This window comes from Micromonospora sp. WMMD736 (genome assembly GCF_049179015.1).
GTDB lineage: Bacteria > Actinomycetota > Actinomycetes > Mycobacteriales > Micromonosporaceae > Micromonospora.
This window is the reverse complement of the sequence record NZ_JBMHMI010000001.1, coordinates 915531-971587: the sequence shown is the minus strand read 5'-3', so window position 1 is coordinate 971587 and position 56057 is coordinate 915531. Positions and strand designations below refer to the sequence as shown.

General features: G+C 72.4%; 56 protein-coding genes (2 of these 56 cut by a window edge). 37 read left to right on the top strand and 19 right to left on the bottom strand.

Annotated features, from left to right (window positions below; translation table 11 throughout):
• The 3 genes in view from ACN269_RS04300 to ACN269_RS04290 are tightly spaced (at most 52 nt apart) and all read left to right on the top strand, a layout consistent with a single transcriptional unit that may run on beyond the window.
• Positions 1–155: the final stretch of a polysaccharide deacetylase family protein gene (locus ACN269_RS04300; protein ID WP_421471122.1), read on the top strand. Its footprint begins 526 nt before the window's first position; 155 of the gene's 681 nt are visible here — the last part of the coding sequence; its start codon lies off the left edge, out of view; it ends in the stop codon at positions 153–155.
• A 52-nt stretch (positions 156–207) separates the two neighbouring features.
• Positions 208–771, top strand: coding sequence for an RNA polymerase sigma factor (locus ACN269_RS04295; protein WP_421471121.1), 564 nt, complete (start codon positions 208–210; stop codon positions 769–771).
• A complete protein-coding gene (locus tag ACN269_RS04290; protein WP_421471120.1) occupies positions 771–1823 on the top strand; it encodes a hypothetical protein in 1053 nt (350 codons plus the stop codon). Before ACN269_RS04295 ends, ACN269_RS04290 begins: the two co-directional genes overlap by 1 nt.
• Positions 1824–1870: 47 nt before the next feature.
• Here the strand turns inward: ACN269_RS04290 and ACN269_RS04285 are convergent, their stop codons facing one another.
• A complete protein-coding gene (locus ACN269_RS04285; protein ID WP_421471119.1) occupies positions 1871–3262 on the bottom strand; it encodes a KamA family radical SAM protein in 1392 nt (463 codons plus the stop codon).
• Between the two features lie 153 nt (positions 3263–3415).
• Between ACN269_RS04285 and ACN269_RS04280 the strand changes: the two genes are divergently transcribed.
• The 9 genes from ACN269_RS04280 (at position 3416) to ACN269_RS04240 (ending at position 13647) form a co-directional block, all read left to right on the top strand.
• Positions 3416–4465 (top strand): zinc-binding alcohol dehydrogenase, encoded by a 1050-nt coding sequence (locus tag ACN269_RS04280; RefSeq protein WP_421476195.1) that lies wholly within the window; start codon positions 3416–3418, stop codon positions 4463–4465.
• Positions 4466–4469: 4 nt separating this feature from the next.
• Positions 4470–6035: an amidohydrolase gene (locus ACN269_RS04275; RefSeq protein WP_421471118.1), complete on the top strand. Its 1566-nt coding sequence runs from the start codon at positions 4470–4472 to the stop codon at positions 6033–6035.
• Positions 6032–7594, top strand: coding sequence for a lysine 5,6-aminomutase subunit alpha (locus ACN269_RS04270; protein ID WP_421471117.1), 1563 nt, complete (start codon positions 6032–6034; stop codon positions 7592–7594). The genes ACN269_RS04275 and ACN269_RS04270 overlap by 4 nt, the downstream gene beginning before the upstream one ends.
• On the top strand, positions 7587–8336 hold the full coding sequence (locus ACN269_RS04265) for an OAM dimerization domain-containing protein (RefSeq protein WP_421471116.1): 750 nt from the start codon (positions 7587–7589) through the stop codon (positions 8334–8336). Before ACN269_RS04270 ends, ACN269_RS04265 begins: the two co-directional genes overlap by 8 nt.
• Positions 8333–8722, top strand: a complete 390-nt coding sequence (locus tag ACN269_RS04260) for a hotdog domain-containing protein (protein ID WP_421471115.1) — start codon at positions 8333–8335, stop codon at positions 8720–8722. The genes ACN269_RS04265 and ACN269_RS04260 overlap by 4 nt, the downstream gene beginning before the upstream one ends.
• Positions 8719–10050, top strand: a complete 1332-nt coding sequence (locus tag ACN269_RS04255) for a glutamate mutase L (protein WP_421471114.1) — start codon at positions 8719–8721, stop codon at positions 10048–10050. The genes ACN269_RS04260 and ACN269_RS04255 overlap by 4 nt, the downstream gene beginning before the upstream one ends.
• A gap of 561 nt (positions 10051–10611) precedes the next feature.
• Positions 10612–12222 (top strand): apolipoprotein N-acyltransferase, encoded by a 1611-nt coding sequence (lnt, locus tag ACN269_RS04250; protein ID WP_421476193.1) that lies wholly within the window; start codon positions 10612–10614, stop codon positions 12220–12222.
• A 34-nt stretch (positions 12223–12256) separates the two neighbouring features.
• Positions 12257–13066: a polyprenol monophosphomannose synthase gene (locus ACN269_RS04245; RefSeq protein WP_421471113.1), complete on the top strand. Its 810-nt coding sequence runs from the start codon at positions 12257–12259 to the stop codon at positions 13064–13066.
• A 62-nt stretch (positions 13067–13128) separates the two neighbouring features.
• Complete coding sequence (locus ACN269_RS04240; RefSeq protein WP_421471112.1) at positions 13129–13647, top strand: FxsA family protein; 519 nt, start codon at positions 13129–13131, stop codon at positions 13645–13647.
• 61 nt (positions 13648–13708) lie between these two features.
• On the opposite strand, the gene ACN269_RS04235 is transcribed toward ACN269_RS04240, so the two are convergent.
• From ACN269_RS04235 to ACN269_RS04225, 3 genes are all read right to left on the bottom strand, one after another.
• Positions 13709–14050, bottom strand: a complete 342-nt coding sequence (locus ACN269_RS04235) for an RNA polymerase-binding protein RbpA (RefSeq protein WP_046564157.1) — start codon at positions 14048–14050, stop codon at positions 13709–13711.
• A gap of 219 nt (positions 14051–14269) precedes the next feature.
• Positions 14270–15454, bottom strand: a complete 1185-nt coding sequence (locus ACN269_RS04230; RefSeq protein WP_421471111.1) for a hypothetical protein — start codon at positions 15452–15454, stop codon at positions 14270–14272.
• 26 nt (positions 15455–15480) lie between these two features.
• The gene (locus tag ACN269_RS04225; protein WP_421471110.1) at positions 15481–16830 is read right to left on the bottom strand and encodes an MFS transporter; all 1350 of its coding nucleotides are present in this window, start codon (positions 16828–16830) and stop codon (positions 15481–15483) included.
• 57 nt (positions 16831–16887) lie between these two features.
• Here ACN269_RS04225 and ACN269_RS04220 point away from each other — a divergent pair, with 57 nt between their 5' ends.
• Genes ACN269_RS04220 through ACN269_RS04210 form a run of 3 tightly spaced genes read left to right on the top strand, consistent with a single transcriptional unit; the run spans position 16888 to position 19708 of the window.
• On the top strand, positions 16888–17532 hold the full coding sequence (locus ACN269_RS04220; RefSeq protein ID WP_421471109.1) for a TetR/AcrR family transcriptional regulator: 645 nt from the start codon (positions 16888–16890) through the stop codon (positions 17530–17532).
• A gap of 59 nt (positions 17533–17591) precedes the next feature.
• A complete protein-coding gene (locus tag ACN269_RS04215) occupies positions 17592–18893 on the top strand; it encodes a flavin-containing monooxygenase (protein ID WP_421471108.1) in 1302 nt (433 codons plus the stop codon).
• Positions 18890–19708 carry an SDR family NAD(P)-dependent oxidoreductase gene (locus ACN269_RS04210; RefSeq protein WP_421471107.1) on the top strand — a complete coding sequence of 273 codons (819 nt, stop codon included), beginning with the start codon at positions 18890–18892 and terminating at the stop codon, positions 19706–19708. Before ACN269_RS04215 ends, ACN269_RS04210 begins: the two co-directional genes overlap by 4 nt.
• Positions 19709–19720: 12 nt before the next feature.
• Here the strand turns inward: ACN269_RS04210 and ACN269_RS04205 are convergent, their stop codons facing one another.
• Complete coding sequence (locus tag ACN269_RS04205; protein WP_421471106.1) at positions 19721–20371, bottom strand: LysE family translocator; 651 nt, start codon at positions 20369–20371, stop codon at positions 19721–19723.
• Positions 20372–20565: 194 nt separating this feature from the next.
• Here ACN269_RS04205 and ACN269_RS04200 point away from each other — a divergent pair, with 194 nt between their 5' ends.
• The gene (locus tag ACN269_RS04200; RefSeq protein WP_421471105.1) at positions 20566–21051 is read left to right on the top strand and encodes a DUF1992 domain-containing protein; all 486 of its coding nucleotides are present in this window, start codon (positions 20566–20568) and stop codon (positions 21049–21051) included.
• 121 nt (positions 21052–21172) lie between these two features.
• Positions 21173–22456 (top strand): MFS transporter, encoded by a 1284-nt coding sequence (locus ACN269_RS04195; RefSeq protein ID WP_421471104.1) that lies wholly within the window; start codon positions 21173–21175, stop codon positions 22454–22456.
• Positions 22457–22665: 209 nt separating this feature from the next.
• Here ACN269_RS04195 and ACN269_RS04190 read toward each other — a convergent pair whose 3' ends face one another.
• On the bottom strand, positions 22666–23241 hold the full coding sequence (locus tag ACN269_RS04190; RefSeq protein WP_421471103.1) for a maleylpyruvate isomerase N-terminal domain-containing protein: 576 nt from the start codon (positions 23239–23241) through the stop codon (positions 22666–22668).
• A 54-nt stretch (positions 23242–23295) separates the two neighbouring features.
• Between ACN269_RS04190 and ACN269_RS04185 the strand changes: the two genes are divergently transcribed.
• Positions 23296–24282 (top strand): helix-turn-helix domain-containing protein, encoded by a 987-nt coding sequence (locus tag ACN269_RS04185; RefSeq protein WP_421471102.1) that lies wholly within the window; start codon positions 23296–23298, stop codon positions 24280–24282.
• Positions 24283–24293: 11 nt separating this feature from the next.
• On the opposite strand, the gene ACN269_RS04180 is transcribed toward ACN269_RS04185, so the two are convergent.
• Positions 24294–24773 carry a hypothetical protein gene (locus ACN269_RS04180; protein WP_421471101.1) on the bottom strand — a complete coding sequence of 160 codons (480 nt, stop codon included), beginning with the start codon at positions 24771–24773 and terminating at the stop codon, positions 24294–24296.
• Between the two features lie 128 nt (positions 24774–24901).
• Between ACN269_RS04180 and ACN269_RS04175 the strand changes: the two genes are divergently transcribed.
• The 4 genes from ACN269_RS04175 (at position 24902) to ACN269_RS04160 (ending at position 29101) form a co-directional block, all read left to right on the top strand.
• Positions 24902–25861 (top strand): ABC transporter ATP-binding protein, encoded by a 960-nt coding sequence (locus ACN269_RS04175; protein WP_421476191.1) that lies wholly within the window; start codon positions 24902–24904, stop codon positions 25859–25861.
• A 14-nt stretch (positions 25862–25875) separates the two neighbouring features.
• On the top strand, positions 25876–26634 hold the full coding sequence (locus ACN269_RS04170; protein WP_421471100.1) for an ABC transporter permease: 759 nt from the start codon (positions 25876–25878) through the stop codon (positions 26632–26634).
• Between the two features lie 25 nt (positions 26635–26659).
• A complete protein-coding gene (locus tag ACN269_RS04165; RefSeq protein WP_421471099.1) occupies positions 26660–27442 on the top strand; it encodes an ABC transporter permease in 783 nt (260 codons plus the stop codon).
• A gap of 189 nt (positions 27443–27631) precedes the next feature.
• The gene (locus ACN269_RS04160; RefSeq protein WP_421471098.1) at positions 27632–29101 is read left to right on the top strand and encodes an FAD-dependent monooxygenase; all 1470 of its coding nucleotides are present in this window, start codon (positions 27632–27634) and stop codon (positions 29099–29101) included.
• 11 nt (positions 29102–29112) lie between these two features.
• Here ACN269_RS04160 and ACN269_RS04155 read toward each other — a convergent pair whose 3' ends face one another.
• Both ACN269_RS04155 and ACN269_RS04150 read right to left on the bottom strand, forming a co-directional pair.
• A complete protein-coding gene (locus ACN269_RS04155) occupies positions 29113–29772 on the bottom strand; it encodes a dihydrofolate reductase family protein (protein ID WP_421471097.1) in 660 nt (219 codons plus the stop codon).
• Positions 29773–29829: 57 nt separating this feature from the next.
• Positions 29830–30543, bottom strand: coding sequence for an AraC family transcriptional regulator (locus ACN269_RS04150; protein WP_421471096.1), 714 nt, complete (start codon positions 30541–30543; stop codon positions 29830–29832).
• Positions 30544–30888: 345 nt separating this feature from the next.
• On the opposite strand from ACN269_RS04150, the gene ACN269_RS04145 reads away from it, so the two are divergent.
• The 3 genes from ACN269_RS04145 to ACN269_RS04135 all read left to right on the top strand — a co-directional run bounded on the left by ACN269_RS04145 (position 30889) and on the right by ACN269_RS04135 (position 36661).
• Positions 30889–33915, top strand: a complete 3027-nt coding sequence (locus tag ACN269_RS04145) for a Tn3 family transposase (RefSeq protein ID WP_421471095.1) — start codon at positions 30889–30891, stop codon at positions 33913–33915.
• 341 nt (positions 33916–34256) lie between these two features.
• Positions 34257–34844, top strand: a complete 588-nt coding sequence (locus tag ACN269_RS04140; protein WP_421471094.1) for a hypothetical protein — start codon at positions 34257–34259, stop codon at positions 34842–34844.
• 1289 nt (positions 34845–36133) lie between these two features.
• Complete coding sequence (locus tag ACN269_RS04135; RefSeq protein WP_421471093.1) at positions 36134–36661, top strand: site-specific integrase; 528 nt, start codon at positions 36134–36136, stop codon at positions 36659–36661.
• Between the two features lie 574 nt (positions 36662–37235).
• Here the strand turns inward: ACN269_RS04135 and ACN269_RS04130 are convergent.
• The 5 genes from ACN269_RS04130 to ACN269_RS04110 all read right to left on the bottom strand — a co-directional run bounded on the left by ACN269_RS04130 (position 37236) and on the right by ACN269_RS04110 (position 42876).
• The gene (locus ACN269_RS04130; protein WP_421471092.1) at positions 37236–37916 is read right to left on the bottom strand and encodes a CHAP domain-containing protein; all 681 of its coding nucleotides are present in this window, start codon (positions 37914–37916) and stop codon (positions 37236–37238) included.
• Between the two features lie 115 nt (positions 37917–38031).
• The gene (locus ACN269_RS04125; RefSeq protein WP_421471091.1) at positions 38032–40809 is read right to left on the bottom strand and encodes a BTAD domain-containing putative transcriptional regulator; all 2778 of its coding nucleotides are present in this window, start codon (positions 40807–40809) and stop codon (positions 38032–38034) included.
• Positions 40810–41031: 222 nt separating this feature from the next.
• Positions 41032–41493, bottom strand: a complete 462-nt coding sequence (locus tag ACN269_RS04120; RefSeq protein WP_421471090.1) for an HNH endonuclease — start codon at positions 41491–41493, stop codon at positions 41032–41034.
• Between the two features lie 9 nt (positions 41494–41502).
• Positions 41503–42078, bottom strand: a complete 576-nt coding sequence (locus tag ACN269_RS04115) for a nucleotidyltransferase family protein (protein WP_421471089.1) — start codon at positions 42076–42078, stop codon at positions 41503–41505.
• Between the two features lie 63 nt (positions 42079–42141).
• Positions 42142–42876 (bottom strand): SDR family oxidoreductase, encoded by a 735-nt coding sequence (locus ACN269_RS04110; RefSeq protein WP_421471088.1) that lies wholly within the window; start codon positions 42874–42876, stop codon positions 42142–42144.
• Positions 42877–43004: 128 nt separating this feature from the next.
• Between ACN269_RS04110 and ACN269_RS04105 the strand changes: the two genes are divergently transcribed.
• Positions 43005–43490 carry an RrF2 family transcriptional regulator gene (locus ACN269_RS04105; protein ID WP_421471087.1) on the top strand — a complete coding sequence of 162 codons (486 nt, stop codon included), beginning with the start codon at positions 43005–43007 and terminating at the stop codon, positions 43488–43490.
• Between the two features lie 6 nt (positions 43491–43496).
• On the opposite strand, the gene ACN269_RS04100 is transcribed toward ACN269_RS04105, so the two are convergent.
• Positions 43497–45050: an ArnT family glycosyltransferase gene (locus ACN269_RS04100; protein WP_421471086.1), complete on the bottom strand. Its 1554-nt coding sequence runs from the start codon at positions 45048–45050 to the stop codon at positions 43497–43499.
• Positions 45051–45161: 111 nt separating this feature from the next.
• Between ACN269_RS04100 and ACN269_RS04095 the strand changes: the two genes are divergently transcribed.
• Genes ACN269_RS04095 through ACN269_RS04085 form a run of 3 tightly spaced genes read left to right on the top strand, consistent with a single transcriptional unit; the run spans position 45162 to position 47347 of the window.
• Complete coding sequence (locus tag ACN269_RS04095) at positions 45162–46184, top strand: aldo/keto reductase (RefSeq protein WP_421471085.1); 1023 nt, start codon at positions 45162–45164, stop codon at positions 46182–46184.
• On the top strand, positions 46181–46687 hold the full coding sequence (locus ACN269_RS04090; protein WP_421471084.1) for a DUF664 domain-containing protein: 507 nt from the start codon (positions 46181–46183) through the stop codon (positions 46685–46687). Before ACN269_RS04095 ends, ACN269_RS04090 begins: the two co-directional genes overlap by 4 nt.
• Before the next feature lie 24 nt (positions 46688–46711).
• Positions 46712–47347, top strand: a complete 636-nt coding sequence (locus ACN269_RS04085) for a GNAT family N-acetyltransferase (protein ID WP_421471083.1) — start codon at positions 46712–46714, stop codon at positions 47345–47347.
• Here ACN269_RS04085 and ACN269_RS04080 read toward each other — a convergent pair.
• Complete coding sequence (locus ACN269_RS04080; RefSeq protein ID WP_421471082.1) at positions 47300–47563, bottom strand: flavin reductase; 264 nt, start codon at positions 47561–47563, stop codon at positions 47300–47302. The two genes, ACN269_RS04085 and ACN269_RS04080, sit on opposite strands and share 48 nt — an antisense overlap.
• A gap of 198 nt (positions 47564–47761) precedes the next feature.
• Here ACN269_RS04080 and ACN269_RS04075 point away from each other — a divergent pair, with 198 nt between their 5' ends.
• Together ACN269_RS04075 and ACN269_RS04070 are read left to right on the top strand one after the other, a co-directional pair.
• Complete coding sequence (locus tag ACN269_RS04075; protein ID WP_421471081.1) at positions 47762–48532, top strand: Scr1 family TA system antitoxin-like transcriptional regulator; 771 nt, start codon at positions 47762–47764, stop codon at positions 48530–48532.
• A complete protein-coding gene (locus ACN269_RS04070; protein WP_421471080.1) occupies positions 48523–48714 on the top strand; it encodes a DUF397 domain-containing protein in 192 nt (63 codons plus the stop codon). The genes ACN269_RS04075 and ACN269_RS04070 overlap by 10 nt, the downstream gene beginning before the upstream one ends.
• A 230-nt stretch (positions 48715–48944) precedes the next feature.
• Here ACN269_RS04070 and ACN269_RS04065 read toward each other — a convergent pair whose 3' ends face one another.
• Positions 48945–50465, bottom strand: coding sequence for a helix-turn-helix domain-containing protein (locus ACN269_RS04065; protein WP_421471079.1), 1521 nt, complete (start codon positions 50463–50465; stop codon positions 48945–48947).
• Between the two features lie 198 nt (positions 50466–50663).
• Between ACN269_RS04065 and ACN269_RS04060 the strand changes: the two genes are divergently transcribed.
• From ACN269_RS04060 to ACN269_RS04035, 6 genes are all read left to right on the top strand, one after another.
• Entirely contained in the window at positions 50664–50870 is a 207-nt protein-coding gene (locus ACN269_RS04060; RefSeq protein ID WP_421471078.1) for a hypothetical protein, read from the top strand.
• Between the two features lie 148 nt (positions 50871–51018).
• Positions 51019–51555, top strand: a complete 537-nt coding sequence (locus tag ACN269_RS04055) for a DUF2087 domain-containing protein (RefSeq protein ID WP_421471077.1) — start codon at positions 51019–51021, stop codon at positions 51553–51555.
• Entirely contained in the window at positions 51552–52067 is a 516-nt protein-coding gene (locus ACN269_RS04050; protein WP_421471076.1) for a GNAT family N-acetyltransferase, read from the top strand. Before ACN269_RS04055 ends, ACN269_RS04050 begins: the two co-directional genes overlap by 4 nt.
• 68 nt (positions 52068–52135) lie before the next feature.
• Positions 52136–52561, top strand: coding sequence for an Hsp20/alpha crystallin family protein (locus tag ACN269_RS04045; protein ID WP_421471075.1), 426 nt, complete (start codon positions 52136–52138; stop codon positions 52559–52561).
• Between the two features lie 325 nt (positions 52562–52886).
• Positions 52887–53885, top strand: coding sequence for a tyrosine-type recombinase/integrase (locus ACN269_RS04040; protein WP_421471074.1), 999 nt, complete (start codon positions 52887–52889; stop codon positions 53883–53885).
• A 29-nt stretch (positions 53886–53914) separates the two neighbouring features.
• Complete coding sequence (locus ACN269_RS04035) at positions 53915–54760, top strand: LLM class flavin-dependent oxidoreductase (protein ID WP_421471073.1); 846 nt, start codon at positions 53915–53917, stop codon at positions 54758–54760.
• Positions 54761–54864: 104 nt separating this feature from the next.
• Here ACN269_RS04035 and ACN269_RS04030 read toward each other — a convergent pair whose 3' ends face one another.
• Positions 54865–55233, bottom strand: coding sequence for a VOC family protein (locus ACN269_RS04030; protein WP_421471072.1), 369 nt, complete (start codon positions 55231–55233; stop codon positions 54865–54867).
• Positions 55234–55277: 44 nt separating this feature from the next.
• On the bottom strand, positions 55278–56057 hold the 3' end of the coding sequence (locus ACN269_RS04025) for an acyl-CoA dehydrogenase family protein (protein WP_421471071.1). The gene runs 924 nt beyond the window's last position; only the last 780 of its 1704 coding nucleotides appear in the window; the start codon falls outside the window, past its right edge; its stop codon occupies positions 55278–55280.

Genomic DNA, 56057 nt, shown 5'->3' with positions numbered 1-56057 from the left:
TGCTGGACCACGTCCGCCCCGGCTCGGTGGTCATCATGCATGTGACCGAGGCGAACGCGGCGATGACCGACGAGGCGTTGCCGCACATCCTGGCCGGGTTGCGGACGCGCGGGTTGACGCCGGCGCCGTTGTCGGAGGTGTTGGCCGGCGGCTGAGCCGGGGCGGTGTGCCTGTCACGGTGGCGGTCGTGCCGGACATGGAGTGGGTGTGAGCTCCGGGGCAGAGTATGACGAGGACCGTTTCCGGCGGGCCTACACCGAGGACTTCGAGGCGTTGCTGGCGTACGCGTTGCGGCGGGTCGCGCAGCCGGAGGACGCGGCGGATGTCGTCGCGGAGACCTTCCTGGTGGCGTGGCGTCGGCGGCGGGACATGCCGGTGGTCGGTGAGGCTCGACTGTGGCTGTACGGGGTGGCCCGGCGGGTGTTGGCGAACCATCACCGTGGCGGTGTTCGTCGGCAGCGGCTCGGTGAGCGGTTACGTCAGCAGATCGCGGTGTCGGTGGTCGATCCGGGCAGTGAGGTGCCGGAGCGGTTGGCTGTTCGGGCGGCGTTGGCGTCGCTCGGGGAGTTGGACCGGGAGGTGTTGATGCTGACCGTGTGGGAGGGGTTGCGGCCGCATGAGGTGGCCGCGGTGCTGGGGGTGCGTCCGGCGGCGGTGCGGACGCGGTTGTCGCGGGCGCGGGCGGCGGTGCGGCGGTTGGTCGGTGACGGGCCGGGGGCTGATGGACATGTGCTTGATGTGCTGACCGCGTCTGCCCGCGAGGAGGACTGATGACCGCAGTGGAGCGTGTGGACGAGCTGGTTCGGGATGCCGATCCGGGTCGGGTGCTGGGGGATGTCGGTGAGGTGAAGCGGGCCCTGCTGGTGGAGATCATGGCCGAGTCGTCGTTCGGTCGGCGGGCGGGGGTGTCTCGGCGGTGGTCGGGGGTGCGTGGTGTGGCGGGGGTGGTGACGGCGGCTGCCGTGCTGGTGAGCGTGTTGTCGGTGTCGATGGTGGTGCGGGGGCGGTCCGAGGGGGGCGGGGTGTCGCCGATCGTGACGGCGGACGCGGGGGTGGTGTATTCGCCGGCGGTGGTGGCGGGTGCGGAGCGCAATCCGCGGTTGTTGATCGACCGGGCGGGGTGGCGGGTGACCAACCTGTCCGGGTTTGCCGAGGAGCAGGGCGGTGTGACGTTCCGCAGGGGTGGGCAGGAGGTGGAGATGACCTGGTATCCGGCCGACGCGTACGCGCTGCGGTATCCGGATCGGCGCGGGGAGGGGCCGGCGCGGTCGGTGCGGGTCGATGGCGGGCCGGCTGAGTTGTTCCAGGGTCTCAACGGGGATTTCACGGTGATGGTGCGTCCGCGCGACGGGGTGTACGTGGAGATGCGGACGTCCGGCGTGTGGTCGCGCAAGGAGGTGGACCGGGTGCTCGCCGCGGTGGTCCGGGTTGATGTGCGGACGTGGTTGGCGATGCTTCCGGCGGAGATGGTGCGGCCGGCGCGGGAGCGGGCGGCGGAGGTGCTGGTCGGTGTTCCGCTGCCGCCGGGGTTCGACGTCGCCGTGTTCGACACTGTCGGGGTGAGCGATTCGTACCAGTTCGGGGTGGCGGTGACGTCCCGGGTGGGTTGCGGGTGGATCGAGCAGTGGCGGCGGGCGCGGGCGGGTGGGGACCAGGACGCGGTGCGGCGGGCCGTCGAGGCGTTGGCGGGCAGTCACGGGTGGCGGGTGCTGCGGGACATGGACGGGGCCGGTGACTGGCCGGAGGTGTTCTGGGGGGTCGCCGACGCGGTGGTGTCCGGGACGTTGCCGGCGGGGTACGTGGCGGCCCTGGGCTGCCGGTGACGGCGACGGCGACACCCCCCCGGCGGGGGGTGTCGCCGTCGGGGGGGTCAGTCGTCGCGGTGGTCGGTCCACCACTGCTGGCCGTCGGCGGGCAGGGTGTCGATGGGGTCGTAGTAGGCGTAGCGCTTGTTGAGCGCTTCGAGGTCGGCGGACTCGATGGAGGTGCGGTAGTTCTTGGTCCAGTAGGAGATGCCGCGTTCGCGGTCGTAGTCGGTGAGCATGTGGACCCAGCGCTTGCCGACGAAGGGGACGTCGCAGACGATCCGGGGGGTGGCGTAGCCGGGTAGGTAGCCCATGATGTCGTGCTGGAGTTGTTGGGCGTGCCAGACCGGGACCCGCCAGTGTTCGGCGTTGGGGATCATGTCGCACATGTAGAAGTAGTACGGCAGGATGCCGGCTTCGCCTTGCAGGGCGAAGCAGAGGTCGAGCAGGTCGGCGTTCGTGGCGTTGACGCCACGCATGAGGACGCCCTGGTTGCGGACGTCGCGTACGCCGACGTCGAGGGCGGTCTGGGCGGCTTTGGCGACCAGTGGGGTCAGCGACTGGGCGTGGTTGACGTGGGTGTGGATGGCGAGGTTGACGCCGCGTCGGGCGGCGGTGCGGGCGACCCGCTCGAGGCCTTCGACGACGTCGGGCTGGAGCCAGTGTTGGGGGAGGCCCATGAGGGCCTTGGTGGCGAGCCGGATGTCGCGGACGGTTTCGATGTCGAGGAGCCGCATGAGGTACGACTCGAGGTTGCGCCAGGGGACGTTGGCGACGTCGCCGCCGGAGACGACGACGTCGCGGACGCCGGGGTGGGCCTTGAGGTAGGCGATGTGGGCGTCGTAGCGGTCGACGGGCTTGAGGGTGAGTTTGAGTTTGTCGACGGCGGGGGTGGAGTTGCCGACGAGGTCCATGCGGGTGCAGTGTCCGCAGTACTGCGGGCAGGTGGAGAGCAGTTCGGCGAGGACCTTGGTGGGGTAGCGGTGGGTGAGGCCTTCGGCGACCCACATGTCGTGCTCGTGGAGGCTGTCGCGGCTGGCGTAGGGGTGTGAGGGCCAGTCGGTGCGCCGGTCGGAGGCGACGGGGATCATGTAGCGGCGGATGGGGTCGGCGAGCAGCGCTTCGGTGGTCATCGCCTCGAACGGCACCATCGTGTTGATCATTTGTGGCGGCACCAGCATGGACATGGTGGCCAGTGCCTGCTGGTCGGCTTCGAGGTCGGCGTAGAAGGTGTCGTCGATGGTGTCGCCGAGGACGGCGCGGAGCTGCTTGATGTTCTTGACGCAGTTGACCCGTTGCCATTGGGCGCTTTCCCACTGGTCGCGGGTGACGTGTCGCCAGCCGGGGAAGCGGGTCCAGTCGGGTTCGACCAGGGGGCGGCGGTGGTATTCGTACGGCTGCCCGGCGGTCGGGGTGGCGACCGGGGCGTGACGGGGTTGGGGGATGGTCTGGGTCACGGCCCCTCCTCGGTGCGGCGGTGGATCTTCGAAGCTCGAAGGCTACTGGAAAATATTCGGCAAAGAAATTAGTCTGCCGTAAGTTTTCCCGTTACGCGAGCCCTGGCCGGGGCTTCGGGCGGCTGCGCAGGGGAGGTTGGCGTGACGTCACCGGTGGGACTGCACCGCGTCGTGCAACCGGCGGGGGTGCTGCCGCAGGCGGCGTGGCGCCTGGACGCGTCGGCGGCGATCGCGCCCAACGAGGTGCGGATCCGGGTGCAGCGGTTGAACCTGGACGCGGCGAGCTTCCGGCAGTTGTCGGAGAAGCACGGCGGGAACGGTGACGCGGTGCGCGCCGAGGTGCTGGAGATCATCTCCACCCGGGGCAAGATGCAGAACCCGGTGACCGGTTCGGGTGGGATGCTGATCGGCACGGTCGAGGAGGCCGGTCGGCGTTCCCCGTTGGGGCTCAAGGCCGGTGAGCGGGTCGCCACGCTGGTGTCGTTGACGCTCACGCCGCTGGTCGTCACCGACGGGTTGGCCCGCTGGGACGGGCGCAGCGAGCAGGTGCCGTGTGACGGGTGGGCGATCCTGTTCGCCCGGTCGATCGCGGCGGTGCTGCCCGAGGACGAGGATCCGCAGCTGTCCCTCGCGGTGCTGGACGTGTGCGGGGCGCCGGCGTTGACGGCGCGGGTGGTGTCGCGGTACGTCGAGGACCGGCGGCGTGCCGGCGATCCGACGCCGGTGCGCGTGGCGGTGATCGGTGGTGCGGGCAAGAGCGGGTCGTTGTCCCTCGCGGCGGCGCGCCGCTCGGGCGCGGCCCGTACCGTCGGTGTGGTTCCGGTGGCGGCCGAGCGGGACGCGCTGACGGCGGCCGGGCTGGCGTCGGTGGTGGCGGTGGCGGACGCGCGGGATCCGGTGGGCCTGTCCACGGCGGTGACCACGGCGTTGGGTGCGCCGGCGGACGTGACGGTGGTCTGCGTGGACGTGCCGGGGTGTGAGCACGGGGCGATCCTGTCGACCGCGGACGGCGGCACGGTGATCTTCTTCTCGATGGCGACGAGCTTCTCGGCGGCGGCGTTGGGCGCGGAGGGGCTGGCGGCGGACGTGACGATGCTGGTGGGCAACGGGTACGTGCCGGGGCACGCGGAGTTGGCGTTGGGGTTGCTGCGCGCCGAGCCGGGGGTGCGCCGGCTTTTCGCGGCGCGGATCGCGGCAGACTGAGGTCATGACGAACCCCTCGACGTTGTACCGCGGCGGCGTGTTGCACTGTCCGGCGGATCCGAGCGCGACCGCGCTGTTGGTGTCCGGTGGGCGGATCACCTGGTTGGGCACGGACGGTGACGCGCCGCCGGCGGACCGGGTGGTGGACCTGGGCGGGGCGCTGGTGACGCCGGCGTTCGTGGACGCGCACGTGCACGCCACGGACACCGGGTTGGCGCTGTCCGGGCTGGAATTGTCCGGGGCGCGTTCGGCGGCGCAGGTGCTGGACGCGGTGGCCGCGTTCGCGGCGGGTCTGCCGGCGGACGCGGTGGTGCTGGGGCACGGCTGGGACGAGTCGGGTTGGTCGGACGTGACGCTGCCGGACGCGGCGGCGTTGGACCGGGCGGCCGGTGGTCGGCGGGTGTATCTGTCGCAGGCGTCGATCCATTCGGCGTTGGTGTCGTCGGCGTTGCTGGCGGCGTGTCCGCAGGTGGTGGACGCGGCCGGTTACGACCCGTCGGGTTGGCTGCGGCGCGATGCGCACCATGTGGTGCGGGCGGCGGCGCAGGGGTCGGTGACGCGGGCGCAGCGGGTGGCGGCGCAGCGGGTGGCGCTCGGGCACGCGGCGTCGCTGGGTATCGCCGCGGTGCACGAGTGCGGCGGTCCGGAGATCTCCGACGAGGAGGATTTCACCGGCCTGCTGGGCATCTCGGGCGCGGGGGTGCCGGAGGTGTACGGGTACTGGGGTGAGTTGGGTGGCGCGGCGCGGGCCCGGGAGTTGGGTGCGGTGGGCGCCGGCGGGGACCTGTTCGCCGACGGGGCGTTGGGGTCGCGCACCGCGCACGTGTCGCAGCCGTACGGCGACGGTGACGGCTGCGGGCACGGGTACCTGACGGTCGAGCAGGTGCGTGATCATCTGGTGGACTGCGCGGCGCACGGCCTGCAGGGCGGGTTCCACGCGATCGGTGACGCGGCGATCGGCACGGTCCTGGACGGGTTCGGGGCGGCGGCGGCGACGCTGGGCGTGGAGCGGCTGCGGGCGGCCCGGCACCGCGTCGAGCACGCCGAGGTCATGAGCCGGCGGATGATCGCGCGGTTCGTGGAGTACGGGATCGTGGCGAGCATGCAGCCGGCGTTCGACCGGTTGTGGGGCGGTGCGGGTCGGATGTACGAGGCACGGTTGGGTCTCGAGCGGTCGTTGGAGTCGAACCCGATGGGCGCGATGCACTCGGTGGGTGTGGCGTTGGCGTTCGGCTCGGACTCGCCGGTGACGCCGTTGGACCCGTGGGGGTCGGTGCGGGCGGCGGCGGCGCATCACAACCCGGCGCAGCGGATGAGTGTGCGGGCGGCGTTCGCCGCGCACACCCGCGGCGGGTGGCGGGCGGTGCACCTGGACGTCGAGGGTGTGCTGGCGCTGGGCGCGCCGGCGACGTTCGCGGTGTGGTCGACGCCGGCCGGTGTCGATCGGGGCCTGCCGGTGCTGCTGGCCGAGGATCCGGATCTGCGGGGCCCGGACGATCCGACGCCGCTGCCGGTGTGTCGGCGGCTGGTGCTGCGCGGTGAGGTCATCTACGAGGAAGGGTCGTCGTGACCGGGAAGCTTGATCTTGATCCGGTGTTGGTGGCGCGGGCGCGGGAGTTGGCGCGTCGGGCCGGGCAGCCGGTGGTCGACCTGGCGCGCAGTCACACGACGGTGTCGGTGGAGCGGGCGGTGCTGCGCCTGGCCGGGGTGACGGGCGCCGATCCGGACGGCATTCCGTGGGTGAACCGGCTCGTCGACGCGGTCGTCGCGGACGTCGGTCTGGGGCACGGGGTGGCGGCGCCGGTGTTCGACGCGCTGGTGCGCGAGGGCAGCACCGACGTGACGTTGCTGGCGCAGAAGGCCGCCGCGGGGTCGGTGCGGTTCGGTGTGCCGTCGGGGCGGGCGGCGACGGCGGCCCGGAGTGCGGCGCGCAAGGCCGTGGGCGCGGGGATCCGGCGGATCGACCGGCGGCGTGCCGAGCGGGACCGGCTCGTGAAGCGGCACGGTGACCCGGCGCAGCGGCCCTGGATCTACCTGATCGTGGCGACCGGGGACATCTACGAGGACATTCCGCAGGCGCAGGCGGCGGCGCGGGCCGGGGCGGACGTGATCGCGGTGATCCGGTCGACGGGCCAGTCGTTGCTGGACTACGTGCCCGAGGGCGCCACCCGGGAGGGTTTCGCCGGGACGTACGCCACGCAGGAGAACTTCCGGCTGATGCGGGCGGCGTTGGACGCGTCGTCGAAGGAGTTGGGCCGCTACGTGCGGTTGACGAACTACGCGTCGGGGTTGTGCATGCCGGAGATGGCGACCCTGGCCGGCCTGGAACGCCTCGACATGATGCTCAACGACTCGATGTACGGGATCCTGTTCCGCGACATCAACCCGGTGCGCACGTTCGTCGACCAGCGGTTCTCCCGGCAGGTGCACGCGCGGGCGGGGATCATCATCAACACCGGTGAGGACAACTACCTGACCACCGCCGACGCCGTCGACGAGGCGCACACGGTGACGGTGTCGCAGCTGCTCAACGAGTTCTTCGCCCACGAGGCGGGCCTGGCGGACTGGCAGTTGGGGCTGGGGCACGCGTTCGAGATCAACCCGGAGGTGCCGGAGTCGTTCCGGCTGGAGTTGGCGCACGCCCTGCTGGCGCGGGAGTTGTTCCCGGACGCGCCGCTGAAGTGGATGCCGCCCACCAAGCACATGACCGGTGACGTGTTCCGGGGCAACCTGCTCGACGGGTTCTTCAACCTGGCGGGGACGCTGACCGGTCAGGGCATCCTGCTGGTGGGGATGATGACCGAGGCGGTGGTGACGCCGTGGCTGTCCGACCGGGACATCGCCCTGCAGAACGTGCGGTACGTCCTCGGCGCGGCCGGTGGGTTGCACGAGGACTTCGTTCCGGCGGCGGGCGGGTTCATCCGTCGCCGCGCCAACCAGGTGCTCGGTGAGGCCCTGGACCTGCTGGAGCGCATCGGGGAGCAGACGCTGCTCACCGCGATCGCCGAGGGCACCTTCGGGATCATGAAGCGGCCCGCGGACCGGGGCAAGGGCCTCGACGGTGTCGCCGCGCACGAGGGCGACTACTACAACCCGGCCACCGAGATCCTGGAGGCGGGTCGTGAGTAAGGCGATCGTTCGGCCGTACGGGGACACCACCGGCGACGGCATGGTGCAGGTGTCGTTCACCCTGCCGGTGCCGCACGACAAGCGGGCCGAGGGCGCGGCGGTGCAGTTGGCCAACAAGATGGGCATCGACCCGGCGATGCTGGTGCACGCCAAACCGATGGGCGACGGGTTCACGTTCTTCGTCGTGTACGGGCGGGTCAACCACCTCGTCGACCTGAACGCGGTGCAGGTGGTGGAGCGGGACTTCCCGCTGCTGTCGGCCAAGGACGTCAACACGGTGGTCAAGCAGCGGCTGCGGCGCAAGCTGTCCGTGGTGGGGGCGTGCATCGGCACCGACGCGCACACCGTGGGCATCGACGCGATCCTCAACGTCAAGGGCATCGCGGGGGAGAAGGGCCTGGAGTACTACCGGGAGCTGAAGGTCACCAACCTGGGTGCGCAGGTCAGCGTCCCGGAGCTGGTCGAGGCGGCCCGGCGCGAGCGGGCCGACGCGGTGCTCGTGTCGCAGGTCGTCACCCAACGCGACGCGCACCTGCACAACACGCGGGAGATGTCAGCGGCGTTCCGGGAGGCCATGCCGGCGGGCAGGCGGCCGCTGCTGATCGTCGGCGGTCCCCGCTTCGACGAGACGATGACCGACGAGTTGGGCGTCGACCGGATCTTCGGTCGGGGCACCACTCCGGGCGAGGTGGCCAGCTACCTGGTGCACGCCCTGATCACGCAACGGAAGGCGAACGCATGAGCGACGACCCGCGGCTGGGGCTGACGGTGACGCACCGGCGGTACGTGCCGTACGCGCACGCGCACTACGCCGGCAACCTCGTCGACGGGGCGTACGCCCTGGGACTGTTCGGTGACGTCGCCACCGAGGTGTGCATCCGTACGGACGGCGACGAGGGCCTGTTCGCCGGGTACTCCGACGTGCGGTTCACCGCGCCGATCCACGCCGGTGACGTGGTGGAGGTGACCGCCCAGGTGTCCCGCGTGGGCAGTCGCAGCCGCACCCTGGAGTTGAGCTGCGCGGTGGTCTGTCGGGGCCGCCCGGACCGTTCCGCGTCCGCCGCCGAGGTCCTCGACCCGCCGATCGTCGCGGTCACGGCGACCGGCACCGTGGTCGTACCCGCGTGACCTTCGCGGTCTGCGCGGACGTCGGCTCCACGTACACCAAGGCGGCCGTGGTGGACCTGGCCGCCGGTGTCCTGGTCGGCGCGGCGGCCGCGCCCACCACGGTGGGCAGCGACGTGCTGCGCGGCCTGGACGCCGCGGTCACGGCGGCCACCGCCGGGCTCGGGCTGCGCGACGTGCCGTGGTACGTCTGCTCGTCCGCCGGTGGTGGGCTGCGACTCGCCGTGATCGGCTACGAGGCCCTCGTCACCGCGCAGGCGGGCCGGCGGGTCGGGTTGTCCGCCGGGGCGCACGTGGTGCACACCGCCGCCGGGCGGCTCGACGCGGCGGCCCTGACCGCGCTGCGGGCGGCCCGCCCGGACGTGGTGCTGCTGGTGGGTGGCACCGACGGCGGCGACGCCGACACGATCCGGCACAACGCGACCCGGCTGGCCCGCGCCCGCTGGCGCACGCCCGTGGTGCTGGCGGGCAACGCCGACGTCCGCGCCGAGCTGACCGCGCTGTTGGCGGACGCCGGGGTGCCGGTGAGCGGCGCGGACAATGTGCTGCCGCGCATCGGGGTCCTCGCGCCGGCGTCGGCGCGGGCGGCGATCCGGGCGGTGTTCCTGCGACACGTCATCGGTGGTAAACGACTGTCCCGGGGCACCCGTTTCGCGCGGCTGGTCCGCGCGGCCACGCCCGACGCGGTCCTGACCGGGGTGGAGGTGCTGGCCGACACCGTCGGCGGTGACCTGGCCGTCGTCGACGTGGGTGGGGCCACCACGGACGTGTACTCGGTGCTCACGCCCGACGAGCGGGCCACCGGGCCGGGCCGGGAGGTCGCCGGCAGCCTGTGGCGTGCCCGCACCGTCGAGGGTGATCTCGGCATGCGGTGGAGCGCCCCGGGCGTGGTGCGCGCCGCCGTCGAGGAGCGGCTGCTCACCGACGCCGGCGACCTCACCGCCGCCGCCGACCGGCGGGCGGCCGACCCGGCGTTCCTGGCCGGCGACGATGCCGAGCGGGCCGTGGACGCGCGGATCGCCACCCTGGCGGCGACGGTGGCGCTGCGCCGGCACGCCCGTGGTGTCGCCACCGGCGAGCGGGCCGGGCGGGACCTGCGGGACGTACGGCTGTTGGTGGGCTCCGGTGGGGCGCTGCGGCACGCGCCGGCCGACGCGTCGGGGCGGGTGCTGGCGGCGGTCCTGGCCGACCACGCGGGCGGGTGGGCGGTGCCGCGCGCCGCCCGCGCCGTCGTGGACGTCGACTACGTGTTGGCCGCCGGTGGGCTGCTCGCCGAGGAGCACCGGGCGGCGGCGCAGGCGCTGCTGCGCCACCATCTGTGCCCGCAGTGAGACACACCGATCCGACACGCCGTGGCGCAACACACGACAGGCCGGGGTGGGTTGACAGGAGGCGGGGTGCAGCACGTACCGTCTTTGAGTCCTACCACGGGAAGCGGCTGTTGTTCGCTTCGTCCCTTCGTCCGCTGGCCGAGCGACATGTTTTCAGCGTCATCGTCGCGGCGGCCAGGTCCAGCGGGCGGGGGTCGGCGGGGCGGCGCGAACCGGCCGCGATTACCGGTGTACGGGCAGGGTGAGGTGCACGGCCAGTAGACAACGGCCCGGCGGGGGCAGCCAGTCAACCGCCTGGTCGGTCCGAAGGTCGGCGTGCCCCATCCTCGCCCCACCGGCCGGGAAGGGCCTGGGAGCATCGGGGCGCGGCGCAAGCCGCGCCCCGATTTCGTGTGTCGCCACCCCCATCAACTCGCCGATCTTGCGGTTCCTGTCGTCGGTTGGGTGGGAGATGTCCCATTCGTCTGCGCAGCAAGTGCAAGATCGCGGAGCAGGGGCGGGGCGAGGGTGGCGGCCGGGTAGCCTTCGGCGGGTGATCGAGGTGAAGCTGCGGTGACGACCCTGGACCGGGACGAGAGTCACGTCCCCACGGTGACCAGTGTGCCGGTCGCCGCCGGTCGGCCGCTGCCGCTGCGCGTGGCCGCGCCGATGGCCGTGGCCGCCGGGTTGGCCCTGCTGCTGGCGTTCCCGCCGTACGGGGTGTGGCCGCTCGCGCCCGTCGGGGTGGCCCTGCTGGCCGCCGCCGCCCACCGGCGACGGTTGCGCGCCGGCGCCGGCCTGGGTTTCCTCACCGGAGTGGCGCTGTTCGCGCCCATGCTGGCCTGGACGAACCTGCACACCGGTTACCTGCCGTGGGTGCTGCTGTCGCTGCTGCAGGCTGGCTACCTGGCGCTGCTCGGCGCCGCCACCGCCTGGGTGTCACCGCTGGCCGACCGGGGGCCCTGGCAGTGGCCGGCGCTGACCGGGCTGCTGTGGGTGGGGCAGGAGGCGCTGCGCGACCGCACCCCGTTCGGCGGTTTCCCGTGGGGTCGTCTCGCGTTCAGCCAGGACGACTCGCCGCTGCTGCGTCTGGCCGCCCTCGGTGGCGCGCCGCTGGTCACCTTCGCCGTGGCCCTCACCGGTGGTCTGCTCGCCGCCGCCGGGTGGCGAGGCTGGGCGGCGCGCCGCGACGCCCGGCACGAGTGGTGGCGGGCGGCGGGCGTGCCGGCCGGCGTCGTCGTGGCGGTGGGCGTGGTGAGCCTGCTGGTGCCCGTCGCCGCTGCGGGCGACGGCAAGAGCGTGACCGTCGCCATCGTGCAGGGCAACGTGCCGCGCCTCGGCCTGGACTTCAACGCCCAGCGCCAAGCCGTGCTCAACAACCACGTCGACGCCACCATCGAGCTGGCCGCCCGGGTCGTCGCCGGCTTCGAGCGGCGACCCGACCTGGTGATCTGGCCGGAGAACTCCAGCGACATCGACCCGCTGCGCAACCCGGCCGCCGGGGCCCGCATCGCCCAGGCCGCCGACGCGATCCGCGCGCCGATCCTGGTCGGCGCGGTGCTGCTCGGCCCCGGCCCCGGGCAGGTCCGCAACGCGGGCATCCTGTGGCGACCCGGCACCGGGGCGGACCTGACGCAGCTCTACACCAAACGGCATCCCGTGCCGTTCGCCGAGTACGTGCCGTTGCGGGACATCGCGCGCCAGGTCAGCGACAAGGTCGACCTGATCCGCAGCGACTTCGTGCCGGGCAGCACCCCGGGCGTGGTACGCGCCGGCCCGGTGACGCTCGGCGACGTGATCTGCTTCGAGGTCGCGTACGACGAGGTGGTCCGTGACACCGTCACCGGCGGCGCGCAGCTGCTGGTGGTGCAGACCAACAACGCCACCTTCAACGAGGCCGAGGCCCGCCAGCAGTTGGCCATGGTGCGGCTGCGGGCCGTCGAACACGGCCGCCCGGCGTTGATGGCCTCCACGGTCGGCGTGTCCGGGTTCGTCGCCCCCGACGGGCGGGTAAGCGATGCCACCGGGTTCAACACCCGGGAGGTCGTGGTGCGGCAGCTACGGCTCGACGACGGGCGTACCCTCGCCACCCGCCTCGGCTGGTGGCCGGAGCTGGCCCTGGCCGGGCTGGCGGTGGCCGCCCTGGTCGGCGCGGGTGTGCTGCGCCGCCGCCAGCGGGTCGTGCCCGGATAGCAGCAGCCGGTACGCCGGCGGGAGCGGAGGAACCGTGATCCAGGCGACCGATACGATCCGGCGTCCCGACGAGGTGCCCGGCGTGGGTCGGGTCCTCGTGGTGATCCCCACCTACAACGAGGCCGACAACGTGGCGGCGATCGTGGGGCGGGTCCGCCGGGCCGCCCCCACCGTGGGCATCCTCATCGCCGACGACAACAGCCCCGACGGCACCGGCGCGATCGCCGACGCCCTCGCCGACGGCGACCCGCACGTGCAGGTGCTGCACCGCAGGGGCAAGGAAGGGCTCGGCGCCGCGTACCTGGCCGGGTTCGGGTGGGCGCGCGAGCGCGGCTACCACGCGGTGGTGGAGATGGACGCCGACGGCTCGCACGCCCCGGAGGACCTGCCGGCGCTGCTGGAGGCCGCCCGGGACGCCGACGTGGTGATCGGGTCGCGGTGGACCAGCGGGGCGCGGGTGGTGAACTGGCCGCTGCGGCGGCTGCTGCTGTCGCGCGGCGGCAACCTGTACGCGCGTCTCGCGCTGGGCATGCCCGTCTCGGACGCCACCGGCGGCTACCGGGTGTACCGGACGAGCGCCCTGGACGCCATCGACCTGGAGTCGGTGACCTCGCAGGGCTACTCGTTCCAGGTGGAGCTGTCGCGGCTGGCGCACCGCGCCGGGGTGCGGATCGTGGAGGTGCCGATCACGTTCGCCGAGCGGGAGCGCGGCGACAGCAAGATGAGTCCGCGCATCGTCGCCGAGGCGTTGTGGCGGATCACCGCGTGGGGTGTGCAGGACCGGCGGCAGGCGGTACGCCGCAGTCTGCACGGCACCCCCACCGGTCAGGTGCGGTGGCCGTGAGCGCGGCCGTGTCATGCTGGATGGGCGGTTCGTGTCGGGCCGCGGGATGGCGATGAGGTGAGATGCGCCGAGGACTGAGGTTCATACCGCTGGCCCTGCTGGTGGCGGTGGTGCTGGAGCTTGCGGTGTTCGTCGTCGTGGGCCGGGCGGTGGGGTTCGGCGCGGCGGTGTTGCTGGTGTTCGCCGCGTCCCTGCTGGGGCTCGTGCTGTTGCGCCGCGAGGGGATGCGCGCCTGGCGGGGGTTCCGCACCGCCGCGCGGGCCGGGCAGCCGCCGGGACGGCAGGTGACCGACGGCCTTGTCGGGTTGGCCGGCGCGCTGCTGCTGGCGATACCCGGCCTGGTCAGCGGCCTGATCGGGTTGTTGCTGATGGTGCCGCCGGTGCGCCGGTTGGCCCGCGCCGGGGTGCAACGCGCCGCCGAGCGGCGGGTGTCGTCGATGGTCGCCGGTGACCTGTTCGGGCCGCGTACGGTCAGGGTGCGTCAGGGTGCGCCGCAGCCGCCGCCCCAGCCGGAGCAGCCGGTGGTCGTCGACGGTGGCCGGGCCATCGAGGGTGAGATCGTCGAGCCGCGTCACCACTGAGCCCACGCACACGACGGCGCCCCCGGGAAACCCCGGGGGCGCCGTGTCGTGCGGGTGCGGCTCAGGCGCGGCCGCGGCGGGTACGAACCTCCTGGAGCCGCTCGGCGAGGATGTCCTCGAGCTCGGCGATCGAACGCCGCTCCAGCAGCATGTCCCAGTGGGTACGCGGCGGCTTGGCCTTCTTCTGCTCCGGCTCGCTGCCGTCGACGAGTCGGGCGACGCTGCCGTCGAACTTGCATTCCCAGGTCGTCGGGACCTCGGCGTCGACGGCGAACGGCACCTCGAACTGGTGGCCCTTGGCGCAGAGGTACTCGCGGGTCTGACGCGGCGCGAGCTCCGTGTTGCGGTCGGATTCGTAGCTGACCGCGCCCAGCCGGCTTCCGCGCAGCATACGCTCGCCCATGATCGACTTCCCCTCGTTCGTGGTGCTGGTCTTCTGGGTGTAACGGCGCGTTCCCGTCGCCCCATTCCCGCCCGAGGGCGTGAGGCGTCCACGGGTGGGCCGGGACCAAGGGTAGCCGGCCACGACCGGGACGCCACGGCGGTGGCGTGTCGTGACCGCCACCGGGGGATGTTAGAGCGTGCGAGGACTATGACACACGCCCTAACCGCCCGGACGCGGTCAAGGTTGCGGCGGCGTCGCATCCGGGTGGGAAGCGCCCGCGGCGGGAGCGGCCGCACCGAGGCGGGCCAGCGCCAGCGCCAGGTCGCTGACCTGGTCACCGAGCTGCGCCACACGCCGCTGGGCCACGTCCCGGTCGGCCTCGGCGGCCTCCAGCCGTACCGTCAGGGCGGTGAGCCGGCCCTCGGCGGTGGCCGCGGCCTGCCGGGCGGCGGTCAGCTCGGCGGTGAGCGTGTCGCGCTGCCCGGTCGCGGCGGTCAACTCCGCGCGGAGCCGGGCGGCCAGCTCGGCGGCCTCCTGCCGGGCGCCGTCGGCCTCGGCGGCCATGGCCTGGGCGCGGTCACGGGCCCGTTCGGCCTGTTCCCGGGCCCGGGCGGCGTCCGCGGCCTCGGCGCGGGTCCGCGCGGCGTCGGCACGGGCCTGGTCGATCTGACGGCGTACGTCCTGCGCCTCGGCCTGCCACCGCGCGGCCCGCTCGCCCGCGTCGGCGGCGTCCCGGGTGGCCCGTTCGGCGTCGGCGCGCGCCGCGTCCCGCTCGACGGTCACGTCGATCGCGCGCTGGCGTTCGGTGTCGCGTTCGGCCCGCAGGTCCCGGACCTCGGCGCGGGCCTGGTCGCGGTCACGTTCGGCCTGCGCGCGCAGCGCCTCGGCGGCGCTGACGTCGTGGCGGGCCTGGTCCCGGGCGGCCTCGGCGCGCTGGGCGCGCTCGTCGGCCGCGTCGGCGCGGTGCCCGGCGGCCTCGGCGCGCCGTACGGCGTCGTCCGCCTCGGCGCGGGCCGTGCGGGCCTGTTCGCGGGCGCGTGCCGCGTCGGCCGAGGCGGTCTCGGCGTCGTCGCGGGCCTCGTCGCGTTCGGTCTGCGCGGCAGCGACCTCGGTGGCGGCCTCCGCGCGGGCCTGGGCGAGCTGCCGCTGCACGCCCACCGGCGACAGTTCGGCGTGCAGCGCCTCGGTCAACGTCTCGACGATCTGGTCGAGCCGGTCCACCGCCTCCCAGGTGCGGGCCACCTGCCCGGGCAGGCCGGGGGCGTTGCGGTGGCGCATCCGGCTGTTGCGCGAGGCGCGTTGGCAGGCGCCGTCGTTGTCGCGGCAGTAACGGAACGGGCGGCCCGCGCCCACACGCTGTGGAACCGGCGCTCCACAGTGGGCGCACGGGCGGGTTTCGGCGGAGGTGAGCGGGGCGTCCATCGAGGGCGAAGTCTAGTGCCGGCCGCTCAGGTCGCCGCTCGGGCCGTGGCGTCGAGGGTGTAGCGGCGTTGCAGCAGCACCGCGGCGAGCATCGCCGCCGCCGGCAGCAGCCCGAAGCCGTAGCGGACGGCCGCGAGCGCCGCGTCCGGCTGCGCCGGTGACTCACCGGCGGTCGACGCCACGAAACCGCCTGCTGCCAGGCACAGGGCGTACGCGTAGGGGCCCAGGGCCGCGCCGGTCGCCTCGGTGGCCGTCCACACCCCGGTGTAGGTGCCCGCTCCGGTGGTGCCGGCGGCGCGGATCACGTCCGGCAGCATCGAGAACGGCAGCAGTTGCATGCCGGCGAACGCCACCCCGAGCACCGCCACCGCGCCGACCAGCACCGGCAGGCCGGCCGGGCGGCCCACCGCCAGCACCAGCGACCCGGCCGCGAAGGCGCCCTGCGCGCCGAGCAGCGCCCGCTGCTTGCCGATCCGGCGGGCCAGCGCCAGCCAGGCGGGGGTGACCAGCAGCGCCGGGGCGACGAACGCGGCCACCAGCACCGTGGTCAGGGCGGGGGCGCGCAGTTCGTACTCCGCGTAGTAGGGCACCCCGGCCAGGACCAGGTGGGTGGTGGTGGACATGGCGAGGTAGGCGGCGACCAGCGGGCGGAACTGCTTGTCGCGCAGGGCGGTGCGCAGCGCCCGCCACCCGCCGTGACTCGGCGCCGTGCTGTCCGAGGCGACGCCGCGCAGCCGGGCGATGCCGGCCACGCCGACGAGCATGGCGGCCAGCATCCCGACGGCCAGGACCACGCCCATCCGCTGGTAACCGCCCCGGGTCGCGGCGTCGCCGCCGCTCAGCAGCGGGGCCAGCAGGCCGGAGGCCAGGATGCCGAGGGTCAGCACGACCATCCGGAACGCCATCAGCCGGGTGCGTTCGTCGTAGCCGATGCGTAGGTCGGCCGGGGTGGCCAGGTAGGGGACCTGGTAGGCGGCGAAGAGCAGGTTGCCGGCGACGAAGGCCACCGCCACCCAGGCGGCGGCCGGCGCGCCGGTCAGGCCGCCGGGCACCGCGAACAGCGCGGCGAACGCGACCGGCAGGGCGCAGCCGAGCAGCAGCAGCCGTCGCCGGTCACCCCGGCGGGCCTGTTCGACGTCGGCGCGGTGCCCGACCCACGGGTGCAGCAGCACGTCGGCGATCTTCGGCAGCAGCAGCGCCAGGCCGGCCAGCCACGGCCCGACGGCCAGCACGTCGGTGAGGAAGTAGAGCAGCAGCAGGCCGGGTACGGTCACCCAGATGCCCATACCGAGCGAGCCCGCGGCGAACCCGGCCAGGGGGCCGCGGGGCAGCGTCGCGTCGGTGGCGGCCGGGGGCCGCCGGTCGAGCCCGGTCATCGCCGCACCCTTCCCACAATCCAACAGTTGCTGGATTCTAGGGGCAGAATGGCGGCCATGACCATGCCCCGACGCCGTCCGGGTCGACCTCGGCGCGACGAGAGAAGACCGACCCGCGAGGTGGTGCTCACCGCCGCGACCGCGCTCTTCGCCGAGCGGGGCTTCGACGCCGTCGGGCTGCGGGAGGTCGCGGCCGCCGCCGGGGTCGACGTCGCCACGGTCGCCCACCACACGGGTACGAAGGCGGCGCTCTACGAGGCGTGTTTCGCGCGGGTGTTCGCCGTGGAGCGGCAGGTCCTCACCGAGGCCGCCGAGCGGGCCCGCACGGCCCTCGACGCGGGCCCGGACGCGGCGCGGCGGGCGTTGCACGACCTGGTCGACGTGTTCGTGGACTTCCTGCAGGACCACCCGGAGACCACCGCGCTGTGGCTGCGCCGCTGGTTGGAGCCGCAGCGGCACGCCGAGTTGGACGAGCGCTACGCCGCGCCGCTCTACCGGCTGGTGGCGGACCTGCTGACCGCCGCCGCGGCGGCCGGCGCGCTGGCCGAGCCGACCCCACACGTCACCGTACGCAGCCTGGTCTGGGCCACCCACGGACACGTCGTGGCGTTGGCCGCGGGCGTGCCGGCGGCCCGGGAACGCCGCGAGTTCCGGGCGTTCGTGCACCGCTTGCTCACCGCGCTGTACGGACCGACGGGTTGACGGGCCGCCGCCGCCCGACGATTATCCATCGGACGTTGGATTAGGGCGGGGGAGCGGCGATGCGGGCAGAACCCAGGGTTGCGGTCATCGGCGCGGGCGCGGCCGGTCTCGCCGCCGTCAAGGCGCTGCGCGACGCCGCCGTCCCCGTGGTCTGCTTCGAGGCCACCGACCAGGTCGGTGGCCTCTGGGTGTACGGGGCGCCGGACTCGCCCGCGTACCGCACGCTGCACCTGAACACCAGCCGGGGCCGTACCGAGTTCGCCGACCACCCGATGCCCGCCGACTGGCCCGACTACCCGGACCACACCCGGGTCGCCGGCTACCTGGCCGACTACGCCGACCGGTTCGGGCTGCGCGACGCCATCCGGCTGCGGCACACCGTCGAGCGGGTCACCCGTCGGGCGGACGGCACGTGGACGGTCACGGCCAGCGGGCCGGACGGGCCGGTCGAGGTCACCGTCGAGGCCGTGGTCGTCGCCAACGGCCACAACCGGGTGCCCCGCCTGCCCGACCCGCCGTACCCCGGCACCAGCACCGCCGAGCAGATCCACAGCCACGACTACCGCGGCCCCGAGCAGTTGGCCGGCCGGCGCGTCCTGGTCGTCGGTGGCGGCAACTCGGCGATGGACATCGCGGTGGACGCCTCGTACGCCGCGCAGCGGACCCTGTTGTCGTTGCGCCGGGGCGTCTGGGTGGTACCGAAGTACCTGCTGGGTCGCCCCTCGGACACCCTCAACGGGGCGCTGGCCCGCCGGCTGCCGTGGCGGCTGCGCCAGCGGATCACCCAGACCATGCTCGCCGCCGCCGTGGGCAACCCCGCCCGCTACGGGCTCCCCGCGCCGACGCACGGCTTCCTGCAGGACCATCCGACGCTCTCGGACGGCCTGCTGTCCCGGCTCACCCACGGCGACGTCGAGGCCCGCCCCGGTGTCGCCGCCCTCGACGGCGACCGGGTCGAGTTCACCGACGGCCGCGCCGACCAGGTCGACCTGATCGTGTGGTGCACCGGCTACCGGGTGGAGATCGGGTTCCTGCCGGCCGAGCTGCTGGGCGGCGGGGCCGACACCCTGGCGCTGTACCGGCACGTGTTCCACCCCGAGGCCCCCGGCCTGACGTTCGTCGGACTGATGCAGTCCACCGGCTCCGCGTTCCCGCTGGTCGAGGCGCAGGCCAAGCTGGTCGCCGCGCAGCTCGCCGGCCGGTACGCCCTGCCCGATCCGGACCGGCAGCGGGCCGCCTGCCGGGCCGAGCTGCGGGCGGCGACGGCCCGGTGGGGGCACCGTCGCCCGGCGATGCGGGTGGACTTCGACGGGTACCTGGCCGAGTTGACCCGGGAACTGAAGACCGGAGCACGCCGGTGACGGCGCTGGCCGGCCGGCGGGTTCTCCTCACCGGCGCGAGCGGCACCTTCGGCCGACACCTCGGTGCCGCGCTGACCGCCGGCGGGGCCCGGGTGGTGGGGCTCGACCTGCGCGCCCGCGAGGACGACGACGTGCCGGTGCTCGGCTGCGACCTGACCGACCCGGCCGCCGTCCCCGCTGTGGTGCGGGAGGCCGTCACCCGGCTCGGCGGGCTCGACCTGCTGATCAACAACGCCGGGGTGGGTGGTCCCGCACCGGCGGAGCTGCCACCGGACGAGGTGGTCCGCCAGCAGTTGGAGGTCAACCTGCTGGCCGCCTGGCGCACCACCGCCGCCGCGCTGCCGGCCCTGCTCGACGCGCGCGGGCGGGTGATCTTCGTGGCGAGCCGGATGGCGGTGCTGCCGCTGCCCCTGGCCGCCGCGTACGGGGTCAGTAAACGGGCCCTCGTCGCGTACGCCGACGCGCTGCGCCACGAGGTGGGCACCCACGTCGGCGTGAGCGTCGTCTACCCCAGCATGGTCGCCTCACCGATCCACGACAGCACCGCCGAGGCGGGCCTGTCGCTGCGCGGAGTGTCCCGACCGGAGCCCGTCGAGGGTGTCGTCGCCGCGATCCTGCGCGCCGCCACCGCCCGGCGGGCACCCCGGGACGTGGCGACCACCCGACGCGGCCGGCTGGAGATGGCCGTCGGCCGGCACGCACCCGCGCTGGCCGACCGGATGGTCCGCCGTACCCTCGCGGCGCGGCTCGCCGCCGGCGACCTGGACGCCGCGCCGCTGGCCGCCGGGATGGTCCGCCGCCACCGGGGGCGGTGAGGACAAACCGGATCAGGGTACGGCGACGGCGGCGCGGGAACGGTCGGCGGCGATACGGACGGCCAACGCGGCGAGGGCCGTACCGGTCACCCACCGCTGGACGCGCAGCCACATCGGCCGGCGGGCGAAGAACCCGGCCAGCGCCCCCGCGCTGAGCACGATCAGCGCGTTGACGCTGAGCGCGACGGCGATCTGGGTCAGGCCGAGCAGCAGGCTCTGCGCCGCCACCTGCCCCCGCGCGGGCTCGACGAACTGCGGTAGCAGCGACACGTACAAAATGGCGATCTTCGGGTTGAGCAGGTTGGTGACCAGGCCCATGGTGAACAGCCGCCATGGCCGGTCTGGTGGCAGCGGCGTGGGCGTGAACGGAGACCCGCCGCCCGGGCGCACCGTGCGCCACGCCAGCCACAGCAGGTAGCCCGCGCCGGCCAGTTTCACCACCATGTACAGCGCCGGGACCAGGACGAACACGGCGGCCAGACCGGCCACGGCCGTGGCCAGGTAGACGCCGAAGCCGGCGGCCACCCCGAGCAGCGAGAGCAAGCCTGCCCGGCGGCCCTGGGCCACCGACCGGGAGACCAGGTAGACCATGTTCGGGCCGGGCGTGAGCACGAGACCCAACGCCACCAGCGCGATACCCAGCAGCGCACCCGCATCGACCATGACATCGCCCCCGTTCGCCGTCGCCCCGATCGACGGTAGGCTGGCCGGCGACCGGTGACCCAGAGCCACCTGCGAGGCGGTGGCCTGCCGCGATGCGCGCGGGAATGGTCGCCGGCCCGCCCGTGCTGACCTGTTGCGGGCTGTGTCGCCGGTCGGAGGCGGCACGTTACGGTGGCCGGAGGAGGTGCCGCAGGGTGACCGAGGCATGGGACGCGGCCGTGGAGGCGCAGATCCGGGGCGCCGCGCAGCGCGGCGAGTTCGACAACCTGCCCGGCATGGGCAAGCCCATCCCCGGGCGGGGGATGCCGTACGACGAGTCGTGGTGGATCAAGAATTTCCTGGAGCGCGAGAAGCTGCCCAGTGACCTGCTGCTGCCCACCCCGCTGCAACTGCGTCGACGCATCGAGCAGGTCCCCGACGAGGTCCGCGACCTGCCCACCGAACAGGCCGTACGGGCCTTCGTGGGGCAGCTCAACGCGCAGGTCGTGGCCTGGCTGCGCAACCCCGACGGGCCCCGGGTCGTGGTCCGGCCGGTGAACGTCGACGAGGTGGTCGCTAGCTGGCGGGCCGAACGCGCCCGTCGGCAGGTGACCGCCGCCGCCACCGAGCCGGCCACCGTCGTCGCCCCGGCCCGCCGAACCCGCCGGGGTTGGTGGCTGCGCTGGCGCCGCCGGCGCTGACGCCCCGCTGCCCCGAACAGGTCCGTACGGTCCCGAACACCCGCTTTCGGCCTCGTCCGCTGCGCCGACGCTACGGTCGGCACCGGGCGGCCTGACGGCAGGCGCGGGATACGGGGGCGACGTGAGCGAGCGCGCCGCGACGTACGCCGAGGTGTTCGCGGTACGCGAGTATCGCCACCTGTTCGGCGCGTACCTGCTGTCCCTGGCGGGCGACCAGCTCACGGCCGTCACGGTGGCGTACCTCGTCTACGACGGCACCGGATCGGCGGCGCTGGCGGCCGCCGCGTACGCCAGTTCCTACCTGGCGTGGCTCGTCGGCGGTCCGCTGCTGTCCGGCCTGGCCGACCGGTATCCCCGGCGGCGTGTCCTGATCGTGTGTGACCTGGCCCGCGCGGCCCTCGTTCCGGTGGCGGCGCTGCCGGACGTGCCCGCGCCGGCCCTGGTGGCGATGCTCTTCGCGGTCAACCTGATGCGGCCACCGTTCGTGGCCGCGCGGGCGGCGTTGCTGCCTGACGTGCTCGACGGCGACCGGTACGCGGTGGCCAACGGGGTGGACAACATCTGCGCCCAGGTCGTGCAGGTGCTCGGCTTCGCCGTCGGCGGGAGCCTGGTGGCGCTGCTGTCGCTGCGGGGCGCGCTGCTGGTGGACGCCGGCACGTTCCTCGTCTCCGCCCTGCTGATCGCGCGCGGCGTCCAAGCCCGCCCGACACCCCCGGCGCCGCTGGACCGGGTCCACGCCGGTCGCCTGGACGGACTGCGGGTACTCGCCGCCGACCCCCGGCTGCGCGCCTACGTGCTCGTCCTCTGGACGGCCAGCGCGTTCACCTACGCCGCCGAAGGGCTGATGGCGCCCCTGGCCCGGCAGTACGGCGGGAACGCCGCCACGGTGGGAGTGCTGCTGGCCGCCGCGCCGACGGGTATGGCGCTCGGCGGGGTCGCCCTGACCCGGTTCTGCCCACCGGCGGTCCGACCGCGGCTGATCCTGCCCCTGGCCGCGCTCTCCACCGGCGTGCTGACGGCCGCGTGGCTCGTTCCGCCGCTGTGGGTGCTGCTCCTGCTGTTGGCGGTGGCCGGGGCCGCGAGCGCGTTCGCCGTCCCGCTGAACGCCCTGTTCGGCCGGGCGGTGCCGGCGGTGTACCGGGGCCGCGCGTTCGGCGTCGCCGTCACCGGCCTCAGTGGCCTGCAGGGGACGGCGATGGTGCTGGCGGGACTGGCCGCCGACCGGTGGGCGGCCACCACGGTGGTCGGGTTCAGCGGACTGTCGGGCGTGGTGGCAGTGCTCGCGCTCGGTCCACTCTGGAGACGTGCGGCCCGGTCGACGCCGTTCGGGGGCCGGTTCGTACAGACTCGAACGACTCCGAACGCCGAGAGCCCTTCCGCCGAGGTGGGCGGCGGTCGACGCTGAGGGCGTCGGGTGGACACGGGGCCGCCCTCAGGGGGAAGGAGAAGCGCATGCGTGGCGTTCGCGAGCGTGGCATCAGCTGGACCTGACCGTGACCCGGCACGCCGCCGGCATCCCCGCGGGCGCTGACGGCGTTCCACAGAGCAGGCGCGGGTGATGCGCTGATCGTCGGTCCCTCGACCAGCGCATCACCCGCCCGACCCGGCGGGCGATCAGTCCAGCGCGGCCTGCCACCGCCAGGACGTCCGCCGCGCCCGGCCCGGCAGCTCGCCCCGGCCGGTCATCCACAGCAGCACGTCGGGCGCGTCGCCGGGTGGGGCGTCCGGGAAGAGACGCCGCAACACCAGCGCGCTCAGGTGGTGCGGCGGCTGCCACGGCACGCCGAGGCCGAGGGTGATGTCGTGGGTGTGCAGCACCGTCTCGGCCACCCCCATCGCGGCGAACCCGGCCGGGTCACAGGGACCCCAGTGCCAGGCCCGCGCGGTCGGCTCGGCGGACTCGACGGCGACCGCGAGCAGCCCGGCGCAGGCACGCACCACGTCGAGCACCCGCGCCGGGCCCGCCGTGGGGGAGACCCGCAGGTCGTACGGCAGGTAGCTGTCCTGCGCCAGGCCGGTGACCTGACCCGCGTACCCGAGCAGGTCGTGCGCGACGTGCGCGGCGGTCGTCCAACAGCTCCACGTCACCGAGCCGGCCGGCACCGACCAGTCGCGGTCACGGTGCGGGTGCAGCACCCGGGTCATCTCGTCGGCGGCCGCCCGGACATCGGCGCCGGTCACCACGGACATGCGTACGTCGATGCGTGCAAGAATCCATCCTCGTGATCGGGGGAGGCGGACACCATGTTGCCCAACCTGGTAGTCGACACGACCGTACTGCCGCCGGCGGACCGGTTCGAGTTCTGGTACGCCCTGGTGGCCCAGGAGACGGGGCCCGTGCACATCACCAGCGCCCGGCTGGACGACTTCGTCGCGTACGTCCAGGCCATCGACCTCGGCCGGATCCGGTTGGCCTCGCTGCGGTACCCCTCGTTGGACGCCACCCGACCCGCGGGCCTGGTCCGCCGGCAGGAAGCGGACATCTACCAGCTCACGCTGCCCCTGACCGGGCGCAGCACCCTGGTTCAGGATCGCACCGAGACGGCACTCGTCGCCGCCAGTCACTTCACCCTGCTGGACACGGCCCGTCCGCACATCGCCCGGCACCGGGCGGACGGCCCGGGTCTCGCCACGACGATCACCGTGCAGATCCCGTACGCGGCGCTGCCGTTGCCGCCGGATCGCGTGCGGCGTCTGCTGGCCACACCGATGCCGTCACGTCTCGGCGTCGCCGGGCTCCTGGCCCACCACCTGCGCAGCATCGCGGCGCACCCGGAGCAGTACGCGTCGGACCAGGCCGAGATGCTGGGCGGCATGGCGTTGGACCTGCTCGCCGCGATGCTCGCGCAGCGCCTCGACATCGAGGGCGTGCTGGCGCCGGAGACACGGCAGACCGCGCTGCGCGCCCGCGTCGTCGACTTCATCGACCGCCACCTCGGCAGCGCCGAACTCAACCCGCGCAGCGTCGCCGCCGCCCACCACATCTCCCTGCGTTCCCTGCACCGCCTGTTCGAAGGCGAGTCGACGACACCTGCCGAGCTCATCCGGGCCAAGCGTCTGGAGCGGTGCCGACGGGACCTGGGCAACCCGGTGCACGCGCGACAGCCGGTGCACCTCATCGCCGCCCGCTGGGGATTCCCGGACAAGGCGCACTTCAGCCGTCTCTTTCGCGCCCGCTACGGACGTGCACCGCAGGCGTACCGGGCGGCCCACACGGCGCCGGACCGCTGAGCCGGCAGCCGCTACCGCCGCCGGTGCTCGGTCGGGTCGTCCGCGTCGAAGTCCCGTACGGCGGCGCGGATCATCTCGCCGTACGGGTCGTCCGGTAGCTGGTCGAGGTGCTCCCGGGCTCGGTCGAGGTGCTCCCGAGCCGGGCCGGGACTGCCCAGTCGCCGGTGGCAGTCCGCGAGGTTGAGGTGCAGCGACGGCAGGAGCGCCCGGACGTCGAGTGAGGGCAGGTGGCGTCGGGCGCGTTCGTCGGTCACCTCGGACACCGCCGCCAGGGCACGTTCGTCCCACCGCAGCTCCGCGTCGAGGCTGTCCTGAAGGTCGGCGAGGTGGTGGGCCAGGGTGCAGCGGTGCAGTGCGTCACGGGTGGGGTCGAGCTCGTCCCACAGCGCGCTGAGCAGGTCGCGGGCCTCGGCGGTGTTGCCGGTCTGGCCGAGCTGCACCGCCTCGACGATGCGGGTCATGGTCGGGTCGGGAGCCATCTGGTCGGTCATGTCGCCGATGCTCGGGCCTCGAGCAGGTCGAGGGTCAAACCACGGCGACACCACGGATAGTCCGCAATTTTCAGTGATCGGTATTAATCTTGCAAGCCTCAGTTTGTTTTCCGTAGGCTGCTCGGGTGATCGAGCAACCCCTCGTCGAGGCGAGGAACCTGGCCAAGATCTATCCGCGACGTGGGTCCACAGCGGAGTTCCGCGCGGTCGACGGCATCGACTTCGCGCTGCAACGGGGGGAGGCGTTCGGGCTTCTCGGGCCGAACGGCGCCGGCAAGTCCACCACCATGCGGATGATCGCCGCGACATCGCCGATCAGTGGCGGCAGCCTGCGCGTCCTCGGCATGGACCCGGTGACGCAGGGCCCGCAGATCCGCGCCCGGCTGGGCGTCGTCACCCAGGACGACCACCTGGACAACGAGCTCACCGTCCAGGAGAACCTGCACATCTACGGGCGGTACTTCGGCCTGCCCCGGGCCGTCATCCGGGACCGGGCGACCCGGCTGCTGGACTTCGCCCACCTTCGGGAGAAGGCCGGCGACCAGGTGGAGACGCTGTCGGGCGGCATGCGGCGGCGGCTGACGATCGCCCGAGCCCTGATCAACGAACCCGACATCCTGCTCCTCGACGAGCCGACCACCGGCCTCGACCCACAGGCCCGACACATCCTGTGGGACCGGCTCTTCCAGCTCAAACAGGAGGGCGTCACGCTCATCCTCACCACCCACTACATGGACGAAGCCGAGCAGCTCTGCGACCGCCTGATCGTCGTCGACCAGGGTCGGATCGTCGCGCAGGGCTCGCCCCGGGACCTGATCACCCGATACGCCACCCGGGAGGTCCTCGAACTCCGCTTCCGCCCCGAGGAACGGGACACCGCGGCGGAGAAACTCCGGACCTCGGCGCTGGCCACCGCCGACGGCCGCGTCGAACCGCTCGCGGACCGGACGCTCGTCTACTGCGCCGAGGGCGAGTCCGCCCTCGCCACGGTGCACGCCCTCTCGCTCACCCCGCTCACCGCCCTGGTCCGCCGCGCGACGTTGGAGGACGTGTTCCTCACGCTCACCGGCCGATCGCTCATCGAGTAGCAGAGGGATCACTCGTGCTGCACGCCTTTCGATACTGGCTCACCCGTTACCGCCGCACCTGGCGCGGCACGATCGTCACCAATGTCCTGAACCCGTTGCTGTTCCTCGTCGGTATCGGGGCCGGCCTGGGCGCCCTCGTCGACGACAACGCGCCCGCCCAGGTCACCGGCGTGTCCTACGCGGCGTTCTTCGCGCCGGGCATGCTCGCCGCCGCGGCGATGCAGAACGCGTTCCTGGAGGCGTCCTGGGGAGTCGCCCGCGCCGCCGGCTTCGGCGCCTACCGGGGCGCGACGCCGACACCGATCGAGCCGGAGCAGCTCGCCGCCGGGCACCTGCTCTTCATCGCCGTACGGCTGCTCATCACCAGCGGCGCGTTCGTCGCGGTGATGGCCGCGTTCGGGCTGATCGAGGCCCGGTGGGCGCTCGGGGCGCTGCTCGGCGCGACGCTGACCGGGCTCGCGTTCGCGGCGCCGGCCGCGGCGTGGGCGGTCGGCGTACGAACGCTGCGCCACATCGACACGGTGTTCCGGTTCGTCATCATGCCGCTCTACATGTTCTCCGGCACCTTCTTCGCCGTGGCCCAGCTACCGGAGTGGATCCGGCCGGTGTCCTACCTGCTGCCGCTGTGGCACGGGGTGGAACTGTGCCGCACGGTGAGCCTCGGCACGGCCACCATCGCCACGAGCTGCGTCCACGTCGCGTACCTGCTGGCGCTCGCGATCGGCGGCTTCCTCGTCGCCCGTGTCACCTACCGCCGCCGGCTGCACCCGTGACGACCCCGAGCCTCGTGGAGAGACCATGACCAGCGTCGCAGTACCCGCCTGGACCCGCCGCCGCATGCTCGCGCTCGTCGAACGCAACGTCATGATCTACCGGCGCTCGATCACTCCGCTGCTCAACGCGCTCGTCGAACCGATCCTCTATCTGCTGTCGATCGGCGTCGGCGTCGGGCTGCTCGTCGGCACCGTCCCCGGGGTCGACGTCCCGTACGCCGCCTACGTGGCCCCCGCGATCCTGGCCACCACGGCGATGAACACGGCGTTCAACCAGACCAGCTTCGGCGTCTTCCACCGGATGCGGATCGAGAAGACCTACGAGGCGATCCTGCCGACACCCCTCTCGGTCACCGACATCGCCGTCGGCGAGGTCGCCAGCGCGATGATCAACGCCCTGCTGACGTCGGTCGGCTTCCTGGCTGTCATGGCGATCGGTGGGCTGGTCACCTCGGCCGGGGCGCTGCTGGCCCTGCCGGCGTCGCTGTTGATCGCGTACGCCTTCGCGGCCGGTGGGCTGGCCGTCACGACGTACCTGCGTGACTTTCCCGACTTCCAGTACATCCAACTGTTCATGCTGCCGATGTACCTGTTCGCCACGACGTTCTACCCCCTCTCGGTCTATCCGGAGGCGGTGCGGCCCCTCATCCAGGCCCTGCCGCTCTACCACAGCATCGAGCTCGTCCGGGAACCGGCGCTGGGTCACCTCGGCTGGGGGCTGCTGAGCGCGGCGCTCTACCTCGTCGCGTTCGGCTCGATCGCGATGTGGGTGGCCACGCACCGGATGACCCGGGCGATGCTGCGGTGAACGGCGCAAAAGAGTTGGACGCGCCGTCGCGCGGGCGGTAGCTTGCAGTCGACCGCGACACCGTCCGAGGAGGTGAGACCCATGACCGCTGGTTCGATGTGGGTGCTCCCCTCGCCGTCACGGTTGGGCGACTGACGTAATCGTCGCCGGGAGCGCCTTTCACCAAGGCACTCCCGAAAGGCCGCTTCTGTGTCCTCCACTGATCTCGACCCCTTCCTGACGTCGCCGCCCCACCCGTTCGACGTGGTCATCGTCGGCTGCGGGCCGACCGGCGCCATGCTCGCCGCCGAACTACGCCTGCACGACGTGCGGGTCCTCGTGCTGGAGAAGGAGACCGAACCCCCGTCGGCCGTTCGCATCGTCGGTCTGCACATCCGCAGCCTCGAGGTGCTGGCGATGCGCGGACTCCTGGACCGCATGCTCGCGCACGGTCGGCGACGTCCGGCCGCCGGCTTCTTCGCGGCCATCGACAAACCCGCGCCCACCGGGCTGGACTCCCCGTACGCCTACCTGCTGGGCATCCGCCAGCCGGTCATCGAACGCCTGCTCGCGGAACACGCGACCGACCTGGGCGCGCAGGTCCGGCGCGGCCGGACGGTCACCGGTCTCGCGCAGGACGACGAGGGCGTCACCGTCGAGCTGTCCGACGGCGAACAGCTGCGCACCCGCTACCTCGTCGGCTGTGACGGCGGCCGCAGCACGGTGCGCAAGCTCCTTGGCGTCGGCTTCCCCGGCGAGCCCACGCGGGCCGAGACGCTGATGGGCGAGATGGAAGCGGGCGTCCCACCGGAGGAGATCGCCGCCACCGTCGCCGCGCTCGGCGGACCCCGGCACCGGTTCTGGGTCCGTCCCGCGGGCGTCGGGGTCTACAGCGTCGTCGTCCCGGCGGCCGGCGTCAGCGACCGCGCGGTACCACCCGTCATCGAGGACTTCCGAGGACAACTGCGGGCCGTCGCCGGAACCGACTTCGGTGTGCACTCGCCGCGCTGGATGTCCCGCTTCGGCGACGCCACCCGGCTCGCCGACCGCTATCGGGTCGGTCGGGTCCTGCTGGCCGGCGACGCCGCCCACATCCATCCACCAATCGGCGGTCAGGGCCTCAACCTGGGCCTCCAGGACGCGGTCAACCTCGGCTGGAAGCTGGCCGCGCAGGTGCGGGGCTGGGCCCCGCACACCCTGCTCGACACCTACCAGGCCGAACGTCGTCCGGTCGCGGCAGACGTGCTGGACAACACCCGCGCCCAGACGCACCTGCTGTCCGACGAGCCGGGCGCCCAGGCCGTACGCCGACTGCTCAGCGAGCTGATGGACTTCGACGAGGTGAACCGCCATCTCCTGGAGAAGATCACCGGAACCGGCATCCGCTACGACGTCGGCGACGGCCCCGACCTGCTCGGCCGCCGGTTGCCCGACGTCGACGTGCGACAGGGCAACCTCTACGGTCTGCTGCATCGCGGCCGTGGCCTGCTGCTCGACCGCACCGGGCGACTGACCGCCGGGGGCTGGTCGGACCGGGTCGACCACCTCGTGGATCCGAGCGCGGACCTCGACGCTCCGGGCGTCCTGATGCGTCCCGACGGTCATGTCGTCTGGATCGGCGACGGCCAGCGGGACCTGGACGACCACCTGGTGCGCTGGTTCGGCGGGCCCGCCGAGTGAGTCAGTCGGTGTCAGCCGAGGACCGCCACCGAGCGACCCTCGTCCACCGTGTACTCGCCCGTCGAGAGGTGGCCGAGGGCCACCGGCGTCAGGGTCAGCGAGACGACGCCGCCGGGCAGCACACGGACGCCGTCGTCGGCGGTAGCGAACGTCGCGGGCGTCGACCCGTCCGGGAACAGGCGCTTCCCGCTTCCGACGACGACCGGGTACTGCAGCAGCCGGTAGAGGTCGACGAGTCCGGCCTCGTGCAGCGCCTGTACGAGCTGCCAACTGCCGTGCACCTGGAGTTCCCCGCCCGGGCGTTCCTTGAGCCGGCGCACCGCGTCGACGATGCCGGTGCGCAGGACGGTCGTCGGGTTCCAGTCGGCGTCGGCGTCGGCCAGGGTCTGGCTGACGACGTACTTCGGCAGGGTGTTCAGCTTGGTGGCGATCAGGTCGTCGGGGGCGGTGACCTTCGGCCAGTACCCGCCGAGTAGGTGGTAGCTCGTGCGGCCGAAGAGGAAGGCGTCCGCCGCACGGAACCAGCCCTCGACGACCTCGTTGGTGTGCGCGGACATGTGCGGGACGAGCCAGCCGCCCCGGTCGAAGCCGTTCGAGCGGTCCTCGTCCGGGGCGCCCGGTCCCTGCACGACGCCGTCGAGACTCACGAAGACGTTGACGCTGAGCAGCATGGTTCTCCTCCGTCGGTCGAATTCGGCCGGCCGCCTCCGGCGGCCGGCCGAGGGAGGTTAGCTGCCGGGCCGCGGGTCGGTCTTGTACAGGAACGACATCGTCGGTTCGTCGTCCGCCCCCAGCCCCCGAGCGGTGTGTCCGACGAAACGTCGCAGCGCGTGCGCCAGGTGAGCCTGGTCGAAGTAGCCGAGCGTGTCGACGACGGTGCGCCAGTCGAGGCCGTCACGCAGCATGGTGGCCGCGGCGTTCGCCCGGTCGATCTGGGTCACGGCGGTCTGCGACAGTCCGGTGACGGCCCGGTGTTGCCGCTGCAGGGTGCGGGTGGACCGGTGCCGGTCGGGCTCCGCGTGCGCTGGGTGGGACGGCACCACCAGTCCGGCGTCGCGCAGGCGTCGGACGAACTGCTCGACGTTGTCGTACGTCGGCGTCTCCCAGTCCTCGCCGCCGATGATCACCCGACCCGAGCGCGTCACCGGGAAGGACACGTGGCTGTCGACGATCGAGGCTGCGGGGTGTGGCCGGACGACGGCGCCGAGGGCGAGCCGGATCCCGAGGAACTCGGCGTCCGGCGGGACCGGTGCCGTGGTCGCCCTAGTCTCCGGCCCGCGCAGCGTGACGAGGAGCTGCCCGGCCGTCCGCGTGACGATCAGGTGGCAGCACGTACGCGCCACGGACGTCATCGTGTCCTCGGCGTCGCTGGTGGTGCGCCACACCCGGTCGACGATGGCCACGTCCGTTTCGGTCGGACGATGCTCGAAGCGCAACGCCATGGGGCCCCCGAACTGTTGTGACGTCAGTGCCTGAGCCTAGGCGACCGAACCAGGGGCAAGTTATCGGATTGTCGGTAACAACAATCCGCTAATCCATCCCCACAAACAGGGCATAACGTACGAGCACCATAATGACAGTTAAGATGCGTAAGCACTTACGCTGGTGTAACGACGGCTTTCCGGGCGTTCATCGCGTCGCGGTGGCCCAGTCGGCCGCCACCGAAGGGGCCCGTCCGTAGTTTCCAGACCAAAAACAACGCTAAGAACTGGGGGTTGATCAAGCTCTCTGCCCGGCCGTAGCGTCCCGTCCCGTTCGGTGACGGTCGATGCTCGGATGGTGGGGTTGTGGCGACTCAGGACGTGTTCTCGGCGGAGGATCTGGCACGGCTTCGGGGGTTCCCGGAGATCAACCGGGCGGAGCTGATCCGGTACTTCACGTTGACCGGTGCGGACGAGGCGTTCGTGCGCCAGTTCCGTACGGGCCGCAACGTGTTGGGTGTGGCGGTGCAGTTGTGCACGCTGCCGTGGCTCGGGTTCGTGCCCGACGACGTCGCGGCGGCACCGGCGGCCGTGGTGGGCCGGTTGTCGCAGTGGCTCGGGATCGCGATGGGTGAGCTGCGCGGGTACGGCGAGCGGGAGCAGACCCGGACGGGGCATCTGCGGGAGGTGGCAGGCTACGCCGGCTGGCGGTCGATGGACACCGCCGAGTGGAAGGACCTCGACGAGTTCCTGTTCGCCCGCGCGATGGAGCACGACTCGCCGAAGCTGCTGTTCCGGCTGGCCTGCGAGTATCTGCTGTCGTCGCGGGTGGTGCGGCCGGGGGTGATCCTCCTGTTGCGGCGGGTGGCTGCGGCGCGGGCCCGCGCTCGGGGTGAGACGTGGTCGCGGGTGCGGCACCTGCTCACCGATCGGCGGTGCGCGGAGCTGGACCTGTTGCTGGTCCCGCACGCCTACCTGGGCCGGACGCCGCTGGCGTGGCTGGGTGTGGGGCCGACGTCGTCGAGTCCGGCGGCGGTGAAGGCGGAGTTGGAGAAGCTGACCTACCTGCGCCGGTTGGACGCGCACACTTTGGATCTGTCGATGCTGCCGGCGGAGCGGCGCCGGTTTCTGGCCGGGGTCGGGCGGCGGTTGACGGGGCAGGCGTTGCAGCGGCGTGAGCCGGAGCGCCGGTATCCGATCCTGCTGACCCTGTTGGCGCAGTCGGCGGTCGACGTGCTGGATGAGACGTTGCTGCTGTTCGACCAGGCGATTTCCGGTCGGGAGGCGGCGGCGAAGCAGAAGGTGGCCGAGGCCCTGGCGGAGCGGGCGAAGGGTGGGGAGAACCGGCAGGCGCTGCTGGACGAGATCTTGACCATTGTGCTCGACACCGGGATCGGCGACGAGCAGATCGGCACGCTGCTGCGCGGTCGGATCGGGATGGACCGGATGCGGGCGGCGTGGGCCGAGCGCCGTGAGCGGCTGCCACGCGACCACGGCCAGCTCAGCATGTTGGACGCGTCGATGTCATACCTGCGGCAGTTCGCCCCGGCGGTGCTGGCGGTGGTGCAGTTCGCCGGCGGGCCCGGAACCGAGCAGCTGCTCCAGGCGGTGAGCGTGCTAACCGAGCTGTACGCCACCGGCGCCCGGAAGGTCCCGGCCGGCGCTCCGGTCGGGTTCGTGCCGACGAAGTGGGCCGGCTACCTCGTGGCAACGGAGCAGGCCGGTGACGTCACCGCGTACCGCCGCTACTGGGAGATCGCCGTGCTGGTCGGGCTGCGCGACGGCCTGCGCTCCGGTGACGTGTTCGTGCCCGGATCGCGCCGCTACGCCGATCCGGCGTCGTTCCTGCTCACCCCGCAGGCGTGGGCGCCGCAGAAGGTGCAGTTCTGCCACCTGGTCGGCAAACCGATCGAGGCCGCTGACGCGCTCGCCCAAGCCGAGGACGAGTTGCACACCGCCCTGGCCGATCTGGAGACGCAGTTGGCGAAGGGCAACCCGGGCGAGGTGCGGCTCACCGACGACGGGGAGCTGATCATCCCGCCGTTGACCGCCGAGGACGTGCCCGCCGAGGCCGACGCGCTGCGCGCGGAGCTGGCCGGGATGCTGCCGAGGGTGCCGATCGCGTCGGTGCTGGTGGAGGTTGACGCCCGGACCGGGTTCACCGATCACCTGGTGCACGCGGGCGGGAAGGTGAGCCGGCCGGCGGAGCTGAAACGCAACCTGCTGTACGTGATCATCGCGGAGGCGACGAACATGGGCCTGTCCGCGATGGCCGAGTCTTGCGGCGTGCCGTACGACGTCCTGGCGTGGACCGCCGAGTGGTACTTCCGCCCCGAGACGCTGGAGGCGGCTAACGCTGCGGTGGTGAACTACCACCACCGGCTCCCGCTGACCCAGGCGTTCGGATCGGGGACCCTGTCGTCGTCGGACGGGCAGCGGTTCCCGGTCAAGGGCAAGAGCATCACCGCGCGGCACCTGTCGCGGTACTTCGCCCGGGGGCAGGGTGTGTCCACCTACACCCACGTCTCTGACCAGCACTCGACCTTCGACACGAAGGTCATCGTGGCGACCGCGCCGGAGTCGCACTACGTGCTCGACGGGTTGCTGGGCAACGCCACCGACCTGGCCGTGTTGGAGCACGCCACCGACACGCACGGCGCGACGCTGGCTAACTTCGCGTTGTTCGACCTGGTCGGCAAGCAGCTCTCGCCGCGCATCCGTGACCTCGGGAAGATCACCCTCCACCGGACCGGCCCGAACGCTGACTTCCTCGCCCGCTACCCGCGCGCGGGCGGCCTGCTGACCCGTCGCCTGAACACCGACCTGATAACGAGCACCTGGGACGACCTGCTGCGCGTCGCCGCCTCGGTGCAGGGCGGGCACGCGACCGCCGCGCTGGTCGTGGGGAAGCTGTGCTCGTCGAAGCGGCAGCAGAACGCGCTGACCAGCGCGATCAAGGAGTACGGGGCGCTGCGCCGTACGGTATACGCCGCCCGCTACCTGGCCGACGAAACGTACCGGCGGCGGATCTCCCGGCAGCTGAACAAGGGGGAGAACCTGCACGCCCTTCGTCGCTCCCTCGCGTACGCCGGCGAGGGAGCGCTGCGCCGCCGCCACCACGAGCAGCAGACCGAACAGATGTGGTGCCTGACCCTGGCCACCAACGCGATCGTCTGCTGGTCCACCGAGTACCACGGCCTCGCCGTCGGCGCGCTACGCCGCGACGACCGCCAGGTCGACGACGAGGTCCTGGCGCACATCTGGCCGACCCACCACGAGAACGTCCACTTCTACGGCACCCACTCGGTCGACATCGACGGTGAACTCGCCCAGCTCGACACCGACGGGTACCGGCCGCTGCGTCTGGCCGAGGCCACGGCGGCAAACCGCTGAGCACGGGCTGCGCCTGACGGTCCTCCGCCGGGCGCAGCCCGCAGGTTCACGACGGCGGCCGGCCGACGGGTCGGCGGACCTCGCCGCGCGGGTCCTGGCCGACGTCGGCCAGGATCTGCGGCGTCTCGTTCTAGAACCAGAGGCTGCCCGCTGACGTGTATGTATCCCCACCGCTGGCACGGCCAGGATCTCGCTGCGTTAAATCAAGTCCGGATTGCGGACCGAGGGGCACCGTCATTACCTATTGTGGGCAGACATGCACGGACGGTTCCGTCAGCTCCGGAAACGTGAGAGCGGCGGTTGAACGAACACGTCAACGACGACGGGGAGCCGCAAGAGACATGGTGCTGAGACATTCGACGGACACGGCCGCTGCGGCCTGGCTCGCGAGTTCGCGGACTCCGGCGCAGCATCTGATCACGTTCGGGCCTGCTGACTACGAGGCGTATGCCCGCTTGCGGTACATCCCCGATCCGACGTCGCCCGATCAGCGCGAGACCGACGCCGATGTTCCGGTCGACCGCGAATTGTGGGTGCCGCAGGCGCGACGCGCGCTGCACGTCCTCGCACCATTCACGGCGACGCCTGATCAGTGCTTCTTCTGCGTCTGGGAGGGCGTAGCCGGAGGCGCCCTGTCGGCGGCCGAGCGGCAGGGCCCGCTGGTGACCCTGCCGCACCGTCGGTACGTCCTGTTCACCGGCCGGCTCGCGGACTACCTCGAAGGCCGCGCCGAACCGTTCGACGGGGATTCCGCTCCGGTCCCCGCCTTCGTCTGGCCGGCCGATCGCCGGTGGTGTTTCACCAGTGACGTCGACCCCCACTGGGCAGGGATAGGCGCTGACCAGGCTGCCATCGACAGGCTGCTGGACACCGTCGGCCTCGACGTGGTCCAGGCAATGCCCACCGAGCGTTTCCCTGCCTATCGGTAAACCACCAACCACAGGGGAGGCATAGTGAAACGGTACGCAACAGGGGCCGTGCGGGTCGCGGTCGCGACGATTGTGGCGGTTGGAGGTGTCAGTCTCACCGTACCGGCAGCCGCGCAAGCCCGGGTCGACGGTGTTGTCTCCTACGCCGATGCCGTCCCGGGCCTCGCACCTGCGGGCCTCGCAGACCAGGCGCGGTACGTCGACGAGAACGGCCGAGAGATCGATCCCTTGGCGAACAGGAAACACGACGGCGGCGATCGGGTGCACTCCCGTCACCCTGCCTGACGACCCTCACTGGTCATCTCCGGACGTCTCTGGGCACGGGCAGTGGAACAAGGGCGACTGCACAGGAGCCACCGCTCACGTCACCAACTGCCTCTACGAGTACTACACGGACGGCACATGGCGCCGTAAGGCATGTTCGGGTTCGACGCAGCTCAAGCCCAAGTCGGAGAGTAACAACCGGTCGACCGCGCGCCGAACCTGCGATTCGACAGGCGCCCTGATCTCCTGGCGCAATCAGGTTGACGTGGACGTCGACGGCCAGGTGGATTCATCAGGCACCGAATACCACCAAGCGAGCGTGTACTGCGTCGTCACCGGAGCAGACCAGTAAGAGCGCAGGTCGGCCTAGCGCCGAGCATCGGAACGGCCCGAGAGCAGCATCACGCTCTCGGGCCGTTCCGATGCAACCACCGAGTCACGCACGCCGGAAGGTGGGGGTGCCGTTAACTGCCCTGTGACACAGAATTCCGTATTCTCTGTCACAGCACCGACGAACCACCCACCGCCGCCTGCGGCCCGCCATCACGGAGGTGGAGGCGACTCGGCCACATTCTGTGTCACATCAGCGAGAGAGGTAACCAGGGTGTCCGTGATCCCGCTGCCGACCACCCGCCGACCGGTCGCGCTCGTGGTCGCCGTCGACGCGTTCCTCGACCGCTTCCGCGACGACCCCGGCACCCGCGCCGCCTACACCGACACCCTGCGCCGGCTCCGCGAGACCGCCGGCGACCAGACGCCGATCGCCGCGCTCACCCCGCACCTGTACGAGCAGACGATGACCCGCTGGGACTCCGGCGCCGCGAACACCTGGAACAAACACCTGTCCGCGCTGACCTCGTTCACCGCCTACTGCCGCCGCCAAGACTGGCTGACCAACCGACCCCGGCCGCCGTCTGGAACGCCGCAAGGTCACCCGCACCCGGGACAAGGCCATCCCGCGCGCCCGCCTGGAGCGACTGTTCACCGACGACCGCAACCCGCTACGCGAGCGGGTGCTGTGGCGGATGCTCTACGAGACCTGCGCCCGCGCCCAGGAGATCCTCGGCCTGGACGTGACCGACCTCGACATGGAGTTCCGCCGCGCCCTGGTTGTCGAGAAAGGCGGCGACCGCGCCTACGTGCACTGGGAAACCCCCACCGCACGCCTACTACCCCGGCTGCTGGCCGGCCGCGCCGCCGGGCCGGTGTTCCTCGCCGACCGGCGCGCACCCGTAGCAGGGCGCCGCACGCCGGCCCTGGTCGACGTCTGCCCCGACACCGGGCGTGGCCGGCTGTCCTACCCGCGCGCCGAGTACCTGTTCAAGCAGGCATCCCAGCTTCATGACCCGCACGGCACCGGGCACACCCTCCACCAACTGCGCCACTCCGGGCTAACCCACCTCGCGGCCAAAGGACGTAGCGCCGCCGAGTTGCAGGCCAAATCCCGCCACCGACACCTGGCCACCCTCGGCATCTACGTCCGGCTCGGCGAGGAGACCTCCGCCCGCATCACCGCCGAGAACGACGAGCACCACCGACGGCACCGACACTGACGACGCGTCCCACCTACCGGGACCACGAAAAGCGGCGAAGTGCTCCCCGTGCGACTCGCCATGTCTGGGCAGCCGCCCCTGGTGTGGGCCTTGATCAACTGCTTAGCGTTGTTTTTGGTCTGGAAACTACGGACGGGCCGAAGGGCTGTAGTACCGGGTGAAGCCACAGCCCCACGCGATCGAGTCCGCGAGCGGCGCGCCACCCCAGCGGGGCGTGCCGGACACGAGCAACCGGGTGCCGACCGGATAGGCAGGGCCATCCTCGGACGTGACGTCGCCCGTCCCGCCCCCGGCGGGCGGCGACCGCGTCGGCCGGGTCGGGCACCGCGACGCCGGTTTCTGCGCGCAGGTCGGCGGGCCGCTCGGTCGCCGCTCAGGACGAACGCCAGACGCACCAGCGACCGGCCGTACCCCGCCACGAAATCCTCGAACGACACGCCCGCTCCCGTCAGTGCTTCCCACTAGAGAGACGCACCGGCCGCCGCTCCACGCTGCACGGCTGCCCTTTCGGGCGCTGGTCGCGTTCGACACCGGCCCCGGACCCGAAGGCCCGGAGCCGGTGTCGTCAGCCGGTCTACTTCGCGGCCGGTGAGGCGTACCCGACGATGGACGAGGCCCAGTTGCTGTACTGCGGGTGGGTCACGCCGTCCGACTGGTTGCCGCCGACCACGTAGTGGTTGCCGTCCGTGCTGGTGTCGTAGTACGACGTGACGATCGCGACGTGGTCGTAGGTGCCGTTGCCGTCCCAGTCGTAGACGGCCGCGTCACCCTTGCGCGGGACGTAGCCGCTGCCGCGTCCGTGCCAGGTGCCGTTGTTGATGCCGTACGTCCGGAAGCTGCCGGCCGCCGCGGTGAGACCGGTGTACTTCGCGCCGCCCCAGTAGAAGGCGAACTTCGCGAAGTCCGCGCACCAGGGCCGCTTGCGCCACGCCACCGGACCCCAGGCCTTGGTGCCGTCGCGGTACATGTAGCCGTTGGTGGTCTTGCCGCACTTGCCGTAGGTGGACGCCGTGCCGTCGTAGCGGTCGTTGGCCGGGTCGGCCCAGAAGCCGCTGTAGAAGTTGCAGTCTTCGGTCGACGTCTCGGACAGTCGTGCCTGGACGTCGGCGTTGGTGGACGTGTACTGCTCCCACGCGATGTTGCCGACGTCGATGCCGAGCTGGGTGTCGCCCGCGGCGTACGCCGGGCTGGCCACGCTGAGGGTCGACGCCGCGAGGGCGACCGCCGCGACCAGCGCCATACGGATCCGTCTCATCGGTTCTCCTGCTTTCTGACTGACGAAGGGGGACGTCAGAAAGCGTCGGCGTGCCGGCTTGGACGGGCCTTGAGGAAGTCATGACTTTCCTCTTCGGCGATGGTTACGGAGGCGGTCAGCCGCCGAGGTCACGTAACGCGGTGGCCACCGTCTCGGCGTTCGGATGGTCGAGTTCGCGAAGGATCGTCGCCGCCTGCCGCAGGAACTCGCGCGCCTGCTCCGCCTCGCCGGCGGCGGCGTGGCTCTGCCCCAGATGCGTCAGGATCTCCGCCTCGTTGTACCGGTCCCGGAAGTTGCGGACCAGCTTGAGAGCCCGCTGGTAGCAGGCGTTGGCCTCGGCGTGGCGGCCCAGGTGGTGGTACACGTAGCCCAGGCTGTCCCAGGAGCCCGCCTCGGCGTGCTGGTCGCCGACCTCCTGGTCGAGTTCGACCGCCCGCTCGCAGTACGCCAGTGCCGCGCCATGGTCACCGAGTTGGGTGTGGAGCCACCCGACGTTGTTGACGGCCAGCGCCTCCCCGGCCCGGTGCCCGGCGTCGCGATAGAGCGCAAGGGCCAACTCGTTGTGGCGCAGCGCGTCGGACCAGCGGTCCTGCTGGTTGAAGGCCCAGCCGAGCCCACGGTGAGTGTGCGCCTGGCTGACCGGGTCGCCCAACTCCTCGAACAGCGCCAGCGCCGCCTGGTAGTGCCGATGTGCCTCGTCCAGCTCCCCGAGCTGGGTGTGGGCCACCCCCAGACTGCGGTGGGAGCACGCCTGCCAGCGCCGCTCACCGAGCCGCCGCGCGGCCCGCAACGCCGCGAGCTGCGTCGCGGTCCAGTCGCGCCAGTGCCCCTGCTCGTCGAGGTGACTCTCCATCGTCCAGGCCAACTGCCAGGTGTACGCGTCGAGCCCGTCGCGGGCGGCCTGCCGCAGGATGCCGAGCAGCACGGCGTGTTCGGTCTGGAACCAGGCCAGCGCCTGCGCCTGGTCGGCTACCGGATCGAGGGTGAGCTGGGGCGGTGCGGGCGGCAGCGTGATCGGCTCGCGGGCCGGGTCGAGCAGGCACGCAGCCGCGTGGGCGGTGTGCAGGTAGTGGTCGAGCATGCGAACGAGGGCGGCCTGCCGGTTGTCCGGGGCGTCGCGCTCGACCTGCTCGGCGGCGTACAGGCGGACCAGGTCGTGCAGGCGGTACCGCGTCGACGTCTGTTGGTGGAGCAGGTGCGCCTCGTGCAGGTCGTGCAGCAGCGGCCGGGTCTGCTGCGGGGAGAGGCCGTTGAGGCTCGCCGCGGCCCCCAGGCCGACCTCGGGGCCGGGGGTCAGCCCGAGCAGCCGGAACATCCGGGCCGCCTCCGGTTGCAGGGCGCGCGTGGAGGAGGCGAAGACCGCGCGCAGGTCGGCACTCAGGTCGCCGGTGGTCAGCGCGTCCAGCCGCGTGGCCTCCTCGGACAGCTCCTCGACGAGTGCCCGCAGCGGCAGATCAGGGTGCATTGCCGCGCGGGCCGCGACGATGCTCAGGGCCAGGGGCAGGCCGTGGCATCGGGCCAACAGCGCGGCGACGCTGTCGGGTTCCTCCGCGAGGAGCCGCGGCCCGAACCGGCGGGACAGCAGATGGTGGGCCTCGTCGTCGGTGAGCACGTTCAGGGTGAAGCCCTGCGCGCCCTGCGCCACGAGGCCGCCCAGGCGGCGACGGCTGGTCACCAGGACGGTGCAGGTGGGGCTGCCGGGTAGCAGCGTGGCGACCTGCTCGGTGTCGTGGGCGTTGTCCAGCACGATCAGCATCCGCCGGTCCGCGAGCAGGGTGCGGTAGAGGGCGGCCTGCGCGTCCACGCCGGTCGGGATCGCCTTGGGCGGTACGGCCAGGGCGTCGAGGAGGCCGCGTAGGGCCACCGCTGGCGGCACCGGTTCGGCGGCGGGGTCGAAGCCGCGCAGGTTCACGTACAGCTGGCCGTCGGGGAAACGGTCCAGGTGGTCGTACGCCCAGCGCAGGGCGAGCCAGGTCTTGCCGACGCCGCCGGTGCCACCGATCACCGCGACGGCGACGGCGTCCGCGTCGTCGGCGTGACCCTCCACGAGGCGGGACAGCGTGGCCAGTTCGCGGACCCGGCCGGTGAACAACGGCGGTGGGGCCGGCAGTTGCCGGGGGACCGGCGGGGCCACCGCCGTCGTGCCGGGCGTCGGCGCGGCGAGTGCCGGGTCACCGTTGAGGATGCCCAGGTGCAGCGCTTGCAGGTCGGGGCCGGGGTCGACGCCGGTCTCGTCGGCGAGGACCCGGCGCAGCCGGTCGTAGTGCTCCAGTGCCTCGGCCTGCCGACCGCAGCGGTAGAGGGCGCGCATGAGCTGCCCGGCGAGGCGCTCGTCCAGCGGATGGGCCGGCGCGTCCCGCAGGAGGTCCGGCAGCAGGGACGCGTGCAGGCCCAGGCGGAGCGCGGTATCCGTGCGGTCCCGTTCGGCGGCCCGTCGCTCCTGCGTGAGCGCCTCACGCGTCTCGTTGAGCCACGGGGTGTCCAACCGGGTGAAGGGCTCGCCCCGCCACAGGCCGAGGGCCTCGTCGAACCGCCCCAGTGCCGCCTCGTCGTCGGGCACGGCGCGCGCCTCGGCGACCAGGGCGCGGAACCGGTGCAGATCGACCGCGGCCGGGTCCACGCTGAGCAGGTAGCCACCCGAGCGGCGGGAGATCTCGACGCCGTCGGTGCCGGCCAGGCAGGACCGCAGGCGGGACAGGTAGCTGTACAGCGAATTCACGGCGCGCTGCGGACGATTGCCGGCCCAGACGCGTTCCAGGAACTGGTCGACGTGCACGACGCGGTTCGCCTCGATGAGCAGGATCGCCAGGACGCTGCGCTGCCGAGCGTGGCCCAGATCGACCCATTCGCCGTCGATCTCCGCCTCGACCTCGCCGAGCAGCGTGAACCTCACCGACACCGTCCCCCGCTGTCGCCGCTCCTGGCCTGACCAGGCGATTCAAGGTTTTCTCAAGAAACCTCTCCATTGTATTCGGAGACATTCTCGAATTCCGAGTCGCACGGGTCGCGCGTCTACGTGCTGGGACGGCACGGCAACGGGCCCCGGGACTCCCATGAGGAGTCGCGGGGCCCGTTGCGGGGGCGCGGCGGCGCGAGTGTGCGCGAACCGTGTGCGTCAGTTCGGCAGGTACGCCGAGCGGGCCTGGTGCACCTCGGCGGCCTGGCGCTCGCGCCATCGGCGTTGGCTGTCCCGGTTGCAGGCGCGGCACGTCCGGCGGTATCGACCCGTGGACTCGTCGATTTCGCGGTCGTGCCCGTTGCGGCAGGTCGGAGCCTGCGCTCGGGTGCGGCAGTTCTCGGCGCGGCTGACCTGCCGCAGGTGGGTGGGCTCGATGCAGTCCTTCGCCGGGCAGAGGTGGTCGACCTCCAGATCGGGGTGGTACCCGCCGACGAAGACGACGTACGCGGCGATGTGCGCCCAGGCGCGGCCCGCGACCTTCTGGTGAACGCCGCGCCGCGTGCCGTATCCGGTGATGATGAGGCAGCCGTCGTCCTGCCGTACCGAACGCCGTAGGAGATGCTCGCGCAGACTGGCCTCGGTGAAGTGTCGGGACAACCCCTTGACCTGGCTGAGCACGGCGTCACCCTAGCGGAGGCGCGCGGCCTGGTCGGGCAGGTCGACGTCGGTGTCGTCGGCGACGTCGGCGCAGTCCACCAGACGTACGGCTGGTTCGTGGGCGCGGAGGTAGTCGCGTGCGCCCCGGTCGCCGGTGGCCGCCGCGGCGATTCCGGGCCAGTGGTCGCGTCCGAGCAGCACCGGATGTCCGCGTCGCCCGTCGCCGTAGGTGGCCATGGCGAGGGATGTGGCGGTGGCGTCGCGGGCGACGCGGCGTACCGCCTCGGGGGTCAGGTGGGGCTGGTCGACCAGGGTGACCACGACGGCGGCGGCCGGGCTGGACGTCAGGGCGTCCAGCCCGGCCCGCAGCGACGAGCCCATGCCCGACGCCCAGTGGCCGTTCACCACCACCCGGGGCAGCCGGGTGCGGGCGCGGACCTGGTCGGCCTGCGCGCCGAGCACCACCAGTACCGGTCGGCAGCCGGCGGCGGTAAGGAGGTCGGCGGCGTGCTCCACGAGCAGGCGGCCACGGTACGGCAGGAGGGCCTTGGGGTGGCCGAGCCGCCGGCCGGCGCCGGCCGCCAGGAGCAGACCCGCCGTGACCATGGTCAGAGCCTAGTGGGCACGACCGGGCGGGCGCCCCGCATCCCGGGACGCCCCGGCCGCAGCTCAGCGCGCCAGCCACTCCCGGTACGAGGTGGGGGCGAGGACGGCGTCCTGCTTGCCGACGAGGACGTCACCGGGGGCCGCCGCGAACATGCCGGCGGTGTCGTCGGTGGTGACGGTCCGCTGGTCGCCCCGGGCGGCGAGGGTGATCCGGCCCAGCTCGTCGAGGCCGAACACGTCGGGACCGGCGATGTTGCGGATGCCCTGTAGCGGCGCGCCCACGCTGACGTCGGCGACGGCCTGGGCGACGTCGGCCGCGGCCATCGGCTGTACGGGCGTGCTGGGCAGGCGTACGCCGGTCTCGTCGGCGGTCCAGGAGATGACCGCGTCGATGAACTCGAAGAACTGGGTGGCGCGGACGATCGAGTAGGGCACCCCGCTGGCCTTGAGGACGTCCTCCTGGAGCACCTTCGCCCGGTAGTAGGCCAGGTCGGGCACCTGGTCGACGCCGACGATCGACAGGATCACGGCGTGTCCGACGCCGGCCTGCTCGGAGGCGGTCAGAAGGTTGTCCATGGTGGTCTGGAAGAAGGCGGGGGAGGCGTCGTCGAAGGTCGGCGAGTTGGTGAGGTTGACGACGACCTGGGCGTCCTTGAGCGCCTCGGGCAGGCCCTGCCCGGTGAGGAGGTCGACGCCGGTCGACTGCGAGTGCCCGACCGCGTCGTGCCCGGCGGTCCGCAGGATCTTCACGACCTGGGAGCCGATCAGGCCCGTTCCGCCCATCACAGCGATCTTCATGTCGTTTCACCTTCCGTGTCCCGTTCGTCCCAGCTCCCCAGTGGCGCCGGCAAACTCGGACCTCTTATGTCCGAGAACTATACTCGGACATGCTGGGTCCGAGTATCAGGGGTGGTTAGGGTGAGGCCATGAAGATGTCCGGCGGGGTCGAGTGGGCGCTGCACTGCTGTGTCGTGCTCACCACCAGCAGCCGGCCCGTCCCGGCCGCCCGGCTCGCGGAGCTGCACGACGTCTCCGGCAGCTACCTCGCCAAGCAGCTCCAGTCGCTGGCCCGCGCCGGGCTCATCCACTCTGTGCAGGGCAAGTCCGGCGGCTACGCGCTGACCCGCGCGCCCGAGACGATCAGCGTGCTGGACGTCGTCCACGCCGTCGACGGGCCGGGTCCGGCCTTCGTGTGCACCGAGATCCGCCAGCGCGGCCCGCTGGCCACCCCGCCCGGCGACTGCACCGGCGCGTGCCCGATCGCCCGCGCCATGTGGGCCGCCGAGACGGCGTGGCGCGACGCCCTGGCCGGCATCACGATCGCCGACCTCGCCCGCGACGTAAACGTCGACTCCGGCCCCGAGGCCCTGGCCACCGTCCGCGCCTGGCTCACCGGCGACCCCACCGGCTGAGCGTGCTCACCCTGTACGTCGTACCTCGGTGTCCCAGATCTCGGCCCACGGACGCCGCAGCCCCCGGCACACGTGGATCGGGCCGCCGTTCTCGTCGTTGGCCACCTCGACCCGCTGGTCGACCTGCCCGGCCAGCTCGCACCGCTCGAACCAACCGTTGAGCACGTCGGGGCGCTCCCAGCCGACCGCGATCACCACGTCCGCGTCGGCGGGCGGACGACCAAAGTCGACCATGCTGTTGTGACCGGAGTACGCCCGGGGCAGCCCCCGTGCCGGTCCGTAGCGCGCGACCGCCCCGGCCTCGCCGTAGTTGCCGGTGAGGATGACCGCCCGCGCGCGATCCGACTCGGGCAGACCACTGTGGACGGTGGCGAGCGAGTCGGCGAACGCCGGCCAGCCGATGGTCTCCCCGGCGTCGTAGTTGACGTCGACCACGAAGCCGGGCAGCCGGTCGGCCGGCAGCACGGGCAGCAGCAGCACGATGCTGGGCAGCAGGAACGGCACCGCCCCGACCGCGAGCACCCCCCGGCGCAGCCATGCCGAGCCGCGCGACGCCCAGGCGGCGGTCACCACCGTGCCCGCCGCGACGAGCGCCAACAACAGGGGAGCGTCGTAGTAGCCCTTGCCGCCGGCGATCAGGACCACGCCGAACACGACCACCCAGGCCCAACCCACCGCACGGTACGACCGCCACGCCGGCCGGCGCAGCAACGCGACGAGACCCGCGATCCAGATCGGTACGGCGTAGGGGCTGATGATGAGGAACTGGAGAGTGAACGCGTCGAGGCGGCCACTGTACGAGCTGTCCCCGTCGGCGATGGACGCGGCCACGCCGAGCTGCGGAAAGCCGTGCGCCGCCTGCCAGATCAGGTTCGGCGCGGCGAGCACCAGGGCGATCGCGGCGGCGGCGAGCACCCGGCGGTCGCGCAGCAGCCGACGCGGCCCCGCGATCAGCACCCCGGCGAGCAGGCCCACGGCCAGCAGCGCCGGCAACAGCTTGTTGAGCATGCCCACACCGAGCACCAGCCCGAGCGGGAGGGCCCACCTGGTGTCACCGGTGCGCAGCAACCGCACCGCGCACCACGCCACGGCGAGCCAGACCAGCAGGTCGACGGTCGTGGTGCTGAGCAGATGCCCACTGGCCAGCACGATGCCGGAGATCGCGGCCAGCACCGCCGCGAAGCTCTGCCCGCCCCGGCCACCACCCAACTCCCGGGCGATGGCGGCGACCAGCAGGACCGCGCCCCCGGCCAGCAGCGCCGACGGCGTCCGCAGGACCACCAGGTTGCCCGGCGCGATCTCGTCGAGCAGGCGGGCCAGCACGGGGACCAGCGGACCCTGGTCGACGTAACCCCAGTCGAGGTGCCGGCCGCAGAGCAGGAAGTACAGCTCGTCGCGGTGGTAGCCGTACCGCCCGGCGAGCAGGAGCAGCGTCACGCTGGTCGCGGCGGCCACCAGCCACGGGCCCCGGGTACGCGGACCGGGCTGCGGCAGCTCGGTCGGTGTGGACGACCGGGCCGGCGTCCGCGGCCGATCGGTGTCGATGGCGGGCTCGCTCACCGGTTCATTCTCGCCCGTGACGCCGCCGCGTGGGTACCCGCAACGCCTCCGGGTGCACCCGCTCTGAGCAGGTGCGAAGATCAGTTTTGCGACATCGACCGAGAGGACGACATGCGATACCGCACTCTGGGCGCCACCGGCACGGTGGTGTCGACCCTCTGTCTGGGCACCATGACCTTCGGCGCGGAGACCGACGAGGAGGGCAGCTTCGCGCAGCTCGACCGGTTCGTCGAGGCCGGTGGCACCTTCCTCGACACCGCCGACGTCTACTCCAGGGGCGTCTCGGAGGAGATCGTCGGTCGCTGGCTGCGGGCCCGGCCCGACGTGCGGGACCGCCTCGTCATCGCCACCAAGGGCCGCTTCCCGATGGGCCCCGGGGCGAACGACGCCGGCCTGTCCCGGGTACACCTCACCCGCGCCCTGGACGCGAGCCTGCGGCGGCTCGGCGTCGAGGCCGTCGACCTCTACCAGGCGCACGCGTGGGACCCGCTGACCCCGCTGCCCGAGACGCTGCGCTTCTTCGACGACGCGGTACGCGCCGGGAAGATCCGCTACGCGGGGGTCAGCAACTTCACCGGTTGGCAGTTGCAGAAGGCCGCCCTGCTCACCCAGCACCTCAACCTCACCCCGATCGTGACGCTGCAACCGCAGTACAACCTGCTGGCCCGGGAGATCGAGTTCGAGCTGGTGCCGGTCTGCGAGAACGAGGGCATCGGCATCCTGCCGTGGTCGCCGCTGGGTGGGGGCTGGCTGACCGGCAAGTACCGGCGCGACACCACCCCCACCGGTGCGACCCGGCTCGGGGAGAACCCGCAGCGCGGTGTCGAGGCGTACGCCGGTCGCAACGCGCAGGAGCGCACCTGGCGGGTGCTCGACGCGGTCGGCCAGGTCGCGCAGGACCTCGGCGCGTCCCTGTCGGCGGTGTCGCTGGCCTGGCTGGCGGCCCGTCCGGCGGTCACCTCGGTGATCCTCGGCGCGCGCACCACCGACCAGCTCGACGACAACCTGACCGCCGCCGACCTCGTCCTCAGCGACGAGCAGATGCGGCTGCTGGACGAGGCGAGCGCGCCCCCGGTAGGCGACTACCCGTACGGCGGGGCCGGGGTCCGGCAGCGCGGGCGCGAGCTGCCGTGATCCCCTTTCCCGAGCCGACCGCGCCGGCCGGCAGCCGCACCGAGGTCTTCCTGCGCTACCTGGACTACTTCCGCGAGTCGGTGGTGGCGAAGGTGTCGGCGCTGGACGAGGCGGAGCTGCGCGGCAGCCGACTGCCGTCCGGGTGGACCCCACTGGAGCTGGTCAGCCACCTGCGCCACGTCGAGCTGCGCTGGATCGAGTGGGGTTTCCAGGGACGGGACGTCGCCGAGCCGTGGGGCGACAATCGCAACGACCGCTGGTACGTCGATCCCGAGGTGACCCGCGACGACCTGGTGGCGGCGCTGCGGGCGCAGGGCGCGCACACCACCGCCGTGGTGTCCGGGCACGACCTGGCCGAGGTCGGGGCGCCGGGCCCGCGCTGGGACGGCGCGGACCCGGCGTCGTTGGAACGGGTGCTGTTCCACCTGGTGCAGGAGTACGCCCGCCACCTCGGCCACCTCGACGTGGTCACCGAGCTGGCAGGCGGCCCGACGGGGGAGTGAGACCGCCCGGCCGATAATGGCCCGATGCCGCTGCTCGTCACCCCCGCCCTGGCCGTCGGGAGTCTCGCCGCCCAGGAACAACCACACCTTGAGGTACGCCCCGGGCTGGCGCTGCGGCCGTGGCGCGACGACGACGCCCCGGCCGTCCGCGCGGCGTTCGGCTGCCCGGCGATCCAGCGGTGGCATGTGCTGCGACTCGACGACGACGCCGAGGCCAGGGCGTGGACGGCACAGTGGACCGGTCGGTGGCGTGCCGAGACGGCCGTGAGCTTCGCGATCGTCGACGGCGATGACCGGCCGGTCGGCCAGACGGGATTGCGGGACGTGCTGCTGACCGAGGGGTCGGCGCAGGTGTCGTACTGGCTGCTGCCCGACGCGCGCGGTAGGGGGATCGCCACCGCGGCGCTGGAGACGCTGACGCGGTGGAGCTTCACGCGGGCGGGGTTGCACCGGTTGGAGCTGAACCACTCGACGGCCAACGCGGCGTCGTGCCGGGTCGCCACCCGGGGCGGCTACGCCGTGGAGGGGGTGGCACGGCAGTCGATGCGGCACGCCGACGGCTGGCACGACATGCACCAGCACGCACGACTGCGCACCGACGGGCCGCTCCGCTCATCGGGGCTGCGCCCAGCCAACGAAGCGCGGGGTCAGATCGGGTAGCGCTACATCCGGGTTGAGCGCGGCGAGATCCGCCTCGGCCTCCTTCTGGACCGCGGCCAGGTGCGTCAACAGACCCGGGCGGTCCTCCCGGTACTGGCCGAGCAGGCGCAGCTTCGCCGTCGAGCACGGCCAGAGGATGCCGCAGACCGGGCAGCGCCACGACGGGCGCAACGGGGAGTGCGTACGTCTTGCGGCCTTCTCCTCGATGTGCGGCACAGCTGTCCTCCTCATCGGCTGGTGGAAGCGGGGGTCGCTGCCGATTGCGGAAGCGACCCCCGCTGCGAACGCGTCCGCCGGGTTCGGGTCCCTGCCGGCCGCGCCGCTGATACCCCACTTTCCCGGGAGTCGCTGGACAAGCACACAGCGTTACGTGTTCTCTTTGGTGCAGCCCCTTTGCTCCCCGGAAGGAACGGTATGAACCACGCCTTTGTCGCCGCGCTCGCCGAGGCGGGCCACACGGCCGAGAGCCTCGCCGATCGGATCGGTGTGCACCCGAAGACCGTCGCCCGGTGGGCGAACCCGGGTCACGTTCCGCAGAGTCGTCATCGGGCGACCGTCGCCGAGGTGCTGGCCCGCGATGCCGAGGCACTGTGGCCGGACGCCCTGCGTCGCCGCGAGCCGGTGTGGTTCCGGCCGTGGGTCGACATCGAACGCGAGGCGGTGACCCTGCGGTCGTTCCAGTTGGCGTGGGTGCCGGGGCTGCTCCAGACCGAGGCGTACGCCCGGGCGACCCTGGCCGGCGGTGTCCTCACGGCGGACGCGGTCGACGAGTTCACCGAGGCGCGGCTGAATCGACAGTCCATTCTCGACCGGGACGCCGAGGGGCCGCTGCTCATCGCCCTGCTCGACGAGGGCGTGCTGCGCCGCCGGGTCGGCGACGACCGGGCGTTGATGGCCGCGCAGCTCACCCGCCTGCTCGGCTACGTCGAGTCGGACACGATCCAGCTTCAGATCGTGCCGGCGGACGCGCCCAGCTACCCCGGGCTCGACGGCCCGTTCACCATCGCCGACCTGCCGGACGGCTCGCGCCTCGCCCACGTCGACAGTGCCGCGCAGGCGCAGATCCTCGATGCTCCATCGGAGCTTGTTAGCCTGGAGCGGCGGTGGGAGCGGATTCGCGGCGAGGCGCTGCCCCGGGGACGTTCCCTGGACCTTCTCAGAGAAGCGGCGGGATCATGGACATGACCGGGGCGCGGTGGCGCACGAGCACGAGAAGCGGTGGCAACGGCGGCGACTGCGTCGAGGTCGCCGACAACCTTCCGGGCGTGGTGCTGGTCCGCGACTCGAAGGACCGTGACGGTGCGACGCTGACCTTCCGCTCCGACGCCTGGCGCGGCTTCGTCGCGATGGCCCGCGCCGCCGGCTGACCGTCCACCCCGGTCGCCGCTCTCGGCGCCGGCGGCGGCCGTCTCGCACGAAGACGGATCGATCCGGCCTGATCAGCGCACGCCGCCGGGTTCGGCCGGTTGCGGTTCGCGGGCCGACAAACGGTCGGGGGTACGGGCGTACCGAACGCATCGGCGGCGTCAGCGCGTCGCCCGGCGGCAGCCGGTCACGCCTTCGCCACTGCGCCGTCACGTCCTCGCGGTCGCCCTACCTACGCCGGGCTGGCCGCGTTCGCCGCCAGCCCCACGCGGCGCAGTCGGATCACCTCACCCAGCTCGCTCAGTACCCGATGGTCTCGTCCGATGCGGGCGCAGCGTGATCGGATCTCATCGGCCTCCGCGACGACCGCGCCGATGCCGGTGTCGACCGGCAGGTCCAGTAGCGTCCGCGTCGTCGCCCTGCACGCCTCGATCAGCTCGCCTCGACGTATCAGCGACACCGCACCGTCAAGCGCGATGTGGGCCCGGTCGACGACGTCATGTGACGGATACTGCGCCAGGGCCTGCTGGTGGCAGCGTGCGGTCGCCTCGAACGAGCCGACGCGGGCCAGCACGTTGCCTTCGTAGAAGCGGAACTTGCGCTCGGGAAAGCCGAAGAGCCCTCCGTTTCGTACGTCCCGGGGGATGAGATCGAAATTCCGGTTGGCCTGTTCCATCAGCGTCTGCGCCTCGGCGCCCCGGCCGATCATGGCCAGGGCACGGGCCTCGACAGCGGGCGCCATGGCGCCAGCGACGGAAGGAAGTCCGCTCGCCAAGTGCCGTGCCGATCGCGCGGCGCGCGCGGCGTCAGCCGGCCCGGCGTAGTAGAGGAGAAGGAGAGCCTCCCGGGTCCGGATCCACGCCCGCAGACCACGGTCCTGGACTTCCTCGGCGGCCAGTTTGCCCACCTGGAACCAGCGGCTCGCCTGCGCGGGTTCGCCCAGGTCGACACAGAGCACGCCGATGAGCCCGGCCAGCTGCGCGGCGACCGTGGTCAGCCGGATTTGACTCTGCAACGACTGGCGGTAGGCGAGAAGCTGTTCGATGTCGTCAAAATCCAAGATCGCGCTGCCGAGAAGCTGGATCGCCGGCTTGGTGCGATAGGAGTTGCCGTGCAGAGCAGCCTGCTCCTCCCACCAGTCCACGGTCGTCTCGGTGACGCTGCGGTGCTGCAGCGTGTTCGACATGTGTTCCCGGGTCAGGTCGAGCGCCCGCAATGCCGGACCCGCCAACCCGCCACCCGTGATACCCAGCAGTGCCCGCAGGGTCTCCCGCCGCTTCATACGATCACTACTCTCCTCATTGGTGCCAGGCCGTACCATCTCTGCCGCGGTGACGCCGGCCTGTAGTACCGGGGCCGGTGCGGGCTGCGGGTCAGGTTCTGGACCGGCCGGTTCGCTCTCTGGAACCATCGTTCGGTAGTCCCTGCCGAAGCCCAACAGGTCCGGTCGGGCCTTGTAGAGGCGGCAGAGTGCGTCCATGTAGCGCGGCGATGGCCGCTCCACGCCGGTCTCCCACCGGGACACGCGGTGATGTCCCAGCATTGGCGCCGGCTCACCTTCAGCGATGATCAATTGCTGGATCGCTCGCGCGACCTCGTTCAGCGTTCTGCCTGAGGCGAGCCGGTGTGCCCGCAACAGACTGATCCCGCACCGGCTGTTGAGCTCGGCGACGATCTGACCGGTCGGCCAGTTTCGCTGCCGGGCGACATCGAGCACCGCCTTGACCGCCGTCCGTTGCTCATGCGCATTCATCAACGACACCTTCCGCCAGTGCACTGATCGTAGGTCGGCCCGCACAAAGAGCGGGCCACTCGCGCCGCAATGTGCGGCTCACGCACACTCCTCGGCGAGAAGGTTCGGATCGACGCACATCGTCGAATGGGCGCGCTTTCGGGGCAGCTGACGGCCGTGTGAGCATCCCACCAAGACGCAACGTCGAGGGGGTCCCCAATGCCGACCGAACAGACAGGCACCGGCGCCGAGGCAATGGAGGCACGACAGGAGCCGGAAGTCGCGGTTCAGCCGACCGCCGCCGACATCAGCCGATTGTTGCGACGCGAGCAGATCATCTTTTTCCTGCTGGGCAGCATTCTCGCGGTGCCACTGAACGTCCTCGCGACCTTTCTGTACGTTCTCCTCGATTCCGCGTGCCGTTGACTCAGGCCGACAAAGGTATCGTCGATCTGGTCGGGACTGACACCATGTGGATCGTTTCGGCGTACGCGCTGCGGGGCGGCCGGGCCCGGCGGCGCGTACCCCGGAAATTGCCTGGCGGCACGCGTACCCCGGTGCGAGGGTGACCGGCATGACTGCGCATGCTCTGGCCGGGGCCCTGGCCGACGACGGACGGCGACGGATCTTCGCGGCGGTCGCGTTGGGATCGACAAGCGTGCCCGAGGTCGTGCAGCGCTCCGGCTTGGCCACGCGGGTCGTGCTCACCGGGCTCGGTCGGCTCGCCACTGCGGGCCTCATCACCGGCGCTGACGGCGCGCTCGCGGTCGACGAGGCGTCGCTGCGGGCGGCGGCGCGCGAGGGTCGACCGACCGACGACACCGAGCCGGCCGAGGATCCGGTGCTGCGGACGTTCCTGCGCGGGGAGGTGCTGGTCGGCATGCCGGCGCAGCGCGGACGGCGGCGAACGCTGCTGACACACATCGCGCAGCGGTCGTTCGCGCCGGGCACCCGTTATCCGGAGCGGGCCGTCGACGACGCGCTCAAGCCGTGGTGTGCCGGCGGCGCGTCGGACCACGCCACCCTGCGCCGCTACCTGGTGGACGAGCGGTTGCTCACCCGTGAGCAGGGCATCTACCAGCGGACCACCGCAGCCGAGGAGGAGGCGTGACCACGGCCGTCCGGCCGCAGTGGTCGACCGACGCCGTCCGGCCGGACCATCCGGACGCGGCACTGCTGCTGCGTGAGTACATGACCGAGATGGTGGTGCGCTATTACCACCGCCCGGCCCGGCCCGGCGAGGTCGACGCCGCGCTGGCCGAGATGCCCAGCGACGACCTGGCGTACCCGACCGGTGTGCTCCTGCTCGCCCACCGCGGCGCGGATCTCGCCGGCTGCGCCGGACTGCGGTGGCATGCCGAGTTCGCCGAGCTGACCCGGGTGTACGTCCGGCCCGCGCACCGCGGCACGGGAGGAGGGGCCGCACTGCTGGCCGCCGTCGAGGCGCGCGCCCTGGCCGCCGGAGCGGACCGGATCCGCCTGGACACCCGCTCCGACCTGGTCGAGGCCCGCGCGCTGTATGCCCGACACGGCTATGGCGAGATCCCCGCCTACACGCAGGGCCCGTACGCCGAGCACTGGTTCGAGAAGGACTTGACGGCCGGCTCGCAAGGCGTTAAATAAGAAGAGGAAGTTGAGTCACCTCGACTCAACCACAACCTTCGGCCAGGGAGAACCGAGGAGGCATGACCATGTTGATGCGCACCGACCCGTTCCGCGAGGTGGACCGGCTCGCCGAGCAGTTCTTCGGTACGGCAGCCCGTCCGGCGACGATGCAGCTCGACGCCTACCGCGACGGCGACTTCTTCTACGCCGCGTTCGATCTGCCCGGCGTCGACCCGGACACCATCGACTGCACCGTCGAGCGCAACGTCCTCACCGTCCGTGCCGAGCGCCGTCGACCGTCCGGGGACGGCGTCGAACTCGTCGCCGCCGAACGTCCGATGGGCACGTTCACCCGGCGACTGTTCCTCGGCGACACCCTCGACACCGACAAGCTGGAGGCCGGCTACGAGCACGGGGTGCTGACGCTGCGCATCCCCGTCGCCGAGCGGGCCAAGCCCCGCCGGGTCACCATCACCGCCAACGGCAACGGCCGACGCCAGATCAACGCCTAACCCCCCCCCGCCCCCCCGCCCCGCCCCGGCGATCATGAAGTTATTGCCACGACACGCCGAGCCAGGTGGCAATAACTTCATGATCGATGCGACCCGGACGGCGCGGCCAGGGGGGCGGGGCGGGAGGCAGGACAGGGGGATCCGGCGGGGGCGTCAATCTTGCGCTTTGGGTTGCTGTGATGGGCTTTAATGCCCCTTATGTCGGCGCAGGAAGTGCGAGATCAACGCCTGACGCACCGCCTTGACGGTCGGCGCCCGCACCGCGGACGCCGGCCGTCGGCGCGCCTGCGTGGCAATCCCATTCGCTGCTGAGAACCTTTTTCACATGGTGTCCTCCGACGCGCCCGTGCTCGCCCGCCCCACCGCCCGACCGGCCCTGCCGAGCGCGCCGATGGACGTCACCGAGGCGTGGCTGCGCAACCGTCGGCTCTCCGAGCACACCCGCGACGCCTACCGACGCGACGTCACCGCGTTCCTCGGCTGGTGCGCCGAGCACGACCTGGATCCGCTGCGGGCGACGTTCCTGCACGTCAACGAGTACGCCCGCGCGCTGGAATCCACACTCGTGGCCCGCAGCGGCCGACCATTGACCCCGGCCACCGTCGCACGTCGGCTCTCCGCCCTGTCGAGCTGGTACGACTTCCTCGTCAAACTCGGCGGCGTACCCGCCAACCCGGTCTCCGGCGCGGACCGGCCCCGCGTCGACCGCGACCACTCCGCCACCATCGGGCTCACCCCCGAGGAGGTGGACGCCCTACTCGCTGCCGCCGACGCCGAGACCGGCCCGACGGCGGCGCGCAGCCGGGCCGCCATCGCGCTGCTGGCCGACCTGGGCCTGCGGGTCGGCGAACTGGTCTCACTGGACCTGGCCGACCTCGGCGCCGAGCGCGGGCACCGCAGCGTGCGCTTCGTCGGCAAGGGCGGCAAGAAGCGCCGCCGCGCCCTCACCCCGGGCACCGCGTACGCGGTCGACGCCTACCTGGCCCAGCGGGCCGCCGCCGAAGGCGTGCCGGTGACGCAGCTGAGCGGGCCACTGCTGGTCACCGCCAGCGGCGCGCGACTCGACCGGCACTCCGTGTTCCGGATGGTCCGTCGCCTCGCCCGCGCCGCCGGTATCCCGGCCTGGGCGAGACTGTCGCCGCACTCGCTGCGACACGCGTTCGCCACCACCGCCCGCTCCGAGGGCGTTCCCCTCGAAGACGTGCAGGACGCCATGGGGCACGCCGACCCGCGCACCACCCGCCGCTACGACCGGGACCGGCACAACCTCGACCGCGACCCGGCGTACGCGGTGTGGGCCGCCCGGTCCCGTCGGCGCGCCTGAGCGTCGTACCCCCGGCCTACCGTCGCCGGATGAGACACGGTCTGGAGATCCCCTGCGGCGGCGACCATCTCGCCGTCGCCACCCTCGTCGAGCTGGGTGAGCTGGCCGAGCACGCCGGGTGGGACGGGGTGTTCCTGGAGGACTACCTCATCCACTACCACGGCGACGACCCGTCCACCTACGACCCGTGGCTGGTGCTCACGGCGATCGCCGGGCGTACCGAGCGGGTCCGGCTGGGCACGGCCGTCACCGCGCTGCCCCGACGCCGCCCGGCGAAGCTGGCCCGCGAGGTGCTCACCCTCGACCAGCTCAGCGCCGGCCGGGCCACCGTCGCGGTGGGGGTCGGCGACCCGGGCGACCGGGGTCTGGCCGCGTTCGGTGAGCCGACCGAGGTGGCCGTCCGCGCCGCGATGCTCGACGAGGGCCTCGACCTGCTGACCGGCCTGCTCAGTGGCGAGCGGGTCGAGCATCGGGGTGTCCACTACCGGGCCGAGAACGTGGCGCTGCGTCCACCGCCCGTGCAGTCACTCCGGGTGCCGGTCTGGGTCGGCGGCAGCACCCAGGCTGGGGCGGTGCGACGGCGTGCGGCCCGCGCCGACGGCATCGTGCCGTACAAGTTGACCGACACCGACGGCTGGGCCGACTTCACCCCCGACGAGGTCCACGAGCTGGCCGCAGCGCTGCCGGCGACGCGGGCCGACGGTCAGCCGTTCGACGTAGCTATCGGCGGCCGGCGGCGTCGCCCGGACGAGCGCGCCGAACGGGCCTACCACCGCGAGCTAACCGCCGCCGGGGCGACCTGGTGGCTGGAGTACGTCCCGGTCGGCGACCCGGCGGCGATGCGCGACGCGGTGGCCCGCGGCCCGCTGCGCTGAGCGGCCCGAGCGTCAGTCCGACGGTGGATCGGCCTCCGCCACCGGGCCGGCGACCCCGGCGGCCCGCCGCGCGGCGCGCGTCAGCCGGTCGACTCGCCGTGCCGTCAGCCCTGCGGCCGGCGGCAGAGGCAGAACGGCTGGCCGATCGGGTCGAGGAGCACCACCCACGTCTCGCCGGGCTGGAACTCCGGCTTCGACGCGCCCGCGGCCACGAACTCCTTCTCGGCCTGAGCCAGGTCGTCGACGTAGAGGTCGAGGTGGTAGCGCTTCTGCCCGGACGTGTCCGGCCAGGCCGGCGGCGCGTAGCCCTCGACCAGGCCGAACCCGATGGACATGCCACCGCCGTTGATCATCGCGTACTCGGCTTGACTGTGGGTGATCTCCCAGCCCAGCACCCGGTTATAGAAGGCGGCCTGCCCGGCCGGGTCGGAGCTGTCCAGATTGACCATCGCGAGGTCGGCAGTTGTCGTCATGCCCGCACTATGCCCGGCACCCCCGACAATCCCCGTCGACCTCCTCAGCAGAGCAGATCCAGGTGATGGTGGGCGTCCTCGGCGATGTCCTCGTGCCGCAGCCACCGCCGTGCCCACAGCCGGGCCGCCGCCTCCGCCTGCTCGTCACCCCAGGCGGCGTGCTCCACCAGCAGCGCGGCGGTCAGCGCGTACGCCAGCCGCAGCGCCAGCGCACGGGCGCCCGCGACGACGCTGGCCGCGCCCGGTTCGGCGGTCACCACGGCGATGGTGTCGCGGAGTTGCCCGGCGACGGTGGCCAGGGTGTCGGCCAGCGCGGGCGACAGCGGCCGGGCCAGGTCGACGGCAGCGGTCAGCCGACGCAGTAGCGGCGTCCCGGCGTCCTCCCGGGTCAACGCACGCAGCACGTCCAGGGACAACACGTTGGTGGTGCCCTCCCAGATCGGCAGCACCTGCGCATCGCGCAGCAGCCGGGGCACCCCGGTGTCCTCCACGTACCCGGCGCCGCCGAAGCTCTCCACGTACTCGCTGGCGGAGCTGACGGCGAGCCGCCCGGTGGCGAGCTTGGCCAGCGGCGCGACGATGCGCAGCTCCGCGACCGCCTCCGGGTCGGCGCCGACCTCCACCCGCCCGAGCAGCGCGAACGCGTGCCCGGCGAGGGCGAACGCGCCCGCCGCGTCGACCGCGAGCGTGCCGAGCGTGGCGCGGTGCAGGGGCGAGGACGACAGCGGGCCGCCCGCGACGTGCCGCGCGTCGGCGAACGCGCGGGCGTAGGCGAGCCCTCGGCGCATCCCGCCGGCAGCGGCGGCGGCGTTGTGCACCCGGGT

Excerpts from the sequence above, each read along its gene's own strand:
- ACN269_RS04290 (WP_421471120.1), top strand. The coding sequence starts at position 771 with ATGACCGCAGTGGAGCGTGTGGACGAGCTGGTTCGGGATGCCGATCCG.
- ACN269_RS04275 (WP_421471118.1), top strand. The coding sequence starts at position 4,470 with ATGACGAACCCCTCGACGTTGTACCGCGGCGGCGTGTTGCACTGTCCG.
- ACN269_RS04260 (WP_421471115.1), top strand. The coding sequence starts at position 8,333 with ATGAGCGACGACCCGCGGCTGGGGCTGACGGTGACGCACCGGCGGTAC.
- ACN269_RS04240 (WP_421471112.1), top strand. The coding sequence starts at position 13,129 with ATGCGCCGAGGACTGAGGTTCATACCGCTGGCCCTGCTGGTGGCGGTG.
- ACN269_RS04235 (WP_046564157.1), bottom strand. The coding sequence starts at position 14,050 with ATGGGCGAGCGTATGCTGCGCGGAAGCCGGCTGGGCGCGGTCAGCTAC.
- ACN269_RS04230 (WP_421471111.1), bottom strand. The coding sequence starts at position 15,454 with ATGGACGCCCCGCTCACCTCCGCCGAAACCCGCCCGTGCGCCCACTGT.
- ACN269_RS04225 (WP_421471110.1), bottom strand. The coding sequence starts at position 16,830 with ATGACCGGGCTCGACCGGCGGCCCCCGGCCGCCACCGACGCGACGCTG.
- ACN269_RS04220 (WP_421471109.1), top strand. The coding sequence starts at position 16,888 with ATGACCATGCCCCGACGCCGTCCGGGTCGACCTCGGCGCGACGAGAGA.
- ACN269_RS04215 (WP_421471108.1), top strand. The coding sequence starts at position 17,592 with ATGCGGGCAGAACCCAGGGTTGCGGTCATCGGCGCGGGCGCGGCCGGT.
- ACN269_RS04205 (WP_421471106.1), bottom strand. The coding sequence starts at position 20,371 with ATGGTCGATGCGGGTGCGCTGCTGGGTATCGCGCTGGTGGCGTTGGGT.
- ACN269_RS04190 (WP_421471103.1), bottom strand. The coding sequence starts at position 23,241 with ATGTCCGTGGTGACCGGCGCCGATGTCCGGGCGGCCGCCGACGAGATG.
- ACN269_RS04185 (WP_421471102.1), top strand. The coding sequence starts at position 23,296 with ATGTTGCCCAACCTGGTAGTCGACACGACCGTACTGCCGCCGGCGGAC.
- ACN269_RS04180 (WP_421471101.1), bottom strand. The coding sequence starts at position 24,773 with ATGACCGACCAGATGGCTCCCGACCCGACCATGACCCGCATCGTCGAG.
- ACN269_RS04165 (WP_421471099.1), top strand. The coding sequence starts at position 26,660 with ATGACCAGCGTCGCAGTACCCGCCTGGACCCGCCGCCGCATGCTCGCG.
- ACN269_RS04155 (WP_421471097.1), bottom strand. The coding sequence starts at position 29,772 with ATGCTGCTCAGCGTCAACGTCTTCGTGAGTCTCGACGGCGTCGTGCAG.
- ACN269_RS04150 (WP_421471096.1), bottom strand. The coding sequence starts at position 30,543 with ATGGCGTTGCGCTTCGAGCATCGTCCGACCGAAACGGACGTGGCCATC.
- ACN269_RS04140 (WP_421471094.1), top strand. The coding sequence starts at position 34,257 with ATGGTGCTGAGACATTCGACGGACACGGCCGCTGCGGCCTGGCTCGCG.
- ACN269_RS04135 (WP_421471093.1), top strand. The coding sequence starts at position 36,134 with ATGCTCTACGAGACCTGCGCCCGCGCCCAGGAGATCCTCGGCCTGGAC.
- ACN269_RS04130 (WP_421471092.1), bottom strand. The coding sequence starts at position 37,916 with ATGAGACGGATCCGTATGGCGCTGGTCGCGGCGGTCGCCCTCGCGGCG.
- ACN269_RS04115 (WP_421471089.1), bottom strand. The coding sequence starts at position 42,078 with ATGGTCACGGCGGGTCTGCTCCTGGCGGCCGGCGCCGGCCGGCGGCTC.
- ACN269_RS04110 (WP_421471088.1), bottom strand. The coding sequence starts at position 42,876 with ATGAAGATCGCTGTGATGGGCGGAACGGGCCTGATCGGCTCCCAGGTC.
- ACN269_RS04105 (WP_421471087.1), top strand. The coding sequence starts at position 43,005 with ATGAAGATGTCCGGCGGGGTCGAGTGGGCGCTGCACTGCTGTGTCGTG.
- ACN269_RS04095 (WP_421471085.1), top strand. The coding sequence starts at position 45,162 with ATGCGATACCGCACTCTGGGCGCCACCGGCACGGTGGTGTCGACCCTC.
- ACN269_RS04085 (WP_421471083.1), top strand. The coding sequence starts at position 46,712 with ATGCCGCTGCTCGTCACCCCCGCCCTGGCCGTCGGGAGTCTCGCCGCC.
- ACN269_RS04075 (WP_421471081.1), top strand. The coding sequence starts at position 47,762 with ATGAACCACGCCTTTGTCGCCGCGCTCGCCGAGGCGGGCCACACGGCC.
- ACN269_RS04070 (WP_421471080.1), top strand. The coding sequence starts at position 48,523 with ATGGACATGACCGGGGCGCGGTGGCGCACGAGCACGAGAAGCGGTGGC.
- ACN269_RS04065 (WP_421471079.1), bottom strand. The coding sequence starts at position 50,465 with ATGAATGCGCATGAGCAACGGACGGCGGTCAAGGCGGTGCTCGATGTC.
- ACN269_RS04060 (WP_421471078.1), top strand. The coding sequence starts at position 50,664 with ATGCCGACCGAACAGACAGGCACCGGCGCCGAGGCAATGGAGGCACGA.
- ACN269_RS04055 (WP_421471077.1), top strand. The coding sequence starts at position 51,019 with ATGACTGCGCATGCTCTGGCCGGGGCCCTGGCCGACGACGGACGGCGA.
- ACN269_RS04045 (WP_421471075.1), top strand. The coding sequence starts at position 52,136 with ATGTTGATGCGCACCGACCCGTTCCGCGAGGTGGACCGGCTCGCCGAG.
- ACN269_RS04040 (WP_421471074.1), top strand. The coding sequence starts at position 52,887 with ATGGTGTCCTCCGACGCGCCCGTGCTCGCCCGCCCCACCGCCCGACCG.
- ACN269_RS04035 (WP_421471073.1), top strand. The coding sequence starts at position 53,915 with ATGAGACACGGTCTGGAGATCCCCTGCGGCGGCGACCATCTCGCCGTC.
- ACN269_RS04030 (WP_421471072.1), bottom strand. The coding sequence starts at position 55,233 with ATGACGACAACTGCCGACCTCGCGATGGTCAATCTGGACAGCTCCGAC.